Below are 57,671 nucleotides of genomic sequence, written 5' to 3' on the forward strand. Positions count from 1 at the left end.
CTTCCTCGGGGGTGAAGGCCAGGTCGGCGCCGCGGATCTCGGTCATGCTGCCGGCCGCCCGGTAGCGGTGCAGTGGCAGCAGCGGTTCGTTGCGGGTGACGAGGACCAGGCGCAGTCCCCGGCCGGCGTGGTGCAGCACGAACTCCAGCTGCTCGGCGATCTCCAGGGACGGCACGCGTTCGAACTCGTCGAGGACCAGGATCGCGGGCACCGTACGGTCGCTCAGTCCGGCGGCGAGCCGCGCCAGCAGGGCATGGTCCACCCGGCTCGCCTGCGCCGGGCAGCCGACGTCCGGCGGAAGGGGGGTGCCGCCGGTGCGAAGAGCCTGCATCAGGTAGGCCCAGAAGACCCCGGGGGCCCGGTCGGCGGTCTCGGTGGTGAGCCAGGCCACCGGTCGCCCGAGGTCGGCGGCCCAGTCGGCGACCAGCAGGGTCTTGCCCGCCCCGGCCGGTCCGTCGACGAGCGTCAGCGGGGTGCTGAGCGCCCGGTCCAGCCGTGCCACCAGCCGTGCGCGGCGCAGGAACGTGGTGGGCCGCTCGGGCGGGACGAATCGGGTGCTGAGAAACGGGTCGCCCCGGGGATCGAAGCGCGCGACCGCCGCCCCGCAACCCTCCCGGTACCGATCGGCCACGGCGCTCACCGCCACCATCCGTCGGATCGTGGGCAACCTCTCCCTCGCCCCAGTTTCTCAGTCCTGGCGCCCGTGCGCGCGGCGTCGGCGGTCCGCTCGAACCCCCGTGGGGCCGTGTCCAGACCGGGCGGGCCCGCGCGAGGGCCGCGCGGACGCCCTACGGGGGAGTGCGTCCGCGCGGCTGTTTCGGGGGCCGGTCAGCCGGTCGCGCGCACCGCGTCGCGGATCAGGTCGGCGACCTCCTTGGGCTGGGAGACGGCGACTGCGTGGGAGGCGCCCTGGATCTCCACGACGGTCGCTCCGGCGCGCTTCGCGGCGAAACGCTGCACCTCGGGGTTGATCGCGTGGTCGGAGCCGGCGACGAGGGCCCAGGACGGCTTGGTCTTCCACGCGGCCGCGACGGCCGTCTCCTCGAAGGCCGCAGCGGCCAGCGGGCGCTGCGCCACCGCGAGGACCTTGGTGACGTCCGCGGGTACGTCGGCGGCGAACACCGACGGGAAGGCGTCCTCGGCGATGGTGACCTCGACGGCGGGGTCGCCGCCCTCGACCGGGTACGTCCACTGCTTCAGGTTGCTGACCAGCGGGGAGTCGGGGAAGCGGCCCTGGAGTTCGCCGAGGCTCTCGCCCTCCTCGAGGACGTAGGCGGCGACGTAGACGAGCCCGACGACGTTCTCCGTGGTGCCGGCGACGGTGATGAGCGCGCCGCCGTAGGAGTGGCCGACCAGGACGACGGGGCCGTCGATCTGGGCGGCCACGGAGGCGACGTACGCGGCGTCGGCGGCGAGGCCGCGCAGCGGGTTGGGCGGGGCGATCACCGGGATGCCGTCGGCCTGGAGTTCGGCGATGACGCCGGACCAGCTGGCCGCGTCGGCGAAGGCGCCGTGGACGAGTACGACGGTGGGGGTGGCCATGGCTGAGGTGTCTCCTCTGGTTCAGGCGGTGTGCAGAGCGGCGCGCAGGGTGCCGGCGGCGAGCGTGATCGCGGCCTCGGCGGCGTGCGTCTCACGCAGGGCGTTGAGCATCACGAAGTCGTGGATGATGCCCTGGAAGCGCACCGCGGTGACAGGAACGCCGGCCTGGCGCAGCTTGTTGGCGTAGGCCTCGCCCTCGTCGCGCAGCACGTCGGCCTCACCGGTGATGACCAGGGCCGGGGGCAGGCCGGTGAGCTGCTCGGTGGTGGCGCGCAGCGGCGAGGCGGTGATCTGGGCGCGCTCGGCCTCGTCGGTCGTGTACTGGTCCCAGAACCACTGCATGCCGTCCCGGCGCAGGAAGTAGCCGGTGGCGAACTGGTGGTAGGAGCCGGTGTCGAAGGCGGCGTCGGTGACCGGGTAGAACAGCACCTGCTGCACCAGCGGGATGCCGCCGCGCTCCTTGGCCATCAGGGTCAGCGCGGCGGTCATGTTGCCGCCGACGGAGTCCCCGGCCACGGCCAGCCGCGAGCCGTCCAGGCCCTTGGCCGCGCCCTGCTCCACGACCCACTGGGCGACCGCGAAGTTCTGCTCGATGGCGACCGGGTAGCGGGCCTCGGGCGAGAGGTCGTACTCGGGGAAGACCACGGCGGCGCCCGCGCCCACGGCGAGTTCGCGCACCAGGCGGTCGTGGGTGTGGGCGTTGCCGAACACCCAGCCGGCACCGTGGATGTAGAGGATCACCGGCAGGGTGCCCGCGGCGCCCTCGGGCCTGACGATGCGGGCGCGGACGCTGCCGGTCGGCCCGCCGGAGACGGTGATCCACTCCTCGTCGACGGCCGGCTTGTCGATGTCGCCGGACTGCACCTCGTCGACGGCCTTGCGCCCTTCCGCCGGGGGCAGGTCGAACAGGTAGGGCGGGTTCGCGGTCGCCTCGGCGAAGGCGGCTGCCGCGGGTTCCAGGACCGGCTGAACCGGCTCGACGGCGTGGGACATGTGAATCTCCTGGTGTTTCATCAGTGTGGTCGCCACCGTAAAACCGTCCAGTGGTCATCGATTGCCCATGAGCGCACGGCCGCTGCTCCCACAGTGAACAGCGCGAATCCCGGAACCGGACCGGGACGATGAGCGAAGCGCTGACGTCGGCGCGCTGACAGAACACGCGGGTTGTCCCGCCGTCATGACTCCACGCCCGTGGCGTCGATGCCAAGGCAGCCCGTTCCTTCGCCAGGACCGTAGCCCCGGCATCAGGGACTCGACAAATCTCGGTACAGCTCAGTGCGCCAGATCAGACGATCATGTTCCTCAGCTCGCCGACGCCCTTGACCGTGGCGACCAGTTCCTGTCCGGTCTCGAGGGTCACCCTGGGTCCTCGGCCGGTGCCCGTCGGCCCCGGGATTCCCGTGGCGATCAGGTCGCCGGGCAGGAGCGTGACGGCGGAGCTCACGTGGGCGATGATCGTGGCGACGTCGAACAGCAGGTCCGAGGTGTTGCCCTTCCGCCTGACCCATCCATCGACGAGACAGCTGACCGCCAGGCCGCGGCCCGCCATGGGTGTGTCGTCGGTGGTGACCATGGTGGGTCCCACAGCGATCCCGGCGTCGGGGCGGTCGTCGACTCCGCTCGTAAGCGCTCGGTCCCGGCCGTCGCGGACGGCGACAGCGTTGATCACGGTGTAGCCGGCCACATGACCGAGGGCCTTCTCGGCCGCCACCGCGTGGGCACGACGTCCGACGACCACGCCCAGTTGCGCACCCCAGTCCAGGTCGTCGCCGGTGGCCGGCAGGCGGATCTCGTCGTGGGCGCCGACGGGACGGCAACTGTGCAGGACGGAGAATCCGGGGACGGCGGGGCTCGGCCCACCGGTCTCCCGCAGGCGGCCGGCGTAGTTGGGTTCGACACGAACGACGTTTGCCGGTCGCAGGATCAGGGAGGTGTGGGAGACTTCCGTCAGCCGACAGCGTTCCCCCGTGTCGGCGGCGGCCCGTTCCTGCCAGTCCGTGCCCGAGGCGATCAGGGCGCCGACGTCGCTGTGGGGCAGGAGTACGCAGTGCTGCTTCTGCAGCCGGGCAGCAGCCGTGCGGCCGCGGCCCAGTCTCACAGTGCCGAGCTTCACCTGAGGCCTCCTTGGAAGCGGAACGTGTCGGACAGGGGAGCAAGCGCGGCGAGGCGGAGTGGTGGTTCCTCCCGTCCCGTGGCAACAGCAACTGCCTTGCGCGGAAGGAGGAGTCGGAACGTGCACCCCTCCTGGGGCCGGGTGTCGAGTTCCAGGCGCCCCTCGTGTGCGGCGGCGATGGCCGAGGCGATGGCCAGCCCCAGACCGGTGCCGGGCTCGGATCCGGGTCCGCGCGCCGATTCGGCCCGGTAGAAGCGTTCGAACACCCTCTGCGCGTCCGGTGCTGCGAGCCCGGGGCCGTTGTCGGCGACCTCGATGACACAGACTCCGGTCCCCGGGCGCAGCGGCAGGCCGGCACTCGTGCGGCCGGGACGGTCCGTGCCCGCGCCGCCGGGGCGGACACGCAGGGTGCCGACACGCACTTGGATCCGGCTCCCGGAAGGGGTGTGGACGCAGGCGTTGACGAGCAGATTGGTGACGATCTGGGCCAGTTGATGAGGATCGCCGTACGTTTCGATGGCGTCGAGCTCCGACGTGGCAGGATCGCCGTCCTGAGCGGCGAGCGCGCCGAGTCCGACGCGCTGGTCGGGGTGGCGCAGGGCGACGGCCGTGATGCTGTCGGCGGCCAGGGAGAGCAGGTCCACGGGTTCCCGTCGTACGACCGGTTCGTCACTGAGCTTGGCCAACTGGAACAGGTCGTTGACCAGATGGCTCATGCGCTCGGCGTTCTGCACCATCAGTTGGTGCGCTTCGTGTCGCCGGGCCGGGCTCATCTCCGGTTCGTCCACGAGGAGTTCGGCGAAGCCCTGGAGGGAGGTGAGCGGGGTGCGCAGTTCGTGGCCGGCGTCCGCCAGGAAGCGACGCAGCCGCTGTTCGGACGCCTCGGAACGGCGCAGTGCCGTCCGCAGCCGCTCCAGCATGGTGTCCAAGGCGCGGCCGAGATGCCCCACTTCCGTGACGGTCGGGCCGTCGGAGACGCTCAGCTCCAACTCACCGTCGGCGATGCGCCGTGCCGTGCGTTCGACCCGGACCAGTGGGCGCAGCCCCACTCGGACGGCGAGATTGCCGAATACGACGACCCCCGCCGCCACGGCCAGCCCGACGATCAGGCTGAACCACAGCATGGTCGACGTTGCGTCGTCCACCGCTCTCAGGGGCAGAGCCACCACTACCCGGGCCCCCTCGGGACCCGCCCTGGCGATCACTCGCCAGTGGCCGCTCCCGTCGCTCGAAGCGACCGTGGCGGGGCGACCGTCGGCCAGATTCAGCGACGTGTCCGACTGCGGCAGGAGTGGTCCGGAACTGTCTTCGTCACTGCCCAACGACGCTGCGAGCCTGTTGCCGCTGCTGTCGTAGAAGTAGACCCGGTAGTCCGAGGGAAGGGGGCTTCGGGCAGTCTCACTGGCCGTCGATGCCGCGTCGGTCGCGTCCTGGTAGAACTGCGGAACGGCTTGGAACCGGGTGAGCCGGGCGTCGACCTGGGCCGTCAGCCGACTGTGCAGCATGGTGAGTCCCGCGGCCTGGCAGAGCAGAACCGCCGCGCCGGCCAGCAAGGTTGTACCGAGGACCAGCCGAACGCGCAGCGAGCGCGGTTTGCCGATCCGTAGCGGCCACCGTGTCACAGCGCCACCGCTCCCGGCTCGCCTTCGGCGGCTCGCAGACAGTAGCCCACACCCCGCACCGTCTGGATCAGGTACGGCGGAACACGGTCGATCTTGCGCCGCAGATTGCGTACGTAGGTGTCGACGATGCGGGCGTCGCCGGCGAAGTCGTAGTGCCAGACCCGCGACAGGATCTCCTTCTTGTCCAGCACGCGTTCCGGCTGTGCCAACAGGCAGGCCAGCAGCCGGAACTCGGTGGGCGACAGTCGGATGGGCAGGCCTGCCCGGCGCACCTCGTGCGTCTGCTCGTCGAGTACCAGGTCCGCGTACCGCAGTGGGGCCCGTCTGTTCTCGGCGGGGTGCATTTCGGTGCGCCGCAGGACGGCGCGGATCCGCAGCAGGACTTCCTGCACGTGGAAGGGTTTGGTGACGTAGTCGTCCCCACCGGAGCTGAGCCCGATGATGCGGTCTTCGACGTCGGTGCGGGCCGTGAGGAAGAGTACGGGTGTGTAGACGCCCTCGGCTCGGAGATGACGGGTCACGGCGAAGCCGTCGGTGTCGGGCAGGCCCACGTCCAGCACGATCAGGTCGGGTTGGCTGCTGCCCACCTCGAACATGGCCGCCCGACCGGTCTCGGCGGTGACCACCCCGTAGCCGGCGGCCTGGAGAGCGGAGGTGAGCAGGGCGCGGATGCTGGGATCGTCCTCGACGACGAGCACGGTGTGTCCGGCAGGCGCGTGAGTGGACGGGGCGGCAGGCATGGGTACCTCCTTCGCTGGGGGCGGGTCGCAGGGGCGCCGACGCCCGGACACGGCTCCTCCGACGAATGCGGGGAACGCGTGTCCGGGCGTGGCAGATCAGCCGGTCACCTCTTTGTCCTTCGCCAGCGCCTCGGTGCGTTCCGTGACGGTTTTTTCGAGCTTGGACACCACGGTGTCCAGTGCCTTGGAGTCGGCGCCCGCTGAACGCGCCTGCTCCGCGACGTCCTTCAGGTCCTTCGCCGCCGCGCCCGAGCCGTAGAACTTCTGGTAGAGCTCGCGGTACGCCTTCTTGTAGATGCCGTCGAAGGCGTCGGACTCGAGGAACTTGGTCTTCAGGACGTTTTGCATGGAGAACCCTTGGACCCCCTTTGTGTCCGCACCACCTTCCTGACCAGGCATTGCCTGGCCGGCACCGCCGTCCTGGCCGCCGCCGGCCGCTCCGCCAGGCACACCTTCCGGCATCCCTGAAGGCATCCCCTCGGGCATGCCCCCAGCGGCTGCGTCGCCGCCCTGGGTGCCGCCAGCGGCTGCGCCGCCGCCCTGCATGCCGCCGCCCATGCTGATCGAGTCGTCAGGACCGGCCGTCGCGTCCCCGCTGAACGTCAGGTTGTAGTCCCAGCCCAGTACGGAGAACTTCTTGGTGTCCAGGTCGTACCACAGCAGGTAGTTCTTGCCGGGCCCGGCTATGTCGTCGAAGTTCAGCAGAAGGTTCTGCGAGGCGAGGTAGGTGGCCAGCGAGTCGACGTCGACGTACTTGTCGAGGTCGCGGGCGAACTCCTCGTCGGAGGCGCTGTTGGCCCACTTGATGAGCTTCATCACCGGTTCGAGGTCCTGGCTGCCCTTCTTGTTGAGCTGCTTGAAGGAACTCTCGTAGTCGGTGGGGTCGTCACCGCGGTATTCGAAGCTGCCGCTCGCCTTCGCCTTGTAGAGCACCCCGTTGCCGTCGGCGACGTCGTTGGCGTAGTCCGTGTCGGGTGCCTCGACCATGAGGCGGGTGGCGGTGGGCCGGTTGTTCACCTTCACCTTGGTGAAGGCGTACCGCTCGGCCTTCTGCCCGCTCTCCGTGGTCAGCTTCAGCGACAGCGCCTCGTTGACCGGGACCTGGCTGTTGCTGCCGGGACGCAGTGAAATCTCTCGCTCACCCTGGTAGGCGCGGCCCTCGACGTACTCGTCGATCTTGACGAGCCAGGGCAGTTCCTCGGGCTTCTTCGCGGAAAGGTTGAACTGCACCATGCCGCCTATGCCGCCCATGCCGCCGGCGGCGGCCGCGGCGCCGTCCGCCTTCTGGCCTTGGCCGCCGGTTGCGCCGGCTGCGGCACCCTGCCCGGCACCGGGCATGCCCTGGCCGCCACCAGGGAAACCGCCGGATGTGCCGCGCAGGGACGACAGGGTGGAGTTGCCCTTGAGGCGGATCCCGACGTCATTGAGGTAGACCCCGTCGATGGTGAGGTCGGCCTCGATGTAGTCCTTGGTGCCGTCCTCGCGGAACTCCTTCATCATCTTGTTGAAGTCGGTCTGCTGATAGGTAAGTTGGATCGAGTGCGACACCGAGGTGTCGTACAGGTCCACCGAACCCTGGACGTTGTCGGTGATGGCGTCCGCCTCGGCGCGCGAGGACGATGTGACGTACGGGGATATCCGCGCGTCGCCGAGGAAGGCGACCATCGCGGCGAGCCCGACGCCCAGCGCCGCGGCCGGCTTCCAGTGGTGACGCAGCCGTACGGGCAGCCGGTCCCGCAGCCGCCGCCTGCGCCGCGCGGGGGTCTCGCCGCTCATCACAGGTCCGTCGTGTCGTAACCGGTCAGGACGGTGACCCGCTGGCCGGACGTGCGCTCCTGCAGGGCACTGACCAGGTCGCCGGGCTCGGCGCCCTTCTTCAGGCGCACGGTGTAGAAGACCTCGCTGAGCGCGCCGCCGCGTATGGTCTCCGTGCTCACCAGCTCGAACTCGCTCGTGTACTTGATCAGCACGTCACGGATCTGCGGGGTGTAGTCGTCCCCGGCCGGGACCTGGACCTTGACGACCTGACGCGCCACGTTGAGCGCGAACCAGTTGAACTTGAACATGATCAGGATGACGACGCAGATCACGACGGCGCCGACCGCGGCCAGCGTGTAGAAGCGGGCACCACAGGCCATACCGATCGCCATGGCCAGGAAGATGAAGCCGACGTCCCTGGTCTCCTTGACCGCGTTGCGGAAACGGACCACGGACAACGCGCCGACCAGGGAGAACGCGCGGGCCAGGTTGGACCCGACGATCAGCATGATCAGGGCGACGATCATGCCGACGACGATCAGCGTCTGCACGTAGGACTGGCTGTAGGAGACGTTGCGGTGCGTGTACCGGTACGTGTAGCCGATCAGCGTCGTCAGGATGAACGACAACGCCATCGCCGCCACGACATCGGCCACGCTGAACGTGCCGCTGAGTTCCTGTAGATCGAAGTTCACTGTGCTCCTGCCTTCAACGGCGCATCAAGCTGCGCCGACCGCTGCTCCAGCGGTTGCTTTTCCATGGGGGTGGGCGGGGGATAGTCCGCCTCATTGATGTGGAAGATCGAACGCGGTGCGAGTCCGAACGCCTCGATGGACTGCACGTACTTCGAGACCCGGATCAGGTTGAGATTGCGCCGCGCGGCCAGGTCGGTGATCCAGTACGGGGTGCGCTCGTTGACCTTGATCTCCATCACCGACAGGTGCGGCGGGATGGTGAACCGGTTCTCCGCCGTCTCGATGCCGAAGTGGAAGTCCCGGTCACGGCCGCGGATCCGCCGGTCGAAGGTCACCCGCAGGCCGGTGTCCTCGGCACGGCCGACGAGTGCCTCACGCTGGTAGCCGGTGATGGCGGCAGGCCGCAGGTTGGTCCGTACGACGAGATCGAGAACCTCGTGGATGAAGGCGCGCTCCTTCGGCGAGTGGTCCACCATCTCGCGGTCGTCGCACAACTGCCGCGCCACGCCGTACGGGAGCATGATGCGCCGCTTCTGCGTGACCCGGTTGACGCGCTGCTTGATCTCCACACAGACCATCGAGTCGTCGGTGACCCCGTCGAGGTTCCCGTAGTGCCGGATGCGCAGCTTGCGACGGAACTTCAGACCCTCGATCTTCTCCCAGTAGAACTGGAGTTGAGGGCTGTCGTAGTACAGGCTCCACACGCCGTACCCGCCGACCGGACTGTGGTCGTCGGCGTCCATCCGCTCGGCCAGCTCGTCGCGGATCTCAGCCGCTTGATCGACCGGAACCAGGTACTTCAGCTCGAACCGATTGAACGAGTGCAGCCGACTGGCCACGTGCAGCGGCTCCTCTTCCGCTGGGGCCTGAGCTCCCTCCGCTGGATCCTCCCGGCTCTGGGACTTCCGCCATGTGGTCAACGGCAGTACCACCATGCGCCTCCTTCGTCGTACGGCCCGGTCGGGCGACACAGCACACGAAACAGAGGGCATGTGAGAGGTCGCTGAGAATTGTGAGGTAATTCCCGGGGAACTTGAGATGACCAGAAGGTGAACTCAGCGCTTTGCGGGAGGGAACGCGCACGTGGCACCGCCTCGATGCCCTGTTGAGTGCGCGGCATGTGGCGGAGCAAAGGATCCACCGGGCGCAACCCTGCCGGGGCCGGTCCGGCTGTCGCCCACCGGCTGAGCCCCCGTCCGCGGCTGTGCCTTCCGCCCCCCTGCGTCAGGTGTCGGCCCGGTGGCCCGGAAGGACCAGGCGTACCGTGCACCCCTTGCCCGGTGCGGTGTCGAGTTCCAGGCGGCCGCCGTGGCCCTCGGCGATCGCGGCGGCGATGGAGAGGCCCAGCCCGCTTCCCCCGTGTGCGCGGGAGCGGGAGGGATCGGCGCGGTAGAAGCGTTCGAAGACGTGCTGGGCGTCCTGGGCCGTGAGGCCCGGCCCCTCGTCGGCCACCTCCACGACGCCGACCGGCGTGCCGAGCGGCAGGGGAGGTGACGCGCTGGTGCGGCCCGCACGGTCGGTTCCACAGGTGGCGGTGCTCACCCGGGTCGCGCCCACCCGTACGTGGACACGGGTACCGGCCGGGGTGTGGACGCGGGCGTTGGCGAGAAGGTTCTCGAGGATCTGTCCCAGCCGGTGGGCATCGCCCGTGGCTTCGACCACCTCCAGCTCGCTGCCGCCTGACGGGTCCGGCAAAGGGCCGAGATCGACCGGATGGCTCGCCCCGTGCAGGGCGGCGGTCCGTACGGCGTCCGCCGCCAGGGAGAGCAGGTCCACCGGTTCCCTGCGGTACGAGGGTTCCCGGTCCAGCCGGGCGAGGAGCTGGAGGTCGTCGACGAGCAGGCTCATGCGTGCCGCGTTCTGCGCGATCAGCTGGTTGGCCTTGCGCTGCTCCTCGGCCGGGCGCTGCTCGGGGCGCAGGGCCAGCTCCGCATAGCCCTGGACGGCGGTGAGTGGCGTACGCAACTCGTGGCCGGCGTCCGCGACGAACCTGCGCATACGTGCCTCGGAGGCCTCCCGCTCCCCGAGCGCCTTGTGCAGCCGCTCGAGCATGCTGTTCAGGACCCGGCCGAGCCGGCCGATCTCGGTCCGTGGGTCGGTGTCGGACAGCCGGAGGTCGAGTTGCCCCGCGCTGATGCGCTCGGCGGTGTGCTCCATGCGGGTCAGCGGGAGAAGGCCGAGCCGGACGACCCCGCGGCCGAGTGCGAGCAGGGCGGCGACGGTGATGACGAGCAGGGTGACGTTGAGCCAGAGAAGCTTGGCGGTGGCGCCGTCGACCGTGTCCAGGGGCAGGGCCACGACGGAGTTCATGTCGTCCGGGCCGGAGCTCAACAGCACTCTCCAGCGGCCGTCGCCGCCGGCGGCGTCCACCGTCTCGGGGTGGCCGTCTCGCAGGCCGAGCTGTGACACCGAGTCCGCGAGCCGGGGACCTGGCTTGGTGCCGGAACCGAGCGAGTTGTCCATACGGCGCCCGGAGGCGTCGTAGAAGTACACGCGGAAGTCCGAGGGCAGGGCACCGGGACGCTTGTCCGGACTGATCTTCTTCAGCGCGTCGAAATACGCGGGGTCGGGGGGGTGGAATTCGGTGAGCTGCTGGTCGACGCGGTCCATCAGCCAGGAGCGCAGGACCTCGTAACCGATGACCTGGGAGACCAGGACAGCGACCGTGGCCAGCACGGTCACGCCCAGGACGAGCCGTCGCCGCAGCGATCCCGGCGAACGCGGCAGCAGACGTTTCGGCCGGCGGAGCCGCTTCACCGCTCTCCCGCCCCGCCGGCCTCTCGGGGGAGCCGCAGGCAGTAGCCGACACCGCGCACGGTATGGATCAGCGGCGGGTCGAAACAGTCGATCTTCTTGCGCAGATATCTGACGTACGTCTCGATGATGCGGGCGTCCCCGGAGAAGTCGTAGCTCCACACGTGGTCGAGGATCTGCGCCTTGCTCAGCACCTGGCCCGGGTTGGCCAGCAGATAGGCCAGCAGCTTGAACTCGGTCGGCGACAGCGGGACGTACCGCCCGGCGCGGTGCACCTCGTGCGCGCCCTCGTCGAGTTCGAGATCGGCGTAACGCAGCACGGACTCCGGAACGAGCGGCTCGATCCCGGGGGTCGTACGGCGCAGGATGGCCTCGATGCGCAGCAGCACCTCCTCTATGCTGAACGGCTTCGTCACGTAGTCGTCGCCGCCGGACTTCAGTCCCTTGAGACGGTCGTCGAGGTCGGTGCGGGCGGTCAGGAACAGGATGGGTACGTCGTTCCCGGCCGCCCTCAGCCGCTGGGTGACCTCGAAGCCGTCCAGGTCGGGGAGCATCACGTCGAGCAGGACCAGGTGCGGCGCCGAGCGTTCGATCTCCACGAGCGCGGACCGGCCGTTCTCCGCGCTGCTCACCTCGTACCCGGTCAGCCGGAGGGCGGATTCGAGCAGCGCGCGGATGCTGGGTTCGTCCTCGACCACGAGGAGTCTGTGCTGCGGCTTGCCCGCGGGCTGCTCGGTCATCGTGCTGTGCGGTCCGTTCTGTCGCTGTTCAACGGGCGGCGCGGTCGTAGCGCACCGTGCCACCTCCGATAGGCATCGCACTGCCATTGTCCTGCTGGGACGACGTGCTGCCGCCATACGTCGACGCCGGGACCTCGGCGCGGTTCCAGAGATCCACTTGGAGCGTTTCTCGGCCACGCCGCCCCGTCGTGCCCGGCGCCCCCATGCCTGCGCCGCGGGAATCGTCCCAGTCCAAGATGTACCGCAGCTCCCCGTTCTCCCCACCACGTGCGCCCCCGCGCAGTCGACGTCCGGGGCCCTGCCCGGCTCCGCCGGAGACGAACGGCCACCGGCTGATCTTCGAGGTGTCGAAGCTCGAAGGAGATCAGCAGCGCGCCCTTGTCGCAGTCCGGCTCAGCCCCGGCCGGAGCGCGCGTTCCGCGTCGCGGTGTCCCGCCACTCGCGCGGAGACATGCCGTAGGCGGTCCGGAAGACCCGGCTGAAGTGCGTGGCGCTCAGGAAACCCCAGCGATTGGCCACCGCCGCGATGGTCTGGTTCCCCCGGCCCCGCAGCACCAGATCGCGCCGGCACTCCTCCAGCCGCCGACGCTGTATCCACCGGCCGACCGTCGTCCCCTCTTCCTGGAAGAGCTTGTGCAGGTACCGCACGGAGATGTGGTGCGCCCTGGCGATGACCTCGGGTGACAGCTCCGTGTCGGTCAGGTGCAGCTCGATGAACTCGAAGATCTTCGGCATCAACGGCGACTGGACGTCGGCCGTTCCCGGTTCCTCCCCTGCCAGTTGCTCCGCGGCGAGGATGGCCAGGAGGTTCACGGTGTTCCAGGCCAGCATCTCGCCGACCGGAGAAGGGGAGGTCGAGGCGGTGTGGGCGAGGTCGGACAGGAACGGCGACAGCAGGGTGCCGAGTCGGGACGACCGGGTGACGGGAACCTGCGCGATCCGCTGCACGTCGGCCTCCTCGAGGCCGATCAGTTCACGGGGGACGAGTAGCACCTTCACGCTGCAGTGCTCCGGGAAGTCGAGCGCCGGCGGATGGTGGGCGTCGTAGAAACAGATGTCTCCCGGGCCGAGGTGGATGTCGTCGGGCTCCCGCGCCGGAAGTGTGCCGCCTCCATCGCCCCGAAGGCCTACGAAGAGGTACTCACCGCTGTCACGGGCGGTCAGCCGGTGCTGTCGCTGTCGGCCGACCGGGCCGGGCCGCTCCCCCGGCAGTTGTACGGGCGGCTCGACGGTGATGACGATGTCGAGCCCCATGGGCATCCGGCAGACCTCGGTCTCGCCGTCCCGGGCTTCGATGGTGCTGGTCATGGGCATCTTCCGCCGTTGCCTCCGGCCGGTGGTCCTGTGCTTCGCCCGGAGCGTAGGTCGGCGTATGTGCAAAAAAAGTGACAACGGAGTGAAGGCGGCTCCGCCGCACGGGCTACGGTGTGCCGTCAGCGGTGCCGACGCCAGGAGCGGAGCCGGACAGGCGGAGGCGCGCGGCCCGGCGTTCGGCCGGGGAGTCGTGTACGCCGGTGAGTTCGGCGGAGAAGGCGCGCAGCAGGTCGTGCAGGATGTAGCGGCCCGGCGCGTGCTCGGTGACGAGGTGGGCGTCGGCGAGCTCACCGAGCGCCGCGCGGGCTTTGCGCGGTGGCAGATCGGTGAGTGCGGTGGCAGCCACCGCCTCGATGTCGGGGCCGGGGTGCAGGGACAGCAGCCGGAACAGCCGGGCGCTCTCCGGCGACAGGAGCCGGTAGGAGCAGAGGAAGGCGACGCGGGCATCGGCGGAGGCACGCGCGGCGGTGAAGGCGTCGAGGCTGCCGGCGGAAACCCGGAGTTCGGCGGCGACGGCGGCCAGCGGGAGGTCCCGCCGGCCGCCGGCGCGTGCGGCCGCTATGGCCAGGGCCAGCGGCAGGCGGCCGCACCGGGCGACGATCTCATCGGCCGCGCGGGGTTCGGCGGCCAGTCGCTCACGACCGATCCGCAGGGCGAGCGCGGCCAGGGCGTCGGCGGCGGACGGCAGTTCCAGGCGGACCGGATGGGCACCCGAGGCGATCAGGCTGGGCAGCCCCTTGCGGGTGGTGACCAGCGCCAGGCAGCCCGGCGACGCGGGCAGCAGCGGGCGTACCTGCTCCGTGTCGGCGGCGTCGTCGAGGAGGACGAGGACCCGGCGGCCCGCCAGCAGGCTGCGGTACAGGCCCGCGCGTGCGTCGACTCCGTCCGGCACGTGACGGGCCGGCACGCCGAGCGCCGCGAGCATCCCGCGGAGTGCCTCGGCGGGCTCCAGCGCCGGCCTGGCCGGGTCGAAGCCGCGTAGCGCGACGTGGAGTTGGCCGTCGGGGAACCGGGCGGCGGCCTCGTGGGCCCAGTGGACCGCGAGAGTGGTCTTCCCGATGCCCGCCATGCCGCTGACCAGGATCGTCGCGGGTGCCCCGGCGGACGTCACCGCCGCGTCGGCAACGGCCGTCAGTCCGCCGAGCTCGGCCCGCCGGCCGCAGAAGACGGCAAGGTCCGGCGGCAACTGGGCGGGCGGCACGAAGGGTCCTTCCCCGGAGTCCGAGGAGTCCGCAGAATCCCAGAAATCCGAAGATTCCGAAGAGTCCGACGAGTCCGACGGCTTCGACCGTGCCGTCAGCCGTTCCCGTCGGCTCTGCGCGCCGCCCTCCCGGTCAGGTGTGCGCCGGGTCGGCCGTACCGGCTCTCGGAGCACCCGGGCGTGGGCCGCGCCCAGCTCGGGCCCGGGCGTGACACCCAGTTCCGCCGCCAGCCGCCGTCGCGTCTCCTCGTACGCCGTCAGTGCCTCCGCCCGCAGTCCGCAGCCCGCCAGAGTCAGTACGAGCCTGGCGTGCAACGCCTCGTTGAGGGAGTCGAGTTCGGCGGCACGACGGACCGCGGGCAGCACCTCCGCGGCCCTGCCGCACAACAGAGCGGCATCGGCCGCCATCTGCGCGGTCTCCACGAGTTCCCGTTCCACGCCCGCGAACTGGACGTGCGCGCGCGTGGACGCCGGAAGGCCGAGGGCCACCCGGCCACGCCACTGGCCCAGGGCGTCGGCGAAGTGCCCTACCGCCACGTCGGGCCGACCCGTGGCGACGGCCCGCTTGCCCTGTCTGGTGAGGTCCCGGAAGCGCAGCAGATCGACCTCGTCCCGGTCCGCCGCCAGGAGGTAACCGCCGGTACGGCGCAGCAGCCGCCGTCCGGGTGCCCGTGGCGGCAGCCCCGGCTCGAGCAGCCGCCGCAGCGAACCGGCGTAACGGCGCACGACGTTCAGCGCGCTGACGGGCGGCTGCTCGGGCCAGAGCGCGTCGACGATCGCGTGCATCTGCACCGGGCGGCCGGTGTGGAGCAGGAGCAGGCCGAGCAGGGCGCGCTGCTGGGGGAACCCTAGATCCAGTTCGCTCTCCCCCCGCCATACCCGCAGGGGCCCCAGCACCTCGAACCGCATCACTTCACCGAGCCGCCTCTCATGTCCACGTACAGGCGGGGTGCTGTCGAGCCCACACACCGCCCGTCGCCTCCTCGCAACAGCCTAGGAGCGGGGCCCGGCGTGCCGCGGGCCGATGCGCTGTGGGACAGGGATCGGTGCACTCTCAGTCAACAGCCTGCGGGCGGCCGCCTCTACGGTCACAACCGACCACACCCACGGCAGAGGCCGCTCTCGCCTCCCCCGGCCGTCGCACCCGCACCCGCACCCGCACCCGCACCCGCAGAGCATGGACCAGCATGAGCGCCGCAGTGTCATCGTCGAAACCCCTCACCCCGGACTCGCCGTGGGCGCCGCTCGCGGCGCGCGTCTTCCGGGCGCTGTGGATCGCCCAGCTGGTCTCCAACATCGGCAGCTGGATGCAGACGGTAGGGGCCCAGTGGCTGCTGGTCGACGACAACGCGGCTCTGGTCACGCTCGTCCAGACGGCCTCCAGTCTTCCCGTGGTGCTGCTGGCCCTGCCCTCCGGGGTGCTCGCCGACCGCTTCGACCGTCGTTCGGTGCTGCTGGCGGCGCAGTTCGCCATGCTGGCGGTCTCCTGTGTGCTGACTGTGCTGGCGTTCACGGACGCGCTCACCCCAGTGCTGCTACTGGCCCTCACCTTCCTCCTGGGATGCGGAACGGCGCTGATGGGCCCGGCCTGGCAGGCGATCCAGCCGGAGTTGGTGGAGCGCGACCGGCTCGGCCAGGCGGCCGCGCTCGGCGCGGTGAACATGAACCTGGCCCGTGCGGTCGGGCCGGCGCTCGGCGGAGCGGTGGTCGCGGCGGCGGGCGCCGCGTGGGTCTTCGCCTTCAACGCGGCCTCCTACCTCGGCATCGCCGCCGTCCTCGCGCTCTGGCGGCGCCCGGCAGCCTCCTCCCCCGTCATCGCGCACGAGAGGCTGCTGCCCGCCCTGTACGCCGGCCGCCGCTATGTGTGGCACGCGCCGGGCGTCCGCCGGATCCTGCTGCGCACGGCCTTGTTCATTCCCGGGGGTGCCGCCCTGTGGTCCCTGCTCCCGCTGAGTGCGAGCCGCTCCCTCGGCCTCGGCTCGGGCGGATACGGGCTGCTGCTGGGGGCGGTGGGGGTGGGCGCCGTCGCGGGGGCCTTCGCGCTCCCCCGGATCCGCCGTGTCCTCGGCCCGAACGGCACCCTCGGCGCCGGGGCGCTGGTCTTCGCCGGTGTCCTGGCCGTGCTGGCGACGGTCCGCGATCCGTGGTCGGCGACGGTCGCTCTGCTGCCCGCGGGGCTCGCCTGGATCGGCGTTCTGTCCACCCTCAACGCGGCCGTGCAGACACGGCTTCCGGGCTGGGTCAGGGCGCGCGGACTCGCCGTATACCTCCTGGTCTTTCAGGGCGGGCAGGCGCTGGCGGCACCCGTGTGGGGCGTGCTGGCCGACTGGCTGGGACTGACCGCCGCGCTGCTGGTCGGCAGCGTCCTGATGCTGGTCAGCGCAGTCAGCGTGCGTCTCTGGCCGCTCCACGGCACGGAGGGCGTCGACCCCTCGCCGTCCGACCACTGGCCCGTTCCGCCCCTGGTGTTCGAGCCCGGGCCCGCGGACGGGCCGGTGCTCGTCTCCGTCGCCTACCGTGTCGCCCCCGGCAACCCCGCCGCCTTCACGGACGCCATGGCCCGCGTCGCCCGGTCCCGACGGCGCACCGGAGCCCTTACCTGGGGTCTCTACCAGGACGGCAACGATCCGGCGCGGTTCGTCGAGAACTACCTGGTCGCGTCCTGGTCCGAACACCTCGCTCAGCATCACACCCGGCTCACGGCCACCGACCGCCGTCACGAGGAGCAGGCGCGTGGACTTCTCGTCCCGGGTACGGAGCCGGAGGTGACCCACGCCTTCGACGCCGCTTCGGGACCCGTCGTACCGGACACGGCCGACGGGTCGACAGGCGGCGCGGCGAACCGGTCCCCGGGTGTCACCCCGCGCCGAGCTGATCGTCCTTCCCGCGGAGCCGGGCATTGACCTGCTCGACGTCGGGATGGCCGAGCGAGGTGAGGAGAGCGAGGGCCTGTTCCCAGCAGGTGCGGGCGCCCTCGTGGTCACCGGTCGCGAGGTGGGTGTCGCCGATGCGGATGAGAGTGACGGCCTCCAGGTACGGCACCCCGAGCTCCCGCAGCAGGGCGAGCGCGTTGCGGTAGCCGAGCAGGGCCTGCGGGTGGCGGTTCAGGTGGTGGTAGGCGTAGGCGATGCTGTCCCAGGTGGCGGCCTGGCCGTACCGGTCGCCCACTTCCTGGAGCATGGTCAGGGCTTCGGCGCAGTGCTTCAGCGCCTGCTCGTACTCCCCGCACAGCGCCTGGTACCAGCCGACGGAGTTGAGCACGCTGGCCTGCGCGGCCCGGTGGCCGGTGGTGCGGAACAGGTCGAGGGCGAGCCGGTTGTGCCGCAGGGCCCCGGCGAGGTCGCCCTGCTGTTCGCTCTCCCAGCCGAGGCTTCGGTGGGTGTCGGCCCGGCCGACCTGGTCGTCGAGTGCGGTGAACAGTTCCAGGGCCCGTTCGAGGCGGGACCTGGACTGGTCGTGCAGGCCCAGTCTGCCCTCCGCCCGCGCCAGTCCGCGCAGGCCACGGGCCTCCATGGCGGGATCGGCCAGCCGGAGTGCGCAGTCGAGGGCGGTGCGCTGGGCGGCGGCCCAGTCGTGCCAGTGGCCGCGCCGGTCGAAGAAGGGTTCCAGGGACCAGGCCAGCAGAGACGCGAGCCGGTCGGCTCCGCGGCTCGCCGCCGCGTCGATGACGGCGAGGAGCACCGCGTACTCGTCGGTGAGCCAGGCCAGTGCCCGGCCGTCGTCTGCGAGCGGTTCGGGGTCCGCCCCGGCCGGGGGTGGCGGAAGCGGCATCGGGTCCCCGTGGGGTGCGAGCAGCAGACCGGCGGCCCGGGCGGTGTGCAGACAGTGCTGGAACAGCCGGTGCACGGCCTCCTCTCGCTGGGCGTCGGTGTGGTGGTCCTCGACGAGCTCGGCGGCATGCGCGCGGAGCAGGTCGTGGAAGGTGTAACGGCCGGGTGCCGACTCGTTGACGAGGTGTACGCCGGAGAGTTCGGCCAGCAGCGGGCGCACCCGGCGCACCGGCAGACCCGCCAGGGCGGCCGCGGCCGGTACGGAGAAGTCCGGGCCGGGATGCAGGGCGAGGAGCCGGAAGAGCCGGGCGGCTTCGGCCGAGACGGCGCGGGAGGACCAGGAGAACACCGTGCCGACGTCCACGGACGTGTCGGACCGGGTGAAGGCGTCCAGGCTGCCGTGGGCTTCGCGCAGTTCGGCGGCGACGGCCTCCAGCGGGAAGCCGGGGTGGACGGCGGCGCGGGCTGCGACGCAGGCCAGCGCGAGCGGCAGTCCCGCGCACAGCCGGGTGATCTCGTCCGCGGCCCCGGGCTCGGCCGCGATCCGCTCGGCTCCCAGCCGGCGGACGAGGAACGCCCGCGCCTGCTCGGCGTCGAACGGACGCAGGGTCAGGGAGCGGGCCCCGTGGGCGGCCACCAGCCCGGACAGTTCGTTGCGGCTGGTGACGATGGTGAGGCAGCCGGAGGTGCCGGGCAGCAGTGGCCGCACCTGGTCGGTGTCCCGCGCGTTGTCCAGCAGCACGAGGAACCGGCGTCCGGCCAGCACGCTGCGGTAGAGGGCGGCCTGCGCGTCCAGATCGTGCGGGACACGTTCGGGCGGCACGCCCAGCGCGTCGAGGAAGCCGCGTACGGCGTCCCCGGGCTCCGTGATCGCCCCGGAGGGGTCGAAGCCCCGCAGGTTCACGTAGAGCTGCCCGTCGGGGAACCGGTCGGCGATCTGGTGGGCCCAGTGCACGGCGAGGGCTGTCTTTCCTACACCGGCCATGCCGCCGATGGCGCTGATCGCCACCGTCTCGGCGGGCTGTCCCTCAGCGGTGGGCGGTGGGAACAGGTCGTCCAGCTCCGCCTGCCGACCGGTGAACAGCGGCAGGTCGTGGGGCAGCTGCGCGGGGGCCGGCGTCGCCGGCCGCCGCGTTGGGTAGTGCCCGGAGTCCTTCGGGGCCCGCGCGTCGATGGCGGGCCGAGGATCGGCGGCGGGCCGGGCATCGCCCTCGGACCAGGCATCGCCGTCGGGCCGGGTCCCTACGCCCCCGCTCGCCGTGCCGGTCGTCGCGTCGGTCGCCATGCCGGTCTCTGCGCCGGTCGCCGCCCCGAACCCATCGCCGAACCCGTCGCCCGCGACGGCCCGGTAGGCGTCGTGCAGTTGCGGACCGGGGTCGATCCCCAGCTCGTCGGCGAGTCGCGCGCATATGGCCTGATAGGTACGCAGGGCCTCGGTCCGACGACCGGTGGCGGCCAGGGCGCGGACCAGGCTCGCCAGCAGGGGTTCGTCCAGCGGATGATCGGCGGCCGCCTTCCGCAGATCGGGCAGGACCGCGTCGGGCATGCCGATGTGCAGCGCCGCGTCGACGGCGTCCCGTACGGCCGCGAGGCGCTCGCGCTCCAGCGCACCGAACGCCGGGTGCGCGCGGGCGTCGGGGGAGATCCCGGACGCGACCGGGCCTCGCCACAGCGACAGCGCCTGGATGAGGAGCTCGACCGCCCCCGCCGTCTTCTCCCGCACGCTCGGCTCCCGGGCCTCCTCGCACAGTTCACGGAACCGCAGGAGGTCGGAGGATCCGCTGTCGGTCAGCAACCGGTATCCGCCCGCTCCCCGGACCAGCCAGCGGCCCGACGCGCGAGCGGGCAGACCGGGCTCCAACAGGCGTCGCAGGGATCCGACATGACGGCGAACGACATTGACCGCGCTACGCGGCGGCCGCGCGCCCCACAGCACCTCGACGATCTCACTCACGGTGACCGGTTGCCCCGCCCGGACCAGCAGCAGAGCCAGGAACGCCCTCTCCTGGGGACCACCGAGATCAAGCTCCGTCTCCGCGCGCCAGGCCCGCACGGGCCCCAGAACGGCGAACCGTACCGATACCAGCGGCACGTCTCCCCCCCTCCGATCACCCGCCCCCGGCACAGACTCTACGTCACGACCGCTGTGATCAGCCCATTTCCTGGTCCGGCCACCACAGGACGGCGGACGTCACCGGGTCGGTGACGCCGGCGGACTCGTCATTGCCGGCGGCCCTCGTCTCCGTCCCTTCCGTCGCACAGGTAACAGGTATCGGCGATTCGGCCAACCCCAGCCGCCGCACATGCCTTGCGGCACGGCGACCTCGTCTGCAGCGCCCGGCAATCACGGGCGTCGCGCTTCGTCCGGAATCGAGCGCGTTCGAATCGCCTCTGGCGTCGTTGAGCCAGACACCGCCGGACCACCCAGGTGCGGCGCCGACCCCCACGGAGGGATACAGGTGACCGTGACCGACACCTCGACCGACAGCTCGAGCATGCCGCCCCCTCCCCCTCCGGCGACCATCAGCTACGAGGGAAAGCACGGCAAGAACCCGCTCGAAGAGGCCAGCTTCGCCGCGATGTGCAGGAGACTCCCCTCCGTGCTGGGCCACACGGCCCGCATGGCGTGGGCGGTCGATCGGCGCGCCGTCGTCCTGCTGCTCGTCTGCCAGGCCCTCACCGGCGTCGCGGCCGGTGTGCTGCTCGCCTTCACCGCCAGGGCCATGACGCACATCCTCGGCGGGGGCACGGTGTCCGAACGCCTGCACGGCGCCCTGCCCGCGCTCGTGGTCGTCGCCGCGGCCTCCGCCACCGGCCGGATCAGCAGCGCCCTGGCGTCCTACGCGGACGGACGGATCTCCCCCGGCCTGATGACCGCAGCGGACACGGCACTCGTCGCCGCCGTGTGCCGCGTGGAATCCTCCGCCTATGGCGAGGACGGCTTCGCGGACCGCCAGGAAGCCGCGGAAGTCGGCGTCACCCGCACACGGATGATGGTCACCGACGCCCAGCGGTTCATGGCCGCCCTGATCCGTATGATCGCCGCAGGCGGCGTCATCACCGCCCTGCACTGGCTGATGCTTCCGCTCCTGCTGCTCGCCGTGCTTCCGGCCGGCCTCGGCGCCGTCCTGTCCGCCCGCGTCGACTACGAGACCCACTACGCCAACGTCGGCGACCGCAACGTGCGCGGCATGATGCGCTGGTGGGCCACCGACCCGCGCCGCAGCGACGAAGTGCGCGCCAACAGCATGACCGGCTACCTCATCTACTGGTACCGGACCCTGTCGCAACGCATCGACCAGCGCACCCTGGAAGCCGCGCCCCGCATGCTCCGCATCGCCCTGGCCACCTCCGCCCTCGGCGGCCTGTTCCTGCTCGCCACCTGGGCAACCCTGGCCTGGCTCACCGCCACCGGACGTGTCGCGCTGCCCATCGCCGCCACCGCTGTGGTCGCCGTCCAGACCACCCTGGCCGCCCTCTCCCAGTTCGTCATCTACGGCGCCGCGCTCTTCCACACCTCCCTGTATCTCGCCGACATGCGCGGCTTCCTCGACTTCGCCACCGCCCGGGCTCCAAAACGGGGCGAGTCGACCATCCCGGACCGTGTGGACGAGATCCGGCTCGACGACGTCGTCTACCGCTACCCGGGCAAGGACGAACCGGCCGTCGCCGGAGTCTCCCTCACGCTGCGCCGCGGCGAGATCCTGGCGCTCGTGGGTGAGAACGGCTCAGGCAAGTCCACCCTGACCCGGCTGATCGCCGGCATCCTCCTCCCCGACAAGGGGCGCGTCCTGTGGAACCACACCGATCTCGCCCAGGCGGACCCCGGCTCCCTCTGGTCCCGCACGGCCCTCGTGCCGCAGAACTTCGCCACCTGGCCCCTGCGCGCGCGAGAGAACATCACCCTGGGTCAGCCCCTCAGCATCGACGACGCACCCGTATGGGAGGCCGTCGACGCCGTCGGCATGCGCGACGCGATCGAGAAACTCCCCCACCGGCTCGACACCCTTCTCGCCCGCGAACTCTTCGGAGGCGCCGAACTCTCCGGCGGCCAATGGCAGCGACTCGCCTGCGGACGCGCCCTGTACCGCCGGACTCCACTGCTGATCCTCGACGAACCCACCTCACAGATGGACCCCCGCGGCGAGCACCAGATCTTCGAAAAGGTGAAGGCCATCGCCTCGGAGCGCATGACGATCGTCGTCACCCACCGGTTGGAGAACACCAAGCTCGCCGACCACATCGTGGTCATGGAAGAGGGCCGTATCACCGAGCAGGGCCGCTACGACGACCTGGTCCACGGCGGCGGCACATTCGCCGAACTCCTGGCCCTGTCCCAAGACCGCTGACTGCGGCTTCCCCGCACCATCTCTCCTGCGCATGCGCGGACGTGTCCCCGTCGAAAAGCACGGGGGCGGGTCAGGGGACGTACCGGTCATGGCCCGCGGCAGTGGTGCCGCTTGATTCTCTCTCTTGGCCATCTGCGGGTCCTGATGAGGAAAGCCGCGCGGAGGAGTGCGGCTTGATAGGGGGGTGCACTTGGCACTACCGAGTGAGTTCACTCGGATGGCCCCTGCGCAGGGACAAGCCGTCAGGTGCCATCGAATATGGAATCCCGGGCGTCCTCCGACGTCCTCGCACCGAAGGACCGGCATGCGAATATCCCGCGAGTCCCGCCGCACCGTGAACATTGCCCGTTGGGGCGCGGCTCTTCTGGCCGTATCGGGTATCACCTCCGGACTGACAGTCGAAACGGCAGAGGCCGGTGGCCCGAGCGGTGACCCCGGCCGGAAGAAGCCCACCATCGTGCTCGTCCACGGCGCCTTCGCCGACGCGTCGAGCTGGAACGGCGTCGTGGCACGGCTCCAGCAGAACGGCTACACGGTGGCCGCACCGGCCAACCCGCTCCGCGGCATTCCCCAGGACTCGACCTACCTCGCAAGCTTCCTGAAGTCCGTCAAGGGACCGATCGTCCTGGTCGGCCATTCCTACGGCGGAGAGGTGATCTCCCAGGCCGCCGTGGGAAACGACAACGTCAAGGCCCTCGTGTACATCAACGCGATCATGCCCGACACGGGGGAGTCGTTCTCCAGCCTCTCCGCGAAGTTCGCTCCCGCCCCGCTCACCAAGGCCCTGAAGCAGGTGCCCTTCCGCAACGGTGACGGCACCACCGGCACGGACGTCTACGTACAGCCGGACAAACTGCACCAGGTCTTCGCCGCCGACCTGCCCACGAGTCAGACCGGCATCCTGGGCGCCACCCAGCGCCCGATCGCGCTCTCGGCGTTCGCGGACAAGCTCACCGGCGCCGCATGGCGGAACAAGCCCGTATACGTCCTTGTCGGCAGACAGGACCAAGTGATCAACCCGGCCCTGGAGCTGTTCGAGGCGAAACGGGCGAATGCTCGTAAGACAGTGGAGATCAATTCGTCGCACGTGTCCCTCATCTCCCACCCGCAGGCCGTCAAGAACCTGATCGTCGACGCCGCCGAGGACTACATGTGGAAGAAGTAGGGCGGTCGTATGAGGGTCCGTCAGCGCGCCGACGGACCCTCATACATGATCGGGCCAGCCCCGCTCAAAGGTGCGGAAGAGGGTTATGCCAGAGGCCCGAAGCAATAGGCACATCGGGGTCGAACATCGCCACAGTGAAACTCCGGGTCTCCTCGGCGGAATGCAATCGCAGGGGCTACAGGGTTTGACCATGACAATCCTCTGAAATGCTCTGCTGGGCCGGCCCTCGTTGTGCCACCGTGTCGGCGACGGCCGACTTTTGGGTCGCATAAATCCGGATTTCTCCACTGGAGACTCCCGCTTTCGCAGGCCATCGCATTGACTATCGCATGGTGGTGGATCTGCCCGGTACGGACGTAGCGAGAACTCTTTCCCTTGATATATTTCGGCACCGGGATTCTATTGCCGCTTCTCGATGCTCATATGCGATACGCGTGCACCGATCGGTCGCAAGTTGCAGATTCCGAGATGTCCACTCACACTCGTTATACAGGTATCAAACTGGTAGTACTACGCCCTCGCCGAGTGACATCTTCCAGAGGAGCATCCCATGGCCAAGATCCTGTGCGTGATGACCGGCGCAAGCTATTGGACCCTGGAGGACGGGCATCGACACCCCACCGGGTACTGGGCCGAGGAGTTCGTGGCGCCTTACACCGTGTTCACCGATGCCGGACACGAGGTCACCGTGGCAACTCCTCGCGGGGTCGTACCCGTTGTGGACACGATGAGCCTGCGGCCCGGTATGGCGGGCGGCGAGGAAAACTCCCTCCGGGAGGAGGCCGTCATCGAGAAGGCGGAGGAGCTGCGGCACCCCATCTCCCTCGAGGAGGTGCGTCTAGAGGACTACGACGCGGTCTACTACCCCGGAGGCCATGGCCCGATGGAAGACCTTTCGGTCGACCCGGACTCCGGGGCGCTCCTACGGGAGGCACTCGCTTCCGGCAAACCACTCGGCGTCGTTTGCCATGCCCCGGCCGCCTTCCTCGCGACCCGTGACGCGAACGGCGACACACCTTTCGCGAACTACCGTGTAGCGGGATTCTGCAACGAGGAGGAGGCCGGAGTCGGATTCGCCGACAAGGCCAAGTGGCTTCTGGAGGACGAGCTGAGGAAGCTGCCTACGGAGTATTCGCGGGGTCCCGCCTGGGAGCCCTACACGGTCGTGGACCGCACCCTCATCACCGGGCAGAACCCCGCGTCCTCGGGCCCCCTCGCCAAGGAACTCGTCAAGGCACTGTCCCCCTAATCAGTCACGCGTGATCACCCGTCAGCTCACTGCATTTCAGCAGGTCACTGGGCATTCCGCCGCGGCTTCAACGGGACCTTGGGAAGCTCGGGCGCCGGCAGCGGGTCACCGTCGTACCCCTTCACCGAACCGAACCGCTCCCCCGACATCCACTCATCACGAGCCTGTACGACCTCTTCGTGTGACCGGCAGATGAAGTTCCACCACATGACGATCTCCTCCTCGAACGGTGTTCCGCCGAGAAGAACCGTCCGGGCAGTCTCGTCCGACTCGTTGACAAGCGTCAGTGTGTCGATTCCGGTGGGGACATAACCCAACTCCGCAGGGTGCAACAGGGTGCCGGCAACCCGGACCTGGCCCTGGTCGACGAGGAGGCCGTGCTCGAAGCGGGGGGCCACGGCGAGTGTGAGGGCGGCGCGGGGTTCGAGGGTGACTTCGGCGCCGAGCAGGGGCGTGAAGGTCCGCACCGGTGAGGTGGCTCCGGCGAGGGTGCCCAGGAAGACCCTGATCTCCGCGCCGTCGCCGCGTACCGGCTCGGGCACGTAGTGCTGGAAGTCCCGCTCGGTGTCGCGGTGCTCCCCGGGAAGCGCCACCCACAGCTGGACGCCGTGCAGGACGGTGGTCCGCGCGGTGGAGACCTCGGAGTGGCTGATGCCGTGTCCACCGGTCATGAGGTTCAGCTCACCGGGCCGTACGTACGCGTGGCTGCCGAGGCTGTCGCGGTGCTCGATCTCACCGCTGAACAGCCAGCTCACCGTCTGCAGTCCGGTGTGCGGATGCGGGGCCACCACCATGCCGCCCGTGCGAGCGACGTCGTCGGGCCCGTAGTGGTCGGCGAAGCACCAGGCTCCGATCAGGCTCCGGGCACGCTGCGGGAGCGTGCGCCGCACGGTCATCGACCGCGGGCCGCCCAGCGGCACGTCGCGTGGGGTGAGTACGCCGACAGGACCTGCTTCGGCGTTGCTCATCGGGGCCACCTCCTGCTTACAGGATAGTTTCACATTCAACCACTACAATCCTGATCATAGGACGATAGCGGCACCACGTACACGCCCGAGTAAGGGGAGCCGGGAACGGCTCCCGGAGGAGTGCAGGTTGAACAGCGCCACGCCGGGGTCCGCGACCCAGCGGATCTTCATCGACAAGCAGAGCCCCAAGGCGTACCACGCGCTGGTGCAGACATCGGAGGCGGTGCGCGCGGCCGCCGCCGACGCCGGGCTCGACCGCACGCTGGTGGAGCTGGTCAACCTCCGTGTGTCGCAGATCAACGGCTGCGCCTACTGCCTCCACGTGCACACCCGGGCCGCCCTGCGCGCCGGCGAGACGACGCAACGGCTGGGAGTGCTGGCGGCCTGGCGCGACACCGAGCTGTTCACTCCGGAGGAACGGGCGGCTCTCGCGCTGGCGGAGTCGACCACGCAGCCGGCCGACGCCGCCGCGCAGGATTCCGCCTACGCCGCCGCCCGGGACTCGCTCACCGACGACCAGATATCCGCGGTGATCTGGGTGGCGATCACCATCAACGCGTTCAACCGCGTCTCGATCATGAGCAAGCATCCGGTACGGGCGGATCGGTGACGTCGGCCTCGCCGGTCGGCGGGGCGTCACCGTAGGGCCGCCAGCGCCGGTTCCAGCGCCCGATGGAACGTCGGGTAGGTGTAGATCATGTGCTGGAGGCGCTCGACCGGGACCTCCGCGTGGACGGCCACGTTCAGTCCGTACAGCAACTCGCCGCCGGCCGGCCCCGCCGAGGTCGCGCCGACCAGGACGCCCCGGTCGGCGTCCTCGACCAGCTTGACGAACCCCTCGCCCCCCGGTCCGTGGATCCAGCCTCGGGTCGAGGAGGAGTTGGGCAGCACGGCGGTCCGCACCCGCAGGCCGCGCTCACGGGCCTGGCGCTCGGTGAGTCCCACGGCGGCGATCTCGGGGTCGGTGAAGGTGACCCGGGGCAACGCCCGGTAGTCCGCGTCGGGACCGGGCCTGCCGAGGATGTCACGGACGGCGATCTGGGCCTGGTACATCGACACATGGGTGAACGCGCCCCGGCCGGTGACGTCGCCGACCGCCCAGAGTCCCTCCGCCGCCCGCATCTGCCCGTCCGTGGGCACGACGCCGGCGGTCGGATCGAGTCCCACCGTCTCGACAGCCAGTCCGGCGAGTTCGGCGTGCCGTCCGGTCGCGACGAGCAGCCGCTCGCTGCGCAGCGGCTCCGCCGCCCCGTCGAGCCACACGGTGAACTCGTTCCCGTCATGGCTCACTTGCCGGGCCCGTACCCCGGTGAGCACGGTCACACCGTCGGCCCGCAGTGCCTCGGCGGCGAGGTCGCCCGACTCCGGTTCCTCCTGGGACAACAGCCGCTCCTGTCCCTCGACCACGGTCACGCGGCAGGTGAAGCGGGCGAAGACCTGGGCGACCTCCACGCCGATGGCGCCGCCGCCGAGGACGACCATCGACGCCGGCAGTTCCTTGGCGGCCATGGCGTCCCGATTGGTCCAGTACGGGGTCGCGGCAAGTCCCGGCACCGGGGGAATCCGCGGCCGGCTGCCCGTGGCCAGCACGACACCCCGGCGGCTCACGAACGTACGGTCGCCGACCGTCACCCGGCGCGGGCCGGCGAGGCGTCCCGTGCCGCGGACCAGGCGGCCTCCCTTGGCCGTCAGACGGTCGACCGCCACCTGGTCGTTCCAGTCGTCGGTGGCCTCCTGCCGGATGCGTCCGGCGACCCGGGACCAGTCCGGGGTCAGGTCCACATCGCCGGCCAGGGCGGCCACGCGCCGCGCCTCGGCCAGCAGGTTGCCCGCCCGGATCATCATCTTGCTGGGCACGCACCCCCAGTACGGACATTCGCCCCCGACCAGTTCCGCCTCGACGCCGACCACCTCGAGACCGGCCTCGGCCAGCGCGCCCGCGGCGTATTCACCGCCCGGTCCGAGGCCGACGACGACCACGTCCACCTGCTCGTCCACGCCCTTGCCTCCTTGTCCGTGCGGCTGTGCCAGAGGCCGCAGGCACCGAGGTTAGGGCGACGGGGACGGCGCCCCGAGTCCCTGAGCGCACGGTTGCCGACCCGAGAGCGAACACCCGCGCACCGGCCGGGACCATGGTGCGCGCACGGACACCGATGTGTGCGCTGCCGGACAATTCACCCGGCGCTCCCCGGCCTACCGTCATCGGCGTACAAGCAGCACGGCATCCCAGGAGGCGCGCCATGACCACCCACTCCAAGCCCGCGAGCAGCCAACCGTGGCTGCATCAGAAAGGCGCGGTCATCCAGGAGTTCGGGACCGTCAAGCAGTTCCCGCTGGGGCTGACGTACGAGGCGCGCATGTACGCCTGCCAGCGCCTGAACAAGGTCCTCGCGGACACGCAGATCCTCTACGGCCTCTACAAGAAGCACCACTGGATCATGCGCGGCGCGACCTTCTACCAGCTGCACCTGCTCCTGGACAAGCACGCGGGAGAACAGCTGGAACTCGTCGACACGATCGCCGAGCGGGTGCAGACCCTGGGCGGGGTCGCCGTCGGCGACTCCCGGCACGTGGCGGAGCTCACGTCGATCCCGCGTCCGCCGGACGGCGTGGAGGAAGTCCCGGCCATGCTCTCACGGCTGCTCGAGGCCCACGAGACGATCCTGACGCAGGCCCACGACGCGGCTGCCCGCACCGCCGAACTGGGCGACGACGGCACCAACGACCTGCTGGTGTCCCAGGTGATCCGCACCGGCGAACTGCAGGCCTGGTTCCTGGCCGAGCACCTGGTCGACACTCCCCTGGTCCGCTCCTGAGCGGCAATCGGCCGCGTGCCCGGTAGGTCCGTCCGTACGACGGCGTGCCGGGCACGCGTTCGTCGCGGGCCGCTCGTGCGGTGCGATGATCGAGGCGCGTGTCGGCCGCCGTGGAGGACGACCCGCCCGGAGCGTTCGTCGGGGAGAGTGGGTATGGACCTGCGGCAGATGGAGGTCGTCGTCACGGTCGCCGAAGAGGGCGGTTTCACCGCGGCGGCGCGCCGGCTGCACGTGGTGCAGTCGGCGGTGTCCGGAGCGGTGCGCACGCTGGAGAAGGAACTCGGGATCCAGCTGTTCGACCGGACCACACACCGGGTGGCGCTGACCGCGGCCGGCGAGGAGTTCGTACCGGCCGCCCGCGCGGCACTGCGGGCCGCCGAGCAGGCGCGGGAGGCGGCGGCCGGCGCACGGGGCGAGCTGCGCGGACACGTCACGGTGGGCACGATGCAGGGTGTCTGGGCCGGGCTGCACCGCGCCCTGGCCGCGCTGCGGGCGGAGCATCCGCGCGTCGTGGTGCGGCTCCGGCAGGCGGCTGTCACCGAGCTCCGCCAGGCACTGCGCGACGGCTCGGTCGACCTCGCCGTCGTCGCCCTCGACCGGCAGCAGCAACGGGGGCTGGTGACCCGGCTGCTGGCACGGGAGGAGATGGTCCTTGCCGCCTCGTCCGAGCGCGCCTTCGCCCATGCCGACCAGGTGACGTTGGCGGAGACGGCCGACCTGCCATTCGTCGACTTCACACCCGGCTGGGCGATCCGGCACGCCGTGGACCGGGCCTACCGGGCCGCCGGGGTCGAGCGCAGCCCCGCCTTCGAGGTCAACGACATCGTCGCCGCGTCCGAACTGGTCCGGCACGACCTCGGCGTGTGCATCATGCCCGAGTCGATCGCCGCACGCTTCCCCGACCTGACCCTGCGCCACTTCGCCCGGCACGCACCGCACTGGAACGTCCTGGTGGTGCGGCCCGGTGGCACCGTAGCGCCGGCGGTCACCGCGCTGATGCGACACATCACCTGACGGTCGGCCCACACCACGGGGCGGCCGACTCACACCACGGGGCCTCGGCACCCGAGCGCGGATGCGGACCCCGCGTCCGCATGCGGACACCGGCACGACCGGCCGTGGCGACCGACGGGGGCGCGGGACGGAGCATGGACCGGGGCGTGGGCCGGGACGAGCCATCAGCCCGCCGCACGACCGCCGGCTCGCCCCAGCCGGCGCCGACACCCAACCCCTGTGCGCCGACACCCGCCCCTCGGACCACGGACACCCGAGGCCGAACACGAGTGGCCGCCCGGCCGGGGCACCCGGACCCGGCCCGACGCCCGGACGCCCGGGCCGGGCATGCCATGCATACCGTCAGTCTGCCGGTCGGACCGCGGCTCGCCGCTCCGTCGTCCGACAGGGCTCCGGATCCCCGGGTTCCGGTCGATGTGGTCGCGGATGCACGAGACGAGGTGGGCACGCGCGGCCTCCGTCCCCGTGGTGCGGTGCCTGATCCGCTCGGCCACGAGGGTGGCGAACATGTCCACGACGCCGGCGGCGAGCCCGCCCGCGACCACCGGGAAGTACGCGTGCGCCGAGCCGGCCGGCGTCGCCATGACTACGGACAGTAATGTTCAGCTCACGGCTGTGTCCTCCGAATGCGCCGGATTCGACCGCCCTGCACGCTGGAAGCAACAACGGCGCGTAAAGCCGGAGGAGGTACCAGTGGCGCACGGCGATCCAGGTCGACAGGTGGACGAGGCGGCGGCTTCGATGCTGGAGGCGCTGTTCACCCGGTCACCCGTCGGGCTGCACTTTCTGGACACCGATATGCGGGTCGTGCGGGTCAACGCCGCCACGTCCGCCGAGGCAGGCCTCTCTGTCGGCGACGTGATCGGGCAGCCGATCAGCGCCGTGTACGGCATGGTCGAGGGCGACGACATCGAGGCTCCCGTCCGGAAGGTGCTGGACACCGGGGTCCCCCTGCGGCAGCACATCGTCCGGACACGGCTCAGGGAGGACCCGTCCCGGGCACGACACTTCGAGATCACCGCGCTGCGCCTGGAGGACCCGCACGGGACGGTTCTCGGCCTGGCCGTCACCGCGGTCGACGTCACCGAACGGGAGCGGGCCCGTGGCCGCGCCCAGGTGCTGGACGCCGTCCGCCGGACCGTGGGACGCACCCTGGACACGGCGGTGTCCTGCGAGGACCTCGTCGATGCCCTGGTGCCCGCGTTCGCCGACCTCGCCGTCGTGGAGGTGGTGGACGCCGTGATCCGCGGCGATGACCCGCCGCTCGCCCCGTTGCCCCTGAACACGCCCCTGATGCGCGTCGCCTTCCGGAGCACGGCCGCGCACCCGCCCCAGGCCCATCCGGTGGGGGACGTACACCGCCTGCCGGGTCCCACGCCCTTCACCCAGGCCATGGCCGATCTGCACCCCCGGGTGGTCGACCTGCCCCCCGACGCCCCGTGGCTGTCCGTCGACCCGCCGCGTGCCGAGGCCATCCGCACCTCGCGCGCCCACACCCTCCTCGCCGCTCCCCTGACCCTGCGCGACACGGTCCTGGGCCTCGTCAGCCTCTACCGCACCGGACAGTCCCCGCCCTTCGACGAGGGCGACCGGGACCTCGCGGTCGAACTGGCCGCCCACACGGCCCTGTGTATCGACAACGCCCGCCGCTTCACCCGGGAACACACCGTCGCCGCCACGGTCCAGCGTCAACTGCTGCCCCGGAGCCCCGAGACCCACTCCTCCCTGGAGACGGCGTACCTGTCCGTCACGGGTGCCGTTCCCGGCGCCTGGTACGACACCATCGCCCTGTCGAGCGCCCGCACCGCGCTCGTCGTCGGCAACGTGCCCGGAAGAAGCCTCAACGCGGCCGCCACCATGGGCCAGTTGCGCACGGTCGTGCGCTCGCTCTCCACGTTCGACCTCGCCCCCGACGAGCTCCTGGCCCGGCTGCACGACACGGCGGCACAGCTGGCGACCGAGCGGGCGGCGCTGCCCCTGGGCGACCCGCTGCGCCGCGAGACGCTCACCGCCGACTGCGTGTACGCGGTCCACGACCCCCTGACCGGCAGCTGCACGATGGCCGGCGCCGGGCGGCTGGCCCCCGTCCTCGTCCGCCCCGACGGCACCGTCACCGTCCCCGACACGCCGGCCGGCCCCGGCCTCGGCACCGAGGAGGACGCGCCGTTCGCCACCGTGGAGTTCGAGGTGCCGGACGGCAGCGTCCTGGTGTTCGCCAGCGACCCGCTGCTGACCTCGTACCTCGCGGACTCCTCAGGCCCGCTGCGGAAATCGCCGGACTACGGCGAGCGGCCCCTCCAGGACCTGTGCGACGACATCGTGTACGCGCTCCCGGCCGACCTGGGGGCGGGCGACGCCGCGGTGCTCGTCGCGCGGGCCCGGTGCTTCCCCGCGGACCGGTTCACCGCCTGGCGGTTCGACTCCGAGCCGACCGCGGTGGCGCTCGCCCGGCAACGTACGCACAGGCAGCTCGTCGCGTGGTGCGTGGACGAGGAGACGGCGTTCAACACGGAGCTCATCGTCAGCGAGCTGGTCACCAACGCCATCCGGTACGGCAGCCCGCCTGTGGAAGTCCGTCTGGTCAACGACCGCAGCCTGACGTGCGAGGTCTGTGACACCGGCTCGGCCGCACCCCACCTGCGCCACGCCCGCACGGTCGACGAGGGCGGACGGGGTCTGTTCATCGCCGCGCAGCTGGCCCAGGCATGGGGCACCCGCTACACGCCCCAGGGCAAGACGATCTGGACCGAGCAGTCGTTTCCCATCTGACAGGACCCCGGTTGACGGACATACGGGGGCGACAGCGTCTCCGGGGGCGGACCGCAGGACCGGCGCTGTGTCCTGCGGCGCCCACGTCGCGAAGGTGTCCGGCACCCTCACTGCTGGGGAGAGCTCTCCCCGTCTCCCGCCGGCGGTCCGGCCGCGGCTGATGAAGCGCTCACCACGTCCACGTCGCTCGCCCGGACGTAGGCGAGCCGGTGGCCGAACTGGATCTCGTAGTACTCCTCCTGGCCCTTCACCACCGGGTTCGGTGTGTCGACGAAGAACGACCTGTCGATGTAGGAGCCGTCGAGACGGCCCTGTGTCACGTACCGCTGGCCCTCGAGGAGGCTGTACGGGAGCGGTGACTCGGGGGGCTCCTCCACCCCCTCCGGGTAGGCGTCCTCCTCCGGGAGGGCACGCCCGAACACCGGAATCTCGCTCAGGCCGTCCTTCGGAGTCACCATCCGGCCGGCCGCACCGACGGCCGTCGGGTGCTTCTTCGGATTGCTGAACCACGCCTTGTTGCCCTGGAACCAGATCGCCGTCCAGTCGCCGCTGCGTTCGGCGACTGCGAAGGTCTGGCCGGCGGAGACCCGCGACCCCAGGTCGTTGACGTCCTTCGTGGAGTCGTCGCCGTCCGGGTGCCGGCCCGGGTCCTGGATCAGCGGGGCGTCCTCGGACGGCTCGGTGTGGAGGCGGACGGCGCTGGAGCCGTGCGGCGCACACAGCACACCGTCGCCGGCACACCCCGTGAACGGCGGCTTGTGGGTGGCGAAGTCGGGCAGCACGGTCACCATGTCGCTGTCCGGTCCGGCCGTGGCCCGCAGTGGCGCGCCGAGGAGGTCGAAGTAGTGGCGCCAGTCCCAGAAGGGGCCGGGGTCGTCGTGCATGTCGGGGATGCTGCCGGCGGTCGGGGACGGCACGTTGTCGTGGCCGAAGATGTGCTGCCGGTCGAGCGGGACGTCGTACTTCTTGGCCAGGTAGCGCACCAGGCGGGCCGACGACCGGTACATCTCCTCCGTGTACCAGGTGTTGGGCTGCGTGAGGAAACCTTCATGCTCGATGCCGATCGAGCGGGCGTTCACGAACTGGTTGCCGGAGTGCCAGGCCATGTCCTTGGTCCTGATGTGCTGCGTGACGTGACCGTCTTTGGAGCGGATGGAGTAGTGCCACGACGCCTCCGTCGGATCCTGGACGGTCTGGAACATGTTCGGCAGGTACGCCTCGGTGTCATGGATGACGATGTACTCGATCTTCTGGTCCCTGGGCCGGTCGGCCAGGTCGTGATTGCCGTAGTCGCCGTCGTCGTCGATCTCGACGTACGGCGCGCTGAGCCAGGAGCAGGACAGCTCCGGCGGGCACTCGACATCCTTCGGCTGCCGTGCGACCACCGGGCGGTGGGGGCGCACGCCCGGGCTGGCGGGGAGGTTGACGCGCTGGCCCGCGTCGGTGGTGCGGTGGGCGCCCTGGCGGATCACCGCGAAGACGTCGTTGGCGTACGTCGCCGCCGAGTCCCGGTCAGCCGTGCCCGGGAACCGCGCCACCGCCTCCCACCAGTCCGCGGTGTCGGCGCTGAGCGGCTTGCCGAGCTGTCGTTGCGTCTCCGCCAGGAGGGCCGCGCCGCCGCGCACGTTGGCGGCCGCGTCCGTCCGGAGCTTCTCCGCCGGGACCCCGATCAGGCGGGCGGCCCGTGCCAGGTCCGCCGGCTGCACGGAGCGGCCGCTCGAGACGTTCGCCCCCGGTGAGGCCGGCGGTCCCGCCGCCATCGCGTCCGGCCGGGCAGTCCCGCGGGGCGGCGCCGACGGGTCCAGGGCCTGGCCGGCGTCCACCAGGTGCATCGGCCCGTAGCCGCCGACGACGCTCGGGGCGCCCGGATGGGAGTCCCACCGCGACTGGAGGTAGGCCACGCCCATGAGCACACTTCGCGGCACGTGGTACTCGTTCGCGGCATCCGTGAAGGCGTCCTGGAGGCGCCGGTCGTCCGGCCCGCCGCCCAGCGGACCGGTCAGCAGGGGCACCAGGAGCGCCGCCGACGCGGTCACGCAGATCAACCAGCGCCGCCCGCGCAGGGCGCCGGGGACACGGGGGGCGACAGGTCTTCTCATCATTGCAAAGATCTCCAACCATGCTCGTCGCAGCCAGGACGCAAGCAGGACGCAACCAGGACAAAGGAGTTGCCCTTGACGCCACCCCTCGTACGCTTCCGTGTCCGACGAGCCACGTCGCGCCAACCGTCACCGGCGTGGACCAGCGGCCCGGCACAGGCCACCCGGTCGGCGGCAGTACGTGCGGCGTGGCGGCTCAGTCCTGGACCGGGTCGACCTGCCAGTCGGGGTGCCCCGGCATGGGCGGGGTGTGTGCCCCGTACAGCCACGGGGTCAGGAACGGGCCGAGGTCCTCGCCGGCGACCTCGGAGGCGAGCGCGACGAAGTCCCGGGTGCCGGCGGCCCGGCCGCGGTACTTCGTCACCCAGGACCGTTCGATCGTCTCGAAGGTCTCCTCGCCGACCTTCTCCCGGAGGGCGTAGAGCACCAGCGCCGAGCCGTCGTACCGCATCAGCTTGAACAGGGTCGCCTCGGTGGGTTCGGCGGGCGCCCCGTCGTCGTGCCGCCACTGGTCGTGCTGCTCGTACGCCGCCCGCATCGCGTCCTCGAGGCTGCTGCCGCCGTGGGTGTCGGAGTAGAGACGTTCGTAGAAGCGGGCGTGCCCCTCGCTCAGCCACAGGTCGGACCACCGGCGGATGGCGACGCTGTCGCCGGTCCAGTGGTGGGTCAGTTCGTGCACGAGGTTGCGCTCGGCGTCGACCCGGTCACCCAGCAGGTCGCCCCTCGGCAGGACGGACAGCGACTGCGACTCCAGCGCCACCGGCAGGTCGGTGTCCCCGACCAGCACGCCGTAGCGGCGGAAGGGATACGGGCCCAGCCGCTCTTCCAGCCAGGCCAGGTGCTCGGGGGTGAGCGAGCGGTACGCCTCGGTGTCGGTGACCAGGTCCCCCGGGACCACGTCCCGGACGGGCAGCCCGCGCGGGCCGGTGCTGTCGACGAACGCGAACTTGCCGATCGCCATCTGGATCAGCTGCGCCGCGACCGGCTGCTCGGAGTCGTACGTCCACCGGACCCGTCCGTCGGGTCGTCGGACGCGCTCGACGAGCCGGCCGTTGGCCACTGCGCTGAGGCCTGGTGGGGTGGTGATCCGGAAGGTGACCGGCGCCCGCAGGCTCGGGTGGTCGTCCGCCGGGAAGATCATCTTGGCGCCGTCGGGCTGTGCGTAGACCATCGTGCCGTCGGGCGTGGGCACCCAGCCGTAGTCCCGGATCGCGTCCCCGCGGTGCCGTCGTTGTGTCGGGTCGGCGGTGTAGGCGACCCGCACCGTGAAGGTGCTCCCCCGGGGGATCGGCTTCGCGGGCGTGACGACGAGTTCGTCGCCGTCGCGCAGGGCGCTCGCCGGTGCGCCGTCCACGGTGACCGTGTGCAGCGTGTTGCCCGCGAAGTCGAGATCGAAACGGGACAGGTCCTGCGTGGCGGTGGCACTGACGGTGGCGGCGGCCTCGAAGGGGGTGCGCGGTGCCCGCCAGTCGAAGTCGAGCGTGTAGCGGCGGACCGTGTAGCCGCCGTTGCCGTCGAGCGGCACGAGCGGGTCGCCGATGCCCGGGGCGCCAGGTGACGGGGCCGCGGTGGGGCCGGGGCGGCCAGGAAAGCGGTGGCCCTCCTGGGGGACGGTGCGGGTGAGGACGGCGACTCCGGTGATCACGACGGCACCGGTGAGAGCGAGGGCGAGGATCGTGCGGCGAGCCCGGAGGCCACGGCGGCCGCTCTGTCCCTGGGCCGGTTGCCTCGGGGACCGCGTGAACGACGCCTTCACCGGAGGAACCGGTGGGCCTCACGGCATGCCCGGCTCGGTCGGCGCACGCGGCCGGCGACGGTCGTGATCTCCATGGCCGCACTATGGCAGCAAAGAGATTCCTATAGGGATATATGACTCGATGCCACCCGCCCGCATGGCCCACATGGAGGCACCCCGGTCACCGCGCTCGTGGCGCTGCCGCCGCGAGGGAGCCACCGAAGCGCTCGGCGCGTTCGCACTCCCGGTCCCACTCTCAGCCCTGAGTGGACGGCACCGGAAACAGCATGCAACTGCTGGTGGCGTGAGCCAGGAGGCGATCCTCCGCGTCGACCAGCGTGGCCTCGGCGAGGGCGGTCCGACGGCCGCCGTTGATGACCCTGCCGATGGCGCGCACCGTGCCGGTGTCGACGGTGATGGGGCGCAGGAACTTCACGGTCAGGTCGAGCGAGGTGTACGCCACACCTTGCGGGAGGGTGGAGTGGACGGCGCAGCCTGCCGCCGAGTCGAGCAGGGTGGCGTAGACGCCACCGTGCACGCTGCCGATCGGGTTGTAGTGCTCCTCGCCCGGTGTCAGCGAGAACACTGCGCGGCCGGGTTCCACCTCGTCGAGCGAGAAGTCCAGGGTGGCGGAGATGGGCGCCCCCGGCAGGCGCCTCGTCTGCATCTCACGCAGGAACTCGATGCCGGAGACCCGCGCGGCGGCCGCCGCCACGGTCGCGGGATCGTCCCACTCATACGTACGTGTCCGCCCCACGGCGCACCGCTCCTCTCACCTGACTTCGTAGATCGAAGCTAGCTGCGGGAACGTCTGACTGTCAACGACGAAGTGAGGCTGCCTACCATGACGACATGGAGTGGCTTGAGGCGAGCACGGAGAACTGTCCCGTCCAGCGCACGCTCGACGTGATCGGGGAGAAGTGGACGCTGCTGATCCTGCGTGACGCCGTCAACGGGGTCCGCCGGTTCGACGACTTCCACCACCACATCGGCCTGTCGGAGTCGGTCCTGAGTGACCGGCTCCGGAAGCTGACGTCGGCCGGCATCCTGCGGACCGTCCCGTACCAGGAGCCGGGCAGCCGCCCCCGCAACGAGTACCGCCTGACCCGCAAGGGCTGGGACCTGTGGCCCGTCGTGGTGGCGCTGCGCCAGTGGGGCGAGACATACACCCCCGACCCGGAGGGCACCGTCCTGGACGTGCGCCATACCGGGTGCGGAGCTCCGGTACGCGCTGTCGTCGAGTGCTCTGCGGAGCACTCGGCTCTGTCCCCCAGGGAAGTCACCGCCCGTTTGGGCCCCGGCGCCCGCCTCCGGTCGTGAGCCGTGCGCGGTATCTGATCCTGCGGAGCCACCGCGCATGGCCGCTCCCGCGCCTCGGGTGACGCGCGTCAGCCGCGTCGGCCGAGCCGTGAGCCGGAGTGCAGCCCCAGAGCCTCCCTCGACACTGGTGGTGAATGAGGGGAGGTCCGGTCGGTCACCGCTGCGCCGTGGACCACGTCGGTCAGCGCGTCGATGCCCGCCCGGTGACCTTCGCTGCGTGTCGGTACTGGAAGACGCTGTTCGCCGCGGGGCTCTTCCTCCGCCGTTGGCGTCCGAGCCGGTGGCTGTCGGTGCACCCACATCGGAAGCGCGGCAGGGCGCCTGCGCGGATCCGGCTCGGCGTGCGTCGAGGGCTGCGGGGCCAGGCCCGCACGGTGCCGTGCGGGCCTGGCGGCGTGTCAGTTCTGCAGGCGCCAGTGCTGGTTCGCACCGCCCGTGCAACTCCATAGCTGAACTTTCGTCCCGTTGGCAGTCCCCTGGCCGCTGGCGTCCAGGCAGAGCCCCGACTGCGCTGCTGTGATCGTGCCGTCGGGATTGACGTTCCACTGCTGATCTGCCTGCCCGCTGCAGTCCCAGATCGCCGCCGGAGTGCCGTTGCCCGCTGTCTGGCCGACGCCCAGACACTTGTTGCCGTAGACAACCAGCTGCTTTCCGGCGGTGTAGGTCCACCGTTGGTTGGAGCCGCCGTTGCAGTCCCACAGTTGTGCCTGTGTGCCGTTGGCCGTGGTGGAGTTGTTGATGTCGAGGCAGCGCCCCGACTGCTGGCCGATGACCTCTTGGTTGCCGGACGGCGGTGGCGAATTCGAGCCGAACTGTGTGAAGAACTCCCACACCGCTCCCGACGTCCAGGTGCGCCAACCGTCACCGGTGGAACCGTCGATGGGACCGGGGTCGTGGCCCGCTCCGTCGAACGCGGCCCAGACGACGGGGTAGCCGGACCTGCATCCGGAGTAGGTGGTGATGATGTGCGTCAGGCTGCCGTTGGCCGGCTCGGGCGGGTTCTGCGGGGTGCAGCCGTTCGCCCGGACGAAGGTGTCGCGCAATTCCCGTCCCGACGAGATGGGCAGCACGTTGTCCCTTATGCCGTGCAGACCCATGTACGCGATGGGCTGAGTGCCGCCGTTGCACCCGCTGAGGTTCGCGCCGGAGTAGACCGCGACCGCGCGGAAGACCGTCGCCCGGGAGCAGGCGAGGGCGTACGACATCGCGCCGCCGTAGCTGAAGCCGGCGGAGTACAACTGGGTGGTGTCGACGCACAGACCTGATTCGATCTGGCTGACCATGGCGTCGACAAAGGCCACGTCCTGACCACCGGAGTTGGCCCAGCCGTTGCCGATTCCCTGGGGGGCGACGAAGATCGTGCTGTTGTTCGCGTTGTCCGCCAGGCGCCGCAGGCCGTAGTAGGACCAGTTGTAACCGTCCGTTCCGCCCGAGTCGACGTCGCCCGCCGTGCCGCCCCGCCAGTGGAAACCGAAGATCAGCCGGTAGGGGTGGTTGCTGTCGTAGCCGGCGGGGACCCGCAGTATGTAACTGCGCGTCTGGCCGCCGCTTTGAATCGTGTGTGTGCCACTCGTCAGCGTGGGGGCCTTGCCGCAGCCGGCGGTCGGACTGAGGGCGCCGGTGGTCGTGGCCGAGGCGGGCGCGCCGAAGCCGCTGCTGAACGAGGTGCCCGCAGCCGTCAGGACGAGAAGTATCGCGGCCACGATGGACATTAAGAGCGGTTTGCGTTTCATACATACCTTCTTCCGCAATCGGGCGATGGGCAGGGAGCGCCGGCCGGTTGGGGAGGGGTGCTGTGTGCGGCGGTGACACCGCGACGAATGCGGCGGCGGTTCAGACGGCGGTGATGGTCCATTCGTTGTTGGTGCTGGAGTTCGGTGTCCACATCACCGTGGTGGAGCCGACGGTGGTGCTGCCGCTGCCGTCAAGGGCGGTGCCGGTGCCCCGATTGACGATCTGGTAGCGGTTGCCGCCGAGGCTGTTGAGCGACCACTGCTGGTTGTTGCCGCCGTTCCACGCGCCCTGGCGGGCGGGAGCACCGTTGGCGGAGTTGCCCCAGCTGTCGGCAGCCATGCCGTTGGTGCGGTTCATGATGCGGCAGTAGCCGTTGCCGAGGTCGATCAGCTGCCACTGCAGATTGGTGCTCCCGTCGTAGTTCCACTGCTTGAGGTTGGAGCCGGAGGCGACGTTGCCCCCGCTGTCGAGCGCCAGTCCGCTGGTCACGTTGGCGATCTTGACCCAGGTGGTGGAGCCGCCCGGCGCGCCCAGGACGGGGATCTCACCGGAGAAGGTGAGCTTGACCGTGTACGCCAGGGCGTTGAACGGCGGGTTGGACGACGGCATGGTGAGGTGCAGGCCGGAGGCCTCCTGGGTCGGTGCGGGCAGGTCGATGTAGGTGCCGGCGGTGTTGTTGAGCAGTTTGGCGCCTGTCAGGCTGCTGAGGTTGATCTGGTTCGAGTTCAGCGTCGTGATGGTCATGGTGCCGCCCTGCCAGCCCAGCGCCGTGGCGTAGAGGACCTTGTTGTCCCGGCTGCGGGTGAACCGGATGTCCTGCGGTTTGCCCGCCACGGGTCCGCTGAACGAGCCCCCGCCCATCTTGGTGGGGCCCTCGCCGTAACTGGACCAGGAGCGGGTGGCATAGACCGCCTCTCCGAAGCGGCCGAGCCAGTCGCCCATGGCGAGCAGGATGGACTGCTGCCCGGAGGGGATGGTGCCGTCGGCCATCGGTGCGATGTTCAGCAGCATGTTGCCGCCCTTGCTGACCCGGTCGATCAGCGAGTGGAGCAGTGCCTGCGTCGAGTAGTAGCCGATGCCCACCGTGTAGCACCAGCTGGAGGAGGAGATGCTGTCGTCGGTCAGCCAGTAGGGGGTGAGCAGCCCTGCCGGGCCGCCGCGCTCGAAGTCGAAGACCTCACCCTTGTCGTTGAGGCCGTCCTTGTAGGTCGCGGCCACGTCCTTGTTCCACGAGACCGCCTGGTTGTAGTAGTGCGCGAGGAACTGGAGCCGGTACGACTCCTGCACCAGGCCCAGGTCGAAGTCCTGCCAGACCAGGTCCGGCTGGTACCCGTCGATGATCTCGACCAGCTTGTCGTACCAGAGCTTGTTCTCCGCGGTCGAGCCCTGCTGGCCGTAGAGGATGCGGAGCGTCGGGTCCGACTGGGACGGCACGTGGTCGAAGAAGCCGTTGAAGTGGTAGGCGTGGTGCAGCGAGGCCATGAACTTCAGCCCCTGCCCGCGGATGGCCTGCGCGTGCAGTGCCACGAGGTCGAGTCTGGGGCCGTGCTGGACCGAGTTCCACGGGTTGGAGCGGCTGTTCCACATGGAGAAACCGTCGTGGTGTTCGGCGACCGGTCCGGCGAACTTGGCGCCCGCGGCCTTGAACAGCTGCGCCCAGGCGTCCGGATCCCACTTGCCGCCCTGGGAGGCCGGTTTCGGGGCGAACTGCACGTAGTTTCCGGCCTTGTCGCGGGCACCGTCGATGAAGTTGTTGTACGGCCATACCGAGGGGTCGCCGTAGGTGGCGATGTGGTGCTGGTTCTCGGCCGAGCCGCCGATGTACATGTTGCGCGGATACCACTCGTTCCCGAACGCGGGGACGCTGAAGACGCCCCAGTGGTAGTAGATGCCGAACTTGGCGTCCTGGAACCAGGCCGGGGCCGGGGGATGCTGGTCCACGGAGGACCAGCTCGCGGTGTAGCTTCCGGGGCCGTCGGTGGCGGCGGCCTCGGGGGCGAAGCGCAGCAGGCCGAAGGCCGTGGCCGCGCCGGCCGCCGCCAGCAGTCGGCGCCTGCTGAGCGGCAGGGAAGAGGAGGACATGTGGGGCCTCTCGGGGGAATTGACGGAGGTGATGCGGGAGTCGGTGATCGTCAGCCGGTCACCGGATCAGTCGCGCGTCCACTGCTGGTTGGTGCCGCCGTTGCAGGTCCACAGCTGCAGCAAGGTGCCGTTGGCCGTTCCCGCGCCGGTGGCGTCCAGGCACAGGCCGGACTGGACACCGGTGATCGTGCCGTCGGCGTGGATCGTCCACTGCTGGTTGCTGCCGCCGGTGCAGTCCCAGATGTCCACCTTGGTACCGGGGCTGGTGCCCTGGCCCGAGGCGTCCAGGCAGTCGCTGCCGTAGACCCGCAGCTCGCCGGCCGAGGTGTCCGTCCACTGCTGGTTGCTGCCGCCGTTGCAGTCCCACAGCTCCACCTGGGTACCGGCCGTCTGCGACTGGTTCGGCACGTCGACGCACCGGCCGGAACCGACCCCGACGATCGCGCCGGTCGTGCCGCCGTTGTTTCCGCCGCTGCCGGGGGTGATGGACAGGTTGTCGAACTGCGCCGTCTCGCCCTGGCTGGTCGCGTAGCCGATCTGCCCGCCTGCCCAGGTGCGGTCGTTCACGGAACCGACCGTGGCACCGTCGATGACGGCGGTGATGGTGGTGCCGGAGAAGGTGAGGGCCAGGGTGTGCCACCGGTTGGTGCCCAGCGCCGCGGTCGTGCCGCCGGCCAGGGTGGTGACGTTGCCGTTGGTGTTGGAGTTCAGGACCGACCAGGCCCCGGTGTCGCTCACCCGCAGGTGATAGGCGTTCAGCCCTCCGGTGCTGCTGTAGTCCTGTGCGTTGGCACGGCCGATCAACTCGGCGTATCCGGGCTGTTCGAGCATCACCTCGGACGAGACGGTGTAGTTGCTCCAGCTCACGTCACCGAGCAGGGCGTGCGGATCGGACAGCGCGTCCCAGGTGATCGGCTTCTGCGGGCTCATCTGCCGCACGCACTTGCCGCTGCGGCCGCCGCCGCAGCCCGCCACCTCGAAAGCGCCCTGCCAGTCCATGAGGTACTTCGCCTCGGTGCCGGTGGCGTAGCCGTCGAAGGAGTCACTGTACGGCAGGCTCAGTGCGCCCCGGCCGGGACCGGCGGCGGTGCCCTTGCCCTGACCGGTCGTGGTGGTCAGGGTGTACATGTGTCCGGGCTGTACGGTCAGGCTGAAACCGCTGCCGGACGGGGTGATGTCCGTGGCGTGCACGAAGTAGTTGGCCGGGTTTCCGGAAGTGACGTCGGTGGACCAGACGTGGACGGTTTTGGCGGACAGCCCCCCGGTGATGTTGAAGTTCAGCGTCTGGGCGCTGCCCGCGTCCATCGTCTCGATGACGGTGGAGTAGTCGGAGTTGTTGGTGGACTTCAGCGAGACGTAGCTGCCGTTGTTGCGGTTGCCTCCGATGTAGCCGCTGGAGGCGTCGAGGTACCGCCACCCCGGGGCGGTGAACTGGCTGGTGTGTGCCATCACCCAGGTGTTCTTGCCGATCGAGTACGAGCCGGACCACGGCTGCGAGGCCAGGGCGAGCCCCATGGTGGGGTACGGGAGGTTCGGTGTGAGCGCGGCGACCACCGGCCAGTTGAGGTACGCGGTCATCCGTCCGTCGATGTATCCGCGGTTGATGCCGCGGGCCATGGCCTGCGCTCCCCCGTTGTAGTCGTCCGAGCCGTTCTCGCTCGCCCACAGCGTCTTGCCCGACGATGTGGCGGCCGACGGCACCGAGCAGTCGGACTGGGACGACCGGTAGCCGCAGGGATAGTGCGTGCCGATGACGCTCACCGAGGCGGCGAACGCCGGGTTGGAGTTGATGTCGCCCGCCACGGCCCAGTCCGAGTCAGCGGCGACGATCTTGACGTTGCCGTAGCCGTTGCTGTTGAGCGCGCCGCGCAGCTGCTGGTACCAGGAGACGTTGTAGCCTCGCTCGTTCCACCCGCCGAGGTAGTCGATGCTCAGCCCGTGCTGCTTGGCGCAGCCCAGCCACGAGAGCAGGTAGTTGGTCATGTCGGTGGACCAGAAGTTCCCGCCGCCGATCCAGCCGGGCGCCCCCCAGGCGAGCCCGTACAGCTTGATGTCCGGGTTGCGCGCTTTGGCCTGCTCCATCAGCCACCATTCGTAGCCCCGGTCGCAGTTCAGGTCGGACCGGGTGTGCTGGTGACTGGGCTCGGCACCCGAGGTGGAGTTGGTGTCACCGCCGATCTCCGCTTTGAGGATCTGCAGGGAGGCGCCGTAGCCGGGCCGGAACAGGTAGTCGAGGATCTGGCCGCGCTCGGGCTCGGGATAGTCGATCAGGAGTCTGCTGTTGCCACCCCCGCCGCTGATCGCGCCGACGCCGTCGAAGGTCCGGCCGCCGGACGCGCCGTTGATCGTGATGGAGGTGGCGGCCTGGGCCGGCGCGGCGGCCGTGCCCACGATGCCGCCGGCGGTCAGGATGAGGCCCGCGAGCACGGCCGTCGAGGCGCGCAGGCGCCGGAACAGCCGGCTGAATGCTGACACAGTGAGTTCCTTTCGCAGGTCGGAGGTGTCCCTTGGCCGCCGGGGCGGTCCGGCCAAGGGCCGCGATGGCTGCGCTGATCGTGGTGGCCGTGGCTCCACGGTTGCCGGAGGTCGCTCGCGGGCCGGCGTCCGTGGAGCCGCGGTCAGCGCAGGATGAAGTCCTGGTTCGTGCCGGGCGTGTTCTTGCACTGCCACTGGTCCAGTTGCTGCCCCAGGTTGCTGCCGGCGCCGTAGACGTCCAGGCACAGACCACTGTTCTTGTTCTGGAACTCGTAGGAGCCGTCGGGCTGCCGCATGGGCAGCCAGAGGCTGCCCGCCGCCGCGCCGGTGGCCTGCTGGACGATGTCCGGGGTGCCCGCCGCCGTGGAACTGCCGGCCACCGCCACGTCCAGGCCGGAGTTCTGCGCCCGCAGTTCGCCGTAGCCGCCCGAGGCGGGCACGAACCGGAACTGCTGGTTGCCCTGCCCGTTGCAGGTCCACTGGTCGATCGCGGCGCCCGCGCTGCCGGAGTTGCCGTACACGTCCAGGCACAAGTTGTTGTTGGCGACCACGAGTTGGTGGTAGCCGTCCGGGAAGCCCCCGCCGCCGGACGAGGCCGGTGTCAGATAGACGGCGAACGCGTCGTGCGAACCCTGGAACGTGAACGGCACGGTGATCGAGCCGCCCGAGGCGCTCACGTTCTGGTCGTACACGGTCTGCGGCGCACCGAGCGGCGCCTGGTCCGGGATGCGGTGGACGGTGACGTGCACGCTGCCGGCGTTCGTCAGCCAGGGTACGGACGACAGCCCGTTGAAGGTCACGGACGCGGCGCCGGTGTACCCGTTCGAGTCGCCGATGACGGCCACTGCGCGTTTGTTGGCGGAGTCCTCGGAGGCCGAGATCGCCGTCGAGCCGACCTGGCCGGAGGTGTCGACGAGGGTGCCGGTCATGTCGGCGTAGTCCCGAAGGGCCCACCAGTTGCCGGTCGGCTGCCAGCCGCCCCCGCTCTGGGTGAGGACTCCCGTCAGGTTCGGGGTGACGCAGCACACCCAGTTGCCGCGCATCGCGTTGGCGTACCCGGACTGCGCGAACCGCGCCAGGTACCAGGCCGTCACCCCGGCGGTCTGCCGGTCGGCCGGCTGGTACTCGTTCGAGGACAGTGGCAACGGACCGATGCCCGCCGAGCTCAGTGCGTTGTCGAGGCTCTGCGCGACGGTGACCGGGTCGTCGACATCGCCCTCGTTGTGGTTGGTGATCATGTCCGGCACCGTCCCGGCCGCCTTGACGTGCGTGAGCCAGGTCTGCCATTCACCCGGGTTGCGCTGCGGGGTGAACGCGAGTGACGGCCCCACGATCTGCGCACCGGGGGCGATGCGCCGGATCTCCCGGTAGGCGGTGTCCCACATCTGGAAGTACTGGGCGCTGTTCACACCGCGGGTCCAGAAGGCGGAGATGTCCGGCTCGTTCCAGATGTCGTAGGAGTACGTGAGCCCCGAAGCCTGGAGCGCTCCCACCGTGGAGTCGATGAAGGTGATCCAGTTGGAGCAGTCGCCGTTGTCGCACGGGTACCTCGTGTTCGACGGCTGGCCGCCGTTCGCGCCGTAGATGTCGCTCACCAGCACCTGGTACTGCGCGTGGTAGGGCGGCCGGGTGAGCCGTTTCGCCTGCGCGATGATCGAGTCGACGTCGGCCCGGGTGGCCGAGCCGTACTGGTAGCCGTCCCTGATCCAGCCGCCGGAGAACCATCCACCGCCGCGGAACGCGTTGATCCCCAGCGGCTGAAGGAACTGGTCCACGGGCTGGCTGCCGTCTTCGCTGATGCCGTAGAGGAACCCCTCCCCCACGCCGGTCGACGGCCCCCGGCTCGACGCCAGGTTCACGCTCAGCGACGTGGCCGAGGCGGCCTGGCTCGTGGACGTCGACAGCAGCGACAGCACGAGTGCCAGGACGATGCCGGCCACCAGTGCCGGACGTCTGGGTCTCGCTCTCGTCCTCATCCGTTCCTCCTGCGATCGGGTGCCGCTGCGCTGCCCCACGGCGACATGCCGGGGCGGCGGTCGGACGCCGCCCCGGAGTCGAGCGCGGGTGCCTCACCGGGTCAGCTCAGCGACCATTGCTGGTTGGATTGGCCGTTGCAGGTCCACAACTCCACTGGGGTGCCGTTGGCGGTGGCGGCGCCGGTGACGTCCAGGCACAGGCCGGACTGGGCGTTGGTGATGGTGCCGTTGGCGTTCAGCGTCCACTGCTGGTTGCTCTGGCCGTTGCAGGTCCAGGTGATGACCTTGGTGCCGGGGCTGGTGCCCTGCCCGGAAGCGTCCAGGCACAGCCGGCTGCCACCGGAGTACACGGTGAGCTCCTGGGAGGCGGTCTTCGACCAGGTCTGGTTCGCCGCACCGGCGCAGTCGCGGATCTGTGTCTGCGTACCCGCCGTCGTGGACCCGCCCGGCACCTCCAGACACCTGCCCGCACCCACCGCGTGCAGCGCACCCGTCGTACCTCCGCCGCCCACCCCGTAGCCGGCGGCGGTGATGGCGGCCTGCACGGCGTTCTCGGTGGCGTCGGAGGGATAACCCGCCGTCATCGCGCCTTCGAAGAACTCGCCCACGCCATTGGGACTGTTGTCGCCCCCGGTGCCGAGCAGGACCGAACTGTCCACCTTCATGGGTGAGTAGCCGTTCGGCAGAGGACCGGAGAAGGTGGTGGTCAGGCCACCGCTGCTGCCGTTGCCGTATTTGAGCGTGAAGTTGCTGGTGCCGTTGTTCTTCAGCCACGCGCTGACGAACTGATAGTGCACGCCCTGGTTGTTCGGGTCTTTGTTGGAGCCGGTGTTGGTGTGGAACATGCCGTTCTCCAGGTCGGCCTCGACCCAGGGGCCGCTGCCGGTGCAGCCGCCGAACCAGCAGGCGTTGCCCCAGTAGATGGCGTTCATGGTGGCGTCGCCGGTGTCGGTGTGGGAGTTCTCTCCGCTGCCGTAGTCGAAGCAGCACCACTGGTTCGTGTAGTTCGACGACGTCACCATGTAGATGCCCTCGGGCTGGGATCCGGTGGCCACGCCACTCGCGTGGTCGATCCGGTAGCCGACACCGGGGGTGACCTTGACGCCGAAGACCTGATGGCCGGCCGCGGTCACCGGCAGGGCCATGGCGTCGGCCCCCACGTCGGATCCGTTCGGGCCGGGGCCCTTCCAGTAGCCGCCCCAGGAGATCGGCAGGTCGTTGTGTCGGGTGGTCTGGTCGTAGATCTTCGTGATCGTGCACGACGTGCCCGCGCAGAACGACACCTGGGACGCGGCGTCGGCGTACCCGCCCGCGCCGAGCACCCCGATGTCGCGGTAGCTGTGGTCGGAGGACCGCTGGATCTGGTACAGCGGCCCGTTGTACGACGCGAAGAGCGCCCTGGTCGTGGCGTGCGCCGTCACGCACGGCGTGCCGCCCGCGGCATAGATGTCGCACGGAAGCGACGCGTCGGCCGCGGCCGCGTTCGTCGGCGGGGTCAGCGCCTGCTCGTTGCCGAGCGCGGCGCCGGACTGCGCCGTGCTCAGGGAAAGGAGGGGGGCGGCTGCGGTGAGCAGCACGGCCGAGAAGGTGAGCGCCAGGGTTCTGCGCAGGGACAGCGGCGTGGACAGCGGCCGAAGATCCCTGGCTCTCGCAGTGGTCGCGGGCATAAGTCATCGACTCCTGAGCCGAGTTGGGGAGCTGGGAGGAGTTCAGCGGTAGCCGGCGGCGGTGATATTGGCCTGCACCGCGTTGTCGGTCGCGTCGGAGGGATAGCCGGCGACGATCGCCCCTTCGTAGAAGGTGCCGGCGCTCAGGTTGGCGCCGCCGTCGGGCTTGCAGCAGTCGCCGCCGCTGCCCAGGACGATGGCTCCCTGTTTCTTCATGGGGCTGTATCCGCCCGGAAGCCCGCCGTCCCACAGGGTGGTCAGGCCGCCGGACTGCGCGTTTGCGCCCTTGAGGGCGAACCTCGACGTCCCGTTGTTCTTCAGCATCGCGGTGACGAACTTGCTGGGAAAGGCACGCTGGTTGGTGTTCCAGGACTGGCTGCCGCCGGAGTACAGGCCCCACTCGAGATCGGCCTGCACCCAGGGGCCGCTGCCGACGCAGCCGCCGAACCAGCACTCGGTACCGAAGTTGATCGCGTCCATCGCCCCGGCGGCGTCGGCCTTCCTGGTCGTCTCGCTGTTGCCGTAGTCGAAGCAGCAGCCACTGTTGACGTGGGTGCCACTGGTGACCATGTACGCCCCCTCGGGTGCGGCTCCGGTCGGCACGCCCGTCAGGTGACCGTCCCGCCAGTAGCTGTTCCCGGGATTGATGTACAGCGAGTACGCCTTGGTGCCCCCTGCGGTCAGCGACTCGGAGGTCGCCTTCGCGGGACTGCTCTGACTCGATCCCGGGACCTGGGCCGAGCCCTGGTACCACAGGTCGTTGCCGTGTCCGGACTGGTCACGGACGACCGTGATCACACACAAGGTACCCGCGCAGAACGCGTCCTGCGCCGCCGCGTCGGCGAAGCCGCCGGGCGCCAGCACACCGATGTCCCTGGTCGCGTTGTCCGAGGAACGCCTGACCTGGTACAGGGCGCCGTTGTACGAACCGTAGAGCGCCCGCACCGTACTGTGCGCGGCCACGCAGGGCGTACCGCCCGCGGAGTAGATGTCGCACGGGCCCGATCCGCTGGGCGGAGGTGTCGGGGTGCTCCACTTCTGGTTGCTCTGGCCGTTGCAGGTCCACAGGATGACCGCGGTGCCGTTGGCCGTGCCCGCTCCGTTGACGTCCAGGCAGAATCCGGACGCCACACCGGTGACGGACCCGTCGGAGTTCTGTCGCCACACCTGGGTCGGCCGCCCGTCGCACGACCGGATGACCACCGGGGCTCCGGGAGCCGTCCGGTTGTCGTAGGCGTCCACGCACCGGGTGCCGTTCATCGTCCTCAGCTCACCCGCCGACGTGAACTCGAACGCCTGATTGACCTGGTCGTTGCAGTCCCAGATGTCCAACACCGTACCCGGCGTGTCGACGTTGCCCTTGACGTCCAGGCACCGCCCCGACGCCGAGCTCACCAGGGAAGCCACAGATGCCGATACCGACCATGTCGGCGCGGTCGCCAGCAAGACGGTGAGCAGTGCCATCACGCATACGGCGGCGGTTGCCGACAAGCGTGGTCCACGAGCGGGGTTCCGGGGCGAAAAGGATGAAGGCTGCATTCTGTTCCTCGAAATATGTGGGGGAAGGGGGCAGAGAGCGCCGTGCCTGTCCGAGGGAATCCAGCCGGGGCGGTCCGTCGACCGCTCCCGTCAGCGGGCCCGAATGTCCTCACAGAGAACACTCAGACATCCCATGTTCCATAGTGATCCCACACACCTGACACAGTGTCAATGCATGCGCCTCACCGAATCGGAACTCGATCCATCCCATGTTTTGCCTTGGTCAGCTCGCCATGACGGCATGCCGGAACCCGCGTCCGGCGACGGTCGCCGTGCCGGACGCGGGGATGGGTTCGCGGTACTCCGAAAAACGGACCGCGGGCAGGAGCGCGCGCTTGGCGCCGATCACCTCACCTGAAGTTCCAGTGCTGGTTGGCGCCGCCGGTGGAGTCCCAGATCTGGACGGGAGTTCCGTTGGCAGTCTGCCCGCCGGGAGTCTCCAGCGCCCGGCCGGAAGCGACGTTGATCAGGGTGTACGAACCGTCGCCGTTCCGGCTCGCCCGCCAGTGCTGGTTCGCACCGCCATTGGCATCCCAGATCTCCATCCGCGTGCCATTGCCGGTCTGGCCACCCGGCTCGTCCAGAACCCGCCCACTGCCGATGTTCGTCAGCGTGTACGAACCATCACTGTTCTGATTCGCCCGCCACTGCTGGTTCGCGGCAGCACCGTTGGCGTCCCAGACCTGCAACGGCGTGCCGTTCGCCGTCTGCCCGCTCGGCACGTCCAGCACCCGCCCCGCGGCGACATCGCTCAGCGCGTACACCTGGCCCGAGACGATGCCCCCCGAGTTCCCCGTACCGCCGCCCAGCGCGGACAGGACCGCGTCATAGGCCGGCTTCTTGCTGCCGTTGCCGCTGAACAGCAGCGGGTTGTCGCCCGACCGCCACGAGTCGCTGTCCCTGATCCCCCACACGGTGATGCCGGTGCAGCGGGGGACGTTCATGCACGCCTGCACCGTGTTGGCGTAGGCGGTCGTCGATGCCTGGGCGATGTCGAGTTCGGTGATCTGGACGTCGACGCCGAGGGCTGCGAAGTTGGCCAGGGTGGTCTGAAAGCTCGACGGTGGGCCGCCGGCGCCGAAGTGGCTCTGGAGGCCGACGCAGTCGATGGGCACGCCGCGGGACTTGAAGTCGCGCACCATGTTGTAGACGCCCTGCGTCTTGGCGTCCGACCAGTTCTCGATGTTGTAGTCGTTGTAGCAGAGCTTGACCGAAGGGTCGACGGACCGGGCGGTGCGGAACGCCTCCTCGATGAAGCCGTTGCCGAGCACGTCCTGGAACACCGAGCTGCGGTGCTGGGTGGAGCCGTCGGCGAAGGCTTCGTTGACCACGTCCCAGGCATAGATCTTGCCCTTGTAGTGGTTCATCACCGTCGTGATGTGGTTGTTCATCACGCTGCGCAGCGTGTTGGCGTCCCTGATGCCACTGACCCAGCCGGGCAACTGCGAGTGCCACACCAGGGTATGGCCACGCATCTGCTGACCGTGCGCGGTGGCGTGGCCGACGATCTGGTCGCCCGGGCCGAAGTTGAAGTTGCCGCGGGACGGTTCGGTGGTGTCCCACTTCATCTCGTTCTCCGGGGTGATCATGTTGAATTCCCGGTCGAGAATCGTGGAATACGTCGAATCGCCGAGCCGCCCGGCGGCCACGGCCGTGCCGAAATAGCGGCCGCTGTCGGCCGCGGCCGCGCCCAGCGTGCTGGAAGCCGCATGGGCGGCGGGCGCCGCTGTGCCCGCCAGGGCCAGTACCGTGCCGGCTGTCAAACCGGTGACCGAGACGAGGGCCTTGCGAAGACGGGGCCGCTCATTGAGCCAGGACATAAAGGATCATTCTCCTTGTGTGTGAGAGGGGATGACACCGACCGCGAGACGGTGCTGCGAGTCGAGTCGGGTCACGGGCTCAGCAGAGCGGTCCACTGCTGGTCGGTGCCGCCGGTGCAGTTCCAGCTCTCGATCTGGGTGCCGTTGGCGGTACCGCGTCCGTTGGCGTCGAGGCACTTCCCGAGCGCCCGCAGGGTGCCGTCGGAGCGCGCGGAGCCGGTCGGGGACGGTCGGGACCTGGTAGCTGCCGTTCAGGTCGTCGGTACCGATCTCCAGGGTGACCACGTGCGGCCGGTGACGGGCGAGCCCGGAGTCCGCGATGCCGGTTATCCGGTCGATCCGCCGGCCGGAGTGGCCTTCGTTGTCCGGGTCGGACATGGTGTCGTTGCGACCCGTGCTGACGAAGTCGAGGGCGTGCCCGTCGGCCGCCGGCTTTCCACAGGAAGCCCCGGTGACTGTTCCCGGACGGGCTGCCGACGCCCCAGGTGATCGAGTCGCCCAACGGCATCAGCCGCAGGCCGGCGGGCGTGGCGGCGGCCCGTGCGGCGGAGGGCGGCGACTCGGTGGCGGTGGCCGCCGCCGCGGGCAGGGCGGTTCCGACGCCGAGCGCGGCCGTCAGCGCGGCGGCCAGGGGTGCCGCGTACTTCATCAGCGTTCCTCACTGGTGCGGGACAGTGGGTGGGGGGAACGAGCACGCGAGCCGGTCAGCGGGGGGTGAAGTCCTGGTTGCTGCCGCCCGTGTTCTTGCAGGGCCACTGGTCGAGCTGCTGACCGAGGTTGCTGCCGCCGCCGTAGACGTCGAGGCACAGGCCGCTGTTCTTGTTCTGGAAGGAGTACGAGCCGTCGGACTGGCGTACCGGCAGCCACAAAGTGCCGGCCGTTCCGTCCGGGGCCTGCTGCACGATGTCGGGCGTACCGGCGGCCGTGGAGCCGCCCGACACCGCCACGACGTGTCCGGAGTTCTGCGCCCGCAGTTGCCCATAGCCGCCCGAGACCGGCATGAACTCGAACTGCTGGTTGCTCTGCCCGTTGCAGGTCCACTGGTCGATCGCGGCGCCCACGCTGCCGGAGTTGCCGTACACGTCCAGGCACAGGCTGTCGCTGCCGATCACCAGCTGGTGGTAGCCGGTGGGGAAGCCACCGCCGCCCGAGGACTGGACGCCCGCCTGTTGGATGACCTGCTGCGCGCCCTGCGGCCAGTTGGTGCCGCTGACCAGGACGTTGCCGGTGAGGACGTTGTTGTGCGGAGGACCGGTGGCCACGTACGTGTTGCCACCGTTGTACCAGTTGCCCGAGAAGGTGCTGTCGTCGGTGTGGTTGTTCGCGTTGGCGTTGGTGAGCGCCCAGTTGCCGGCATCCTGCACCACGTTGTCGGACACCGTCAGGTACCGGGAGCCCTCGTCGAGGTACAACGCAGTGGTGTGGTTGTTGCCGTACATGTAGTTGTCGGAGATCACCGAGCCGGGGCTCGCGGACAGGCTGTAGATACTGCCGCCGTCGAACATCGCCTTCTTGGTGTCGAAGACCAGGTTGTGGGAGACGGTGTTGTTCTTCAGCGTCGTAGGAGTGCTGTAGACGGGCTGGTAGTTGTACGTGCCCCGGTTGACGTAGTCCTGGCTGCCGCCGGGGTCGTTGATCCCCCAGCCCCAGCCGATGTCGATCCCGTCGTAGGGAAGGTGGTCGCACTGGTTGTGGGTGATCGTCGCGTTGGTGACGTAGGTGGACAGGATGCCCGCGGTCTCCTTGTAGTCGGTGCCCACCCCGGTGATCCGGTTGTCGCTGATCACGATGTTCTGGTTGGTCATCTGCGGGTTGCCGGGGTGGTGCGCGTCCGGCTGGATCCCGCCGACCTGGATGCCGCTTCCGGCGATGTCGGTGAACGTATTGCCGGTGATGGTGACGCCGCCCGCGCCGAGTCCGGTGCCGGAGGCCGTGGTGACACCGTCGTTGCCCACGCCCAGTCCGGCCTGCCCGAGTTCGGAGAACGTGTTGCCGGAGAACGTGATGCCGGTGGCGGCGGAGACCTGTACGGCCGCGGGCATCTGCGCCCAGTGGTTACGGACGGCCTCGAACTGCGGGCACCCCGACTTGCAGGTGCTCAGCCAGTTGGCGGGCATCGCGTAGGCACCGGTGATGTGCGCGCCGCTCTGCTGGTCCGCGTATCCGTCGGATCCGCTCGGGCCGAGCCAGGAAGTCCCGGTGAACCGGACGCCGGCGAACCCCAGGCCGGTCGCCGGTGAGCCGTAGCTGCCGCTGATGCCGAGCAGGCTCTGCAGCCGAGGCAGTTCGATGTCGAGGCTGTTCGGGTTCTGCCCAGGCTGGGCCCGGTAGTACAGGTCGCCGGTGGACGAGTCGAGATACCACTGTCCGGCCTGCTTCAGGAACGCGTAGTTGTTCTCCAGATACATGGTCCCGCCGGCGAACGGCGCGTTGATGGTGTCGTAGCCCCAGGAGTTGTTGTTCCACGCGGGCTGCTGCATGGTGATGGTCCGGCCGCTGATCGACTGGACCGGCGCGTAGCGGTCGGTGAAGGAGTTGAGGCTCTCGACTTCCATGTGGTTCTGGTCCGAAAGGCCGGCCAGGTAGTCGAGAGAGGAGTCGGTGACCGTCAGGCCTGTCTGGGTGAAGGTGAAGCTGGAGCGGGGCACCTGGATCGCCGCCCGCGGTGCCTCCTTGCCGTTCACGTACAACTGACGCGTGTTCACGCCGGTGCCGACGTGGACCGACCAGATATTGCTGCTCTGATCATGCACCTGCCAACCTGACATCTGCTGGGCGCCACTCACGACCGGCTGCTGCCCGGACACGGCCTGGTAGGTGATGGTGTGGCCGTTCTGGCCGCCGTCGCCGGAGCCGAAGGTCAGCGGCTTGGACAGCCGGTAGGTGCCACCAGCCAGGTAGACCACCACGTCCGAATCGGCCGAGAGCCGGTGCGCGGGCTGCTGCGCCTGGTCGATCGTGGCGAACGGCTGCTCCGCGGTGCCGTTCCCGCCGGGAGCCGCACCCGGCGCCACGTACAGGGCGGCAGTCGACGCTTGGGGCTCGGCGGGTACGGCGGACGCGGTCCCGGCCGTGGCCAGGCTCTGGGCCATCAAGGCGAGCAGGGCCACGGGGGCGGCCCAGAGGCCGCGCAGCACTCTGGTTCTGGACATCGTCATCCTTCAGTGGTGGCGCACATGGGCCGGTGGTGTCGGGGCGGTGTGGCGTTGGTCGCTGTCGAGGCCGCCGGTACAACGCGCCCACTCCGGGGTCGGGCGAGGAGGATCGGGCGATTCGGCCGGACGGTCGGAGCATCCATGTGGAGCTGCCCGCCGGGCGTCGGCACGGGGATGCCTGTATCAGGTGGCGGTGGCCCGTGGCCCGGGTGAGCCGACCACTGGAGCCGCTGAGGTCAGTTGAGACTCCATTGCTGGTTGGATTGGCCGTTGCACGGCCAGAGTTCGGCCAGGGCGCCGTTGGCCGTGGAGGCGCCGGTGACGTCGAGGCAGAGTCCGGACTGGGTGCCGGTGACGGTGCCGTCCGAGTTCAGCTGCCACTGCTGGTTGGCACCGCCGTTGCACGGCCAGGTCACCACCTTGGTACCGGCGGACGTCTGGTTGTTGTACGCGTCCAGGCACATCTGGCTGCCGCCGCTGTAGACGGTCAGCTGGTTGGAGGACGTGCGGGTCCAGGTCTGGTTGGCAGCACCACTGCAGTCCCAGATCTGCAGCTGTGTACCGGCCGTGGTGGACGAGTTCGGCACGTCCAGGCACTTGCCCGCGCCGACCGCGTGCAGCGCACCGGTGCTCGTCCCGCCGGAGGAGTTGCTGTATCCGGCCGCGGTGATGTCGGCCTGGACCGCGTTCTCGGTGGCGTCCGACGGGTAGCCTGAGGTCATCACGCCCTCGTAGAAGGTGCCTTGGGCGCCCTTGCTGTTGTCGCCGCCGATGCCCAGGATGATGGCACCCTGCTTCCGCATCGGGTTGTAGCCCGGGACGTTGGGACGCGGTCCGTCGTAGAAGGTGGACAGGCCGCCGGACTGCGCGTTGCCCCCACGGATCGCCCAGTGGTTCGGGCCGCCCTTGATGATGGCGGTCGTGTACCGGTGGTTGATGGTCGGGTCACCCGCGTTGTAGTGCTGGTCGACCCCGGAGAACAGGCCGTTCTCCAGGTCGGCCATGATCCAGGGGCCGTTGCCCGAACCGTAGCCCCAGACCTTGATGTTGCCGAAGTAGATGGCCTCCATGGTGCCGTTGCCGTCGTCGTTGCTGTCCGTCTCGGCGTTGCCGTAGTCGAAGCAGCAGCCGCCGTTGTAGTGCGTGCCGTCGAAGATCGCGTACATGCCCTCGGGGTTGTCCCCGGTGGCGATACCGTTGGTGTGGTTGTTGCGGTAACCCGTACCGGGCGCCACGAAGACGCCGTAGGCCTTGTGACCCCCCACCGTGGTGGGCGCGGCGGTCGCGTTCGCCAGGTTGTCGGGGCCGCCCGCGGCACCGCCGCCCGGCGCCTGAGTGAGGTTGTTGCCGCGGCCTGACTGGTCGTAGATGATCGTGATCAGGCAGGTCGTGCCCGAGCAGAACGAGTCCTGGGAGGCGGCGTCGGCGTAACCGCCCGCGCTCAGGACGCCGATATTCCGGGTGGTGTTGTCCGAGGCACGCCGGACCTGGTACAGCGGCCCGTTGTAGGAGGCGTACAACGCTCGCGTCGTACTGTGCGCCGCCACGCAGGGTGTACCGCCTGCCGCGTAGATGTCGCACGGCCCGGAGGTGGCGGCCCGGGCCGTGCCGGCCGTGGCCGTGGCACCGGCCAGAGCTCCGGCGACGAGCGCGGCCGCGGCCCCCGCCCGGGCCCAAGTTCTCCATCGAGGGCGGGCCCGGCTCGTCGGCGGAGGAACGTGTGCCTGAGGCGGCAGGGTTTCGGGCCTGCCGCGGTGCCGTAACGCCGCGAGTAACCGCTGGACGCCACCGCGCCCGGACGGCAGGCGGCGTCTTGTACGTGTGGTTCCCACCTGATCCCCCTACCGTGCCGACGCAACCCGGTCAGGTTGTCGTGGTCGCACTGACAAAAGCCGAAGCGCTTGAACTGCCGTTGTGCAGTGAGATTGCAGAGAGGTTTCGGGGGGAGACGGTGCCCCCCGGTTTCGCGGGGCCGTCAAGGATGCGGAACTCCCTGCCACGAACCTTGCCGCGGAATCGATTCGACAACTGATTCCTGTGGTTCGCAAGCTGTCAGCGCGCTCGAAAAGTTGCGATGTGACGGCAGTGACGACGCCGCGACCGCCCGCCGTGCGGGCGCTGCGGGCCGCGCGGGTGTGCCCGACGGCCGGGACCGGATCAACGGATGACCCATCATCGTGCCGGTGAACAGGGACGTAGCCGTAGCAGCCCGGAACACGGAGCGCCGGTTCGGAGGGCACCGCCGAAGCGGCGGCGCCTCGGCCCGCGCGTCCGCGCCGCCTTCACCGCGGGACGCCATACCGCTCACGGCAGCGGCGCTTCCCGCCGACGAACCACCGGTCACTTCGCCGCAGTCACCGTCGCGGCGCAGGCCGTGCCGTTAAGGGAGGGTGAAACTCCCCTTCCGAAGCCGCGGTTGCTCACGCGCGGGCCCACTTCTGGTTGGCCTGGCCGTTGCAGGTCCACAGGATAAGCGGGGTCCCGTTCGCGGTGCCGGCCCCGTTGACGTCGAGGCACAGCCCGGCGTGGACGTTGCGGATCGACCCGTCGGAGCCGACGGTCCACTTCTGGTTGTCCTGGCCGTTGCAGGGCCAGGTGATGATCCGCGTGCCGTTGGCGGTGCCCTGGTTGTAGGCGTCCAGGCACTTGTCGCCGAAGACGCGGATCTCGCCGCCGGCCCACGTGGTCCACAGCTGGTTGGCGGCGGTGTGGCAGTCCCAGATCAGTGCCGTGGCCCCGGCCGCGGTGGAGGCGTTGTCCACGTCCAGGCAGCGGCCGGACGCGTTGCCGCGCAGCCGCGAGGTGGTGGCCGCCAGCGGGCTGCCACCGCTCACCCGGAACACGGCCACGCCGTGTGCGGGGACGCTCGCCGAGATCTGCCCGGACGTACCCGATGTGCCGCCGGTCCACAGGTCCGTGAGGGTGAACGGCCCGCCGGACAGGCCGACTTGCGCTGCCGACGCGGTGACCGTCGCGGCACCCTCGCCCCGGTTGAACAGGCCCACCGCGACCGAACCGTCCGACAGGGGCTTGGCGAACACCTCCGTGCTGCCGTCGTCGCGCACCCTGCGTCCGCCCGCGCCCAGCGAGTCCTGGTTCACCGCCAGCAGGCGCGGGTTGCGCAGGATGGCGCTCACGTCGGCGGACATGGTGCGGATGTCGTTGCCGGCCATGAGCGGGGCACTCATCAGCGCCCACAGGGCGAAGTGGGAGCGGGACTCGGTCAGTGACAGGCCGGGACGGCCGACGACCAGCATGTCCGGGTCGTTCCAGTGTCCGGGACCCGACTGCGCAGCCAGCGGCGCGGTGACGTCCAGGACGTTGCCGACGCCCATCGGATAGCTGTTGGTGTTGCCGTTCTGCCAGATGTCCAGCAGATCCTCTGTCGTCCGCCACAGGTCGGCGACCTCGCCCCAGTTGTACGTGGCGCCCGTGATGGCGTGGAAGCTGTTGGGGTTGATGCTGTAGACGATCGGCCGCCCGGTGGCGC

Annotated in this window: 38 protein-coding genes and 1 pseudogene (2 of these 39 only partly in view); 9 read left to right on the forward strand and 30 right to left on the reverse strand. The window is 70.0% G+C overall.

What is annotated here, in order from left to right:
• The 13 genes from ACFY16_RS34890 to ACFY16_RS34950 form a co-directional block, all read right to left on the reverse strand.
• Nucleotides 1-649, reverse strand: the 5' end (the start) of a protein-coding gene (locus ACFY16_RS34890) for a LuxR C-terminal-related transcriptional regulator (protein WP_390651241.1). 2,054 nt of this gene lie to the left of the window's left edge; only the first 649 of its 2,703 coding nucleotides appear in the window; the start codon lies at nt 647-649; its stop codon lies beyond the left edge, outside the window.
• A 179-nt stretch (nt 650-828) separates the two neighbouring features.
• Nucleotides 829-1,542, reverse strand: coding sequence for an alpha/beta fold hydrolase (locus ACFY16_RS34895; RefSeq protein WP_390651242.1), 714 nt, complete (start codon nt 1,540-1,542; stop codon nt 829-831).
• A 21-nt stretch (nt 1,543-1,563) separates the two neighbouring features.
• Nucleotides 1,564-2,535, reverse strand: coding sequence for an alpha/beta hydrolase (locus tag ACFY16_RS34900; RefSeq protein WP_390651243.1), 972 nt, complete (start codon nt 2,533-2,535; stop codon nt 1,564-1,566).
• Nucleotides 2,536-2,827: 292 nt separating this feature from the next.
• Complete coding sequence (locus ACFY16_RS34905) at nt 2,828-3,655, reverse strand: fumarylacetoacetate hydrolase family protein (protein ID WP_390651244.1); 828 nt, start codon at nt 3,653-3,655, stop codon at nt 2,828-2,830.
• A complete protein-coding gene (locus ACFY16_RS34910; RefSeq protein WP_390651245.1) occupies nt 3,652-5,277 on the reverse strand; it encodes a sensor histidine kinase in 1,626 nt (541 codons plus the stop codon). Before ACFY16_RS34910 ends, ACFY16_RS34905 begins: the two co-directional genes overlap by 4 nt.
• On the reverse strand, nt 5,274-6,017 hold the full coding sequence (locus ACFY16_RS34915; RefSeq protein WP_390651246.1) for a response regulator transcription factor: 744 nt from the start codon (nt 6,015-6,017) through the stop codon (nt 5,274-5,276). Before ACFY16_RS34915 ends, ACFY16_RS34910 begins: the two co-directional genes overlap by 4 nt.
• Nucleotides 6,018-6,113: 96 nt before the next feature.
• Complete coding sequence (locus ACFY16_RS34920) at nt 6,114-7,793, reverse strand: CotH kinase family protein (RefSeq protein ID WP_390651247.1); 1,680 nt, start codon at nt 7,791-7,793, stop codon at nt 6,114-6,116.
• A complete protein-coding gene (locus tag ACFY16_RS34925; protein WP_390651248.1) occupies nt 7,793-8,470 on the reverse strand; it encodes a DUF4956 domain-containing protein in 678 nt (225 codons plus the stop codon). Before ACFY16_RS34925 ends, ACFY16_RS34920 begins: the two co-directional genes overlap by 1 nt.
• A complete protein-coding gene (locus ACFY16_RS34930; RefSeq protein WP_390651249.1) occupies nt 8,467-9,309 on the reverse strand; it encodes a polyphosphate polymerase domain-containing protein in 843 nt (280 codons plus the stop codon). Before ACFY16_RS34930 ends, ACFY16_RS34925 begins: the two co-directional genes overlap by 4 nt.
• 385 nt (nt 9,310-9,694) lie before the next feature.
• Complete coding sequence (locus tag ACFY16_RS34935) at nt 9,695-11,227, reverse strand: sensor histidine kinase (protein WP_390651250.1); 1,533 nt, start codon at nt 11,225-11,227, stop codon at nt 9,695-9,697.
• Nucleotides 11,224-11,964, reverse strand: a complete 741-nt coding sequence (locus ACFY16_RS34940) for a response regulator transcription factor (protein WP_390651251.1) — start codon at nt 11,962-11,964, stop codon at nt 11,224-11,226. The genes ACFY16_RS34935 and ACFY16_RS34940 overlap by 4 nt, the downstream gene beginning before the upstream one ends.
• Before the next feature lie 393 nt (nt 11,965-12,357).
• Entirely contained in the window at nt 12,358-13,272 is a 915-nt protein-coding gene (locus tag ACFY16_RS34945) for a helix-turn-helix transcriptional regulator (RefSeq protein ID WP_390651252.1), read from the reverse strand.
• A gap of 112 nt (nt 13,273-13,384) precedes the next feature.
• Complete coding sequence (locus tag ACFY16_RS34950) at nt 13,385-15,388, reverse strand: BTAD domain-containing putative transcriptional regulator (protein ID WP_390651253.1); 2,004 nt, start codon at nt 15,386-15,388, stop codon at nt 13,385-13,387.
• A 278-nt stretch (nt 15,389-15,666) separates the two neighbouring features.
• Between ACFY16_RS34950 and ACFY16_RS34955 the strand changes: the two genes are divergently transcribed.
• Nucleotides 15,667-17,382 carry an MFS transporter gene (locus ACFY16_RS34955; protein WP_390651254.1) on the forward strand — a complete coding sequence of 572 codons (1,716 nt, stop codon included), beginning with the start codon at nt 15,667-15,669 and terminating at the stop codon, nt 17,380-17,382.
• Here the strand turns inward: ACFY16_RS34955 and ACFY16_RS34960 are convergent.
• On the reverse strand, nt 17,336-20,341 hold the full coding sequence (locus ACFY16_RS34960; protein ID WP_390651255.1) for a BTAD domain-containing putative transcriptional regulator: 3,006 nt from the start codon (nt 20,339-20,341) through the stop codon (nt 17,336-17,338). The genes ACFY16_RS34955 and ACFY16_RS34960 overlap by 47 nt on opposite strands.
• Before the next feature lie 403 nt (nt 20,342-20,744).
• Between ACFY16_RS34960 and ACFY16_RS34965 the strand changes: the two genes are divergently transcribed.
• The 3 genes from ACFY16_RS34965 (at nt 20,745) to ACFY16_RS34975 (ending at nt 25,012) form a co-directional block, all read left to right on the forward strand.
• Nucleotides 20,745-22,598 (forward strand): ATP-binding cassette domain-containing protein, encoded by a 1,854-nt coding sequence (locus ACFY16_RS34965; RefSeq protein ID WP_390651285.1) that lies wholly within the window; start codon nt 20,745-20,747, stop codon nt 22,596-22,598.
• A 304-nt stretch (nt 22,599-22,902) separates the two neighbouring features.
• Nucleotides 22,903-23,763 carry an alpha/beta fold hydrolase gene (locus tag ACFY16_RS34970; RefSeq protein ID WP_390651256.1) on the forward strand — a complete coding sequence of 287 codons (861 nt, stop codon included), beginning with the start codon at nt 22,903-22,905 and terminating at the stop codon, nt 23,761-23,763.
• 550 nt (nt 23,764-24,313) lie between these two features.
• Entirely contained in the window at nt 24,314-25,012 is a 699-nt protein-coding gene (locus ACFY16_RS34975) for a type 1 glutamine amidotransferase domain-containing protein (protein WP_390651257.1), read from the forward strand.
• Between the two features lie 44 nt (nt 25,013-25,056).
• Here the strand turns inward: ACFY16_RS34975 and ACFY16_RS34980 are convergent, their stop codons facing one another.
• On the reverse strand, nt 25,057-25,980 hold the full coding sequence (locus ACFY16_RS34980) for a pirin family protein (protein WP_390651258.1): 924 nt from the start codon (nt 25,978-25,980) through the stop codon (nt 25,057-25,059).
• A 127-nt stretch (nt 25,981-26,107) separates the two neighbouring features.
• Here ACFY16_RS34980 and ACFY16_RS34985 point away from each other — a divergent pair, with 127 nt between their 5' ends.
• Nucleotides 26,108-26,590 (forward strand): carboxymuconolactone decarboxylase family protein, encoded by a 483-nt coding sequence (locus ACFY16_RS34985; protein WP_390651259.1) that lies wholly within the window; start codon nt 26,108-26,110, stop codon nt 26,588-26,590.
• A 26-nt stretch (nt 26,591-26,616) separates the two neighbouring features.
• Here the strand turns inward: ACFY16_RS34985 and ACFY16_RS34990 are convergent, their stop codons facing one another.
• Nucleotides 26,617-27,978: a dihydrolipoyl dehydrogenase family protein gene (locus ACFY16_RS34990; RefSeq protein ID WP_390651260.1), complete on the reverse strand. Its 1,362-nt coding sequence runs from the start codon at nt 27,976-27,978 to the stop codon at nt 26,617-26,619.
• Nucleotides 27,979-28,220: 242 nt separating this feature from the next.
• Between ACFY16_RS34990 and ACFY16_RS34995 the strand changes: the two genes are divergently transcribed.
• The 3 genes from ACFY16_RS34995 (at nt 28,221) to ACFY16_RS35005 (ending at nt 32,579) form a co-directional block, all read left to right on the forward strand.
• Complete coding sequence (locus ACFY16_RS34995) at nt 28,221-28,796, forward strand: Dps family protein (RefSeq protein ID WP_390651261.1); 576 nt, start codon at nt 28,221-28,223, stop codon at nt 28,794-28,796.
• A gap of 153 nt (nt 28,797-28,949) precedes the next feature.
• Nucleotides 28,950-29,810, forward strand: coding sequence for a LysR family transcriptional regulator (locus ACFY16_RS35000; RefSeq protein ID WP_390651262.1), 861 nt, complete (start codon nt 28,950-28,952; stop codon nt 29,808-29,810).
• A gap of 693 nt (nt 29,811-30,503) precedes the next feature.
• Nucleotides 30,504-32,579 carry a SpoIIE family protein phosphatase gene (locus ACFY16_RS35005; RefSeq protein ID WP_390651263.1) on the forward strand — a complete coding sequence of 692 codons (2,076 nt, stop codon included), beginning with the start codon at nt 30,504-30,506 and terminating at the stop codon, nt 32,577-32,579.
• Nucleotides 32,580-32,686: 107 nt separating this feature from the next.
• On the opposite strand, the gene ACFY16_RS35010 is transcribed toward ACFY16_RS35005, so the two are convergent.
• The 3 genes from ACFY16_RS35010 to ACFY16_RS35020 all read right to left on the reverse strand — a co-directional run bounded on the left by ACFY16_RS35010 (nt 32,687) and on the right by ACFY16_RS35020 (nt 37,170).
• On the reverse strand, nt 32,687-34,678 hold the full coding sequence (locus ACFY16_RS35010) for an N-acetylmuramoyl-L-alanine amidase (protein WP_390651286.1): 1,992 nt from the start codon (nt 34,676-34,678) through the stop codon (nt 32,687-32,689).
• Nucleotides 34,679-34,874: 196 nt separating this feature from the next.
• On the reverse strand, nt 34,875-36,323 hold the full coding sequence (locus tag ACFY16_RS35015) for a M1 family metallopeptidase (protein ID WP_390651264.1): 1,449 nt from the start codon (nt 36,321-36,323) through the stop codon (nt 34,875-34,877).
• A 346-nt stretch (nt 36,324-36,669) separates the two neighbouring features.
• Nucleotides 36,670-37,170: a PaaI family thioesterase gene (locus ACFY16_RS35020; RefSeq protein ID WP_390651265.1), complete on the reverse strand. Its 501-nt coding sequence runs from the start codon at nt 37,168-37,170 to the stop codon at nt 36,670-36,672.
• Between the two features lie 95 nt (nt 37,171-37,265).
• On the opposite strand from ACFY16_RS35020, the gene ACFY16_RS35025 reads away from it, so the two are divergent.
• Nucleotides 37,266-37,733 (forward strand): winged helix-turn-helix transcriptional regulator, encoded by a 468-nt coding sequence (locus ACFY16_RS35025; RefSeq protein WP_390651266.1) that lies wholly within the window; start codon nt 37,266-37,268, stop codon nt 37,731-37,733.
• A gap of 398 nt (nt 37,734-38,131) precedes the next feature.
• Here the strand turns inward: ACFY16_RS35025 and ACFY16_RS35030 are convergent, their stop codons facing one another.
• From ACFY16_RS35030 to ACFY16_RS35080, 11 genes and pseudogenes are all read right to left on the reverse strand, one after another.
• The gene (locus tag ACFY16_RS35030) at nt 38,132-39,445 is read right to left on the reverse strand and encodes a ricin-type beta-trefoil lectin domain protein (protein WP_390651267.1); all 1,314 of its coding nucleotides are present in this window, start codon (nt 39,443-39,445) and stop codon (nt 38,132-38,134) included.
• Nucleotides 39,446-39,566: 121 nt separating this feature from the next.
• Nucleotides 39,567-41,549, reverse strand: coding sequence for an alpha-L-fucosidase (locus ACFY16_RS35035; protein WP_390651268.1), 1,983 nt, complete (start codon nt 41,547-41,549; stop codon nt 39,567-39,569).
• Nucleotides 41,550-41,615: 66 nt separating this feature from the next.
• Complete coding sequence (locus ACFY16_RS35040; RefSeq protein ID WP_390651269.1) at nt 41,616-44,024, reverse strand: ricin-type beta-trefoil lectin domain protein; 2,409 nt, start codon at nt 44,022-44,024, stop codon at nt 41,616-41,618.
• A 143-nt stretch (nt 44,025-44,167) separates the two neighbouring features.
• A complete protein-coding gene (locus ACFY16_RS35045; protein WP_390651270.1) occupies nt 44,168-46,000 on the reverse strand; it encodes an RICIN domain-containing protein in 1,833 nt (610 codons plus the stop codon).
• Nucleotides 46,001-46,101: 101 nt separating this feature from the next.
• Nucleotides 46,102-47,667, reverse strand: coding sequence for an arabinofuranosidase catalytic domain-containing protein (locus ACFY16_RS35050; RefSeq protein ID WP_390651271.1), 1,566 nt, complete (start codon nt 47,665-47,667; stop codon nt 46,102-46,104).
• Between the two features lie 42 nt (nt 47,668-47,709).
• A complete protein-coding gene (locus tag ACFY16_RS35055; RefSeq protein WP_390651272.1) occupies nt 47,710-49,131 on the reverse strand; it encodes an arabinofuranosidase catalytic domain-containing protein in 1,422 nt (473 codons plus the stop codon).
• Nucleotides 49,132-49,559: 428 nt separating this feature from the next.
• Nucleotides 49,560-51,026: pseudogene (locus ACFY16_RS35060) on the reverse strand (endo-1,4-beta-xylanase); the annotation flags it as partial.
• A gap of 71 nt (nt 51,027-51,097) precedes the next feature.
• On the reverse strand, nt 51,098-51,220 hold the full coding sequence (locus ACFY16_RS35065; RefSeq protein ID WP_390651287.1) for an RICIN domain-containing protein: 123 nt from the start codon (nt 51,218-51,220) through the stop codon (nt 51,098-51,100).
• 510 nt (nt 51,221-51,730) lie between these two features.
• Nucleotides 51,731-54,178: an RICIN domain-containing protein gene (locus tag ACFY16_RS35070; RefSeq protein WP_390651273.1), complete on the reverse strand. Its 2,448-nt coding sequence runs from the start codon at nt 54,176-54,178 to the stop codon at nt 51,731-51,733.
• 239 nt (nt 54,179-54,417) lie between these two features.
• A complete protein-coding gene (locus ACFY16_RS35075) occupies nt 54,418-55,815 on the reverse strand; it encodes an arabinofuranosidase catalytic domain-containing protein (protein WP_390651288.1) in 1,398 nt (465 codons plus the stop codon).
• 786 nt (nt 55,816-56,601) lie between these two features.
• Nucleotides 56,602-57,671, reverse strand: the 3' portion of a protein-coding gene (locus ACFY16_RS35080; protein ID WP_390651274.1) for a glycoside hydrolase family 27 protein. It continues 577 nt past the right edge of the window; 1,070 of the gene's 1,647 nt are visible here — the last part of the coding sequence; its start codon lies off the right edge, out of view — the gene reads right to left on this strand; it ends in the stop codon at nt 56,602-56,604.

This window comes from Streptomyces sp. NPDC001315, from assembly GCF_042896175.1.
Lineage (GTDB): Bacteria > Actinomycetota > Actinomycetes > Streptomycetales > Streptomycetaceae > Streptomyces.

What these genes read in the sequence shown, in the direction of transcription:
- ACFY16_RS34895 (WP_390651242.1), bottom strand. Translation starts at nt 1,542, where the DNA reads ATGGCCACCCCCACCGTCGTACTCGTCCACGGCGCCTTCGCCGACGCG.
- ACFY16_RS34900 (WP_390651243.1), bottom strand. Translation starts at nt 2,535, where the DNA reads ATGTCCCACGCCGTCGAGCCGGTTCAGCCGGTCCTGGAACCCGCGGCA.
- ACFY16_RS34915 (WP_390651246.1), bottom strand. Translation starts at nt 6,017, where the DNA reads ATGCCTGCCGCCCCGTCCACTCACGCGCCTGCCGGACACACCGTGCTC.
- ACFY16_RS34920 (WP_390651247.1), bottom strand. Translation starts at nt 7,793, where the DNA reads ATGAGCGGCGAGACCCCCGCGCGGCGCAGGCGGCGGCTGCGGGACCGG.
- ACFY16_RS34940 (WP_390651251.1), bottom strand. Translation starts at nt 11,964, where the DNA reads ATGACCGAGCAGCCCGCGGGCAAGCCGCAGCACAGACTCCTCGTGGTC.
- ACFY16_RS34945 (WP_390651252.1), bottom strand. Translation starts at nt 13,272, where the DNA reads ATGACCAGCACCATCGAAGCCCGGGACGGCGAGACCGAGGTCTGCCGG.
- ACFY16_RS34950 (WP_390651253.1), bottom strand. Translation starts at nt 15,388, where the DNA reads ATGCGGTTCGAGGTGCTGGGGCCCCTGCGGGTATGGCGGGGGGAGAGC.
- ACFY16_RS34955 (WP_390651254.1), top strand. Translation starts at nt 15,667, where the DNA reads ATGAGCGCCGCAGTGTCATCGTCGAAACCCCTCACCCCGGACTCGCCG.
- ACFY16_RS34965 (WP_390651285.1), top strand. Translation starts at nt 20,745, where the DNA reads ATGCCGCCCCCTCCCCCTCCGGCGACCATCAGCTACGAGGGAAAGCAC.
- ACFY16_RS34970 (WP_390651256.1), top strand. Translation starts at nt 22,903, where the DNA reads ATGCGAATATCCCGCGAGTCCCGCCGCACCGTGAACATTGCCCGTTGG.
- ACFY16_RS34975 (WP_390651257.1), top strand. Translation starts at nt 24,314, where the DNA reads ATGGCCAAGATCCTGTGCGTGATGACCGGCGCAAGCTATTGGACCCTG.
- ACFY16_RS34980 (WP_390651258.1), bottom strand. Translation starts at nt 25,980, where the DNA reads ATGAGCAACGCCGAAGCAGGTCCTGTCGGCGTACTCACCCCACGCGAC.
- ACFY16_RS34995 (WP_390651261.1), top strand. Translation starts at nt 28,221, where the DNA reads ATGACCACCCACTCCAAGCCCGCGAGCAGCCAACCGTGGCTGCATCAG.
- ACFY16_RS35000 (WP_390651262.1), top strand. Translation starts at nt 28,950, where the DNA reads ATGGACCTGCGGCAGATGGAGGTCGTCGTCACGGTCGCCGAAGAGGGC.
- ACFY16_RS35010 (WP_390651286.1), bottom strand. Translation starts at nt 34,678, where the DNA reads ATGAGAAGACCTGTCGCCCCCCGTGTCCCCGGCGCCCTGCGCGGGCGG.
- ACFY16_RS35025 (WP_390651266.1), top strand. Translation starts at nt 37,266, where the DNA reads ATGGAGTGGCTTGAGGCGAGCACGGAGAACTGTCCCGTCCAGCGCACG.
- ACFY16_RS35030 (WP_390651267.1), bottom strand. Translation starts at nt 39,445, where the DNA reads ATGTCCATCGTGGCCGCGATACTTCTCGTCCTGACGGCTGCGGGCACC.
- ACFY16_RS35035 (WP_390651268.1), bottom strand. Translation starts at nt 41,549, where the DNA reads ATGTCCTCCTCTTCCCTGCCGCTCAGCAGGCGCCGACTGCTGGCGGCG.
- ACFY16_RS35045 (WP_390651270.1), bottom strand. Translation starts at nt 46,000, where the DNA reads ATGAGGACGAGAGCGAGACCCAGACGTCCGGCACTGGTGGCCGGCATC.
- ACFY16_RS35050 (WP_390651271.1), bottom strand. Translation starts at nt 47,667, where the DNA reads ATGCCCGCGACCACTGCGAGAGCCAGGGATCTTCGGCCGCTGTCCACG.
- ACFY16_RS35055 (WP_390651272.1), bottom strand. Translation starts at nt 49,131, where the DNA reads ATGGCACTGCTCACCGTCTTGCTGGCGACCGCGCCGACATGGTCGGTA.
- ACFY16_RS35070 (WP_390651273.1), bottom strand. Translation starts at nt 54,178, where the DNA reads ATGTCCAGAACCAGAGTGCTGCGCGGCCTCTGGGCCGCCCCCGTGGCC.